This is a genomic window from Burkholderia anthina (assembly GCF_902498995.1).
Lineage (GTDB): Bacteria > Pseudomonadota > Gammaproteobacteria > Burkholderiales > Burkholderiaceae > Burkholderia > Burkholderia anthina.
Window position 1 is genome coordinate 54916 of sequence record NZ_CABVLY010000006.1, and the last position, 57671, is coordinate 112586.

The window sequence follows — 57671 nt, forward strand, 5'->3', positions numbered from 1 at the left end:
GCCCGCGCGCCGCGCTTGCCGCGCACGCGCCCAGGCCGCCCGCGATGCCACTGCCCTTCAGCGGGCGGGAAGGCTGCGGCCTGGCAAGCGGCCAGCCCGGATACCGGCCGACGCAAGGGGCGAGCCCGAGGCTCGCCGAACGCCCGATCCGCGGGGGACGGATGGGGTGCGCATTCCGCCCGCGCTCGCGCGGGCTTCGCTCGATCAATCATGTCTTGCCTGTCCGTCGGCAGCCGATGCGCCGCCCGCTTTCCCCTTTCCACTGTTTCGACACGGTGCGCGCCGTGCCGCACGCGATGAGCCGCGCCTGGCTCGTCGGCGCCGGCCCGGGCGATGCCGATCTGCTGACGCTGAAGGCCGTGCGCGCGATCGCCGCGGCCGACGTGCTGCTCGTCGACGATCTCGTGAACCCCGACGTGCTGCGCCACGCGCGCGCCGATGCGCGCATCGAGCAGGTCGGCAAGCGCGGCGGCCATGCGTCGACGCCGCAGGACGCGATCGTCGCCGCGATGCTCGCGCACCTGCGCGCGGGCCGCAGCGTCGCGCGGCTCAAGGGCGGCGATCCGTTCGTGTTCGGCCGCGGCGGCGAGGAACTGCTCGCGCTCGGCGCGGCCGGTTTCCCGGTCGAAGTCGTCAACGGCATCACGGCCGGCATTGCCGCGCCGGCCGCGCTCGGCATTCCGGTCACGCATCGCGGCGATGCGCAGGGCGTGATCTTCGTCACGGGCCACGGCGCGGGCGCCGACGAACCCGACTGGCGCGCGCTGGCCGCCACGCGCATGACGATCGTGATCTACATGGGCATTCGCCGGCTCGATGCGATCGCGGCCGCGCTGCGCGACGGCGGGCTGGCCGGCGACACGCCGTGCGCGGCGATCGAGAACGCGACGCGTGACGGGCAGCGGCACGTGCTCGCGACGCTCGATACGGTGGTCGAACGCGTCGGCGCGACCGGTATCGGTTCGCCCGCGATCGTCGTGATCGGCCGGGTCGCGGCGCTCGCCGACGACCCGGCGGTGCGCGTGGCGCTTGGCGGGAGCGGCGCATGATGCGCGTCGCGCTCGGCGTCGGTTTCCGCGCGGGCGTGACGGCCGCGCAACTCGACGCCGCGATCCGCGCGGCGCTCGCGCGCTACCCGGACGCCGAGCCGGCCGTCGTCGCGACGCTCGCCGACAAGGCCCGCGCGCGCGCGCTGCGCACGCTGTGCGCGCGGCGCGGCTGGCCGCTCGTCGCGTTCGACGCGGCGCAGCTCGCGCATTGTCCCGAACCGGCGCCGAGCGCGCCGTCGGCTGCCGCGCTCGCGCGTTTCGGTGTCGCCGGCGTGGCCGAACCGTGTGCGCAGCTCGCGGCGCCGCGTGGCCGGCTGCTCGGCCCCAAATCCATCCTGGGCGGCGTGACGGTTGCGCTCGCCGGCCCGCTCTGAACCCTTTGTTTCGCTTTCGACAGGACGACTCCCGATGAAGACCGATGCCGAATCCCATCAACGGATGACCGAACGCCGCCGCGCCGGCCACGAAAAGAAGCAGGCCGCCGCCACGCACGAGAAGGGCCTGCTGATCGTCAACACCGGCAACGGCAAGGGCAAGAGCACGGCCGCGTTCGGCATGGCCGTGCGCGTGCTCGGCCACGGCATGCGACTCGGCGTCGTGCAGTTCATCAAGGGCGCGCTGCACACGTCCGAGCGCGATTTCCTCGGTGCGGTCGCGGAGTGCGACTTCGTGACGATGGGCGACGGCTATACGTGGAACACGCAAAACCGCGACGCCGACATCGCGACCGCCCGCAAGGGCTGGGACGAGGCGCGCCGGATGATCGAAAGCGGCGAATACCGGATGGTGATCCTCGACGAGTTGAACACCGTGCTGAAGTACGAATACCTGCCGCTCGACGAAGTGCTCGCGACGCTCGCCGCGCGGCCGGATTCGGTGCACGTCGTCGTCACCGGGCGGCATGCGCCCGATGCGCTGATCGACGCGGCCGATCTCGTCACCGAAATGCGGCTCGTCAAGCATCCGTACAAGGAGCAAGGGGTGAAGGCGCAGCGCGGCGTGGAGTTCTGACCGATGCCGGCCTGCCCCGCGCTGCTCGTCAGCGCGCCCGCGTCCGGACAGGGCAAGACGTCGGTGACGGCCGGCCTCGCGCGGCTGCACCGGCGGCTCGGCCGGCGCGTGCGCGTGTTCAAGACCGGGCCCGATTTCCTCGATCCGATGCTGCTCGAACGCGCGAGCGGCGCGCCCGTGCATGCGCTGGACCTCGGGATGGTCGGCGAAGCCGGCTGCCGCGCGCTGCTCGCCGAGGCCGCGCGCGATGCCGACCTGATCCTGATCGAAGGCGTGATGGGGCTGTTCGACGGCACGCCGAGCAGCGCCGATCTCGCGACCGCGTTCGGCGTGCCGGTCGTCGCGGTGATTTCCGCGAAGGCGATGGCGCAGACGTTCGCGGCGATCGCGTTCGGGCTCGCGCGCTTCCGGCCCGGCGTGCCGTTTCACGGCGTGCTCGCGAACCGCGTCGGCTCGCCGCGACACGCGGAACTGCTGCGGCAGGCGCTGCCCGACGACCTGCGCTGGCTCGGGCACGTGCCGGCCGATGCGGGCATCGCGTTGCCGGAACGGCATCTCGGGCTGCACCAGCCGGCCGATATCGACGATCTCGACGCCCGGCTCGATCGCGCGGCCGACGTACTCGCGCGCACCACGCTCGCCGAGTTGCCGCCTGCCGTCGCATTCGCGGAACCGGGCGTTGCCGCTCCGCTGCCGCGCGCGCTCGCCGGCAAGCGGATCGCGATCGCGCGCGATGCGGCGTTCTCGTTCATCTATCCGGCCAATCTCGCGTTGCTCGACGCGCTTGGCGCGCAGTTGCGGTTCTTTTCGCCGCTTGCCGACGAACCCGTGCCCGACGATTGCGATGCGCTGTTCCTGCCGGGCGGGTATCCGGAGCTGCACGCGGCGACGCTGGCGGCGCATGCCGTGACCGCGCGGACGATTCGCGCGCACGCGGCGGCCGGCCGGCCGATCGTCGCGGAATGCGGCGGGATGGTGTATCTGTGCGAGTCGCTGACCGACGTGGACGGCGTCACGACGCCGATGCTCGGACTGCTGCCCGGCCAGGCGACGATGCAGCGCCGGTTCGCGGCGCTCGGGATGCAGCAGCTCGATACGCGCACCGGGCCGATGCGCGGTCATACGTTTCATTATTCGCGGCTGGCTACGCCGCTGGCGCCGGTGGCGACCGCCGCCCGGCCCGATGGCGAGGCCGGCAGCGGCGAAGCCGTTTATCGCGCGGGCGCGATCGTCGCGACGTACATGCACATGTACTGGCCGTCGAATCCGGATGCGGCGGCGGCGTTGTTCGGCGGGGACGCGTTCTAGCTTGGCCGATGTCGCAATGGCACCGGGACGGCGATTACAGATGCCGCTCGATATCCATGCGCTGATGCGGAATCCGGATGACATCGAGCGTGTCATCCGTTTCGCGATAGAAAACGACGTGTGAACTTACCGCGTACCGGAAATAGCCCTCGCGAACAGCGCAAGCCCGGCCGACCTTTTCTCCGTGCGCCAGTGCTTCCATCGTTGCGATCAGATCGCGGTGGTAATGGTCCGCCTGCGCGAGCGACCCATGCTCGGCGGTATAGCGCCAAATGTCTTCGAGATCGAGTTCCGCCAGCGGGGTCAGCTGAAGCTGCCGACCCTTAACCGCCATGGGATCCCCGCATGCGCGTCAGGAACGCCTCGCTATCGAATGGCCTGGGCGCTCCTGAGGCCTCGCCCGCCTTCAACGCTTCTTGCAACGCACGTACCTGCGTTTCATGGGATTCGAGGAGTCGCAAACCGGCTCGGACGACATCGCTCGCAGAGCCATATCGCCCTGATTGCACTTGGGAATCGACGAATTCGGCGAAGTGGTCACCGAGGGAAACGGATGTGTTCCGCGACATGAGTCACCTCCTGCTCAAGTCAATCATCACATACCAAAGTTTGGTACATATGGTCTCGGGCAGTCGGGACCAGCGCACACATGCACAGCCCCGGACCTCACGCGCCATCCGTCACACCAGAAACGTCTCGGCCAGCCTGACCCAGTACGACGCACCGGTCGGCAATGCCGCGTCGTTGAAGTCGTAGCCGGGGTTGTGCACCATGCAGCCGCCCTCCCCGTCGCCGTTGCCGATGATCAGGTAGCAGCCCGGCCGCTGCTCGAGCAGGAACGCGAAATCCTCGCTGCCGGTGAGCGGCACCATCCCGTCGATCAGGTTCGCTTCGCCGACCCACTCGCGCGCGACACCGCGTGCGAACGCGGTCATCTCCGCATCGTTGACGAGTACCGGGTAGCGCCGCTGGTAGTCGATCGTCGCGGTCGCGCCGAACACGGCCGCCTGCGCGTGAACGACTTCCTTGATGCGCGTTTCGAGCAGGTCGCGCACCTCCGGCTTCAGCGCGCGCACGGACAGGCGCATCTGCGCGCGATCGGGAATCACGTTCGGCGCTTCGCCCGCGTGGATCGCGCCGACCGTGACGATCGCCATGTCGAGCGGCGACACGTTGCGCGACACGATCGTCTGCAGCGCGACGATGATCTGCGCGCACACGACGACCGGATCGATCGCCTTGTGCGGCACCGCGCCGTGGCCGCCGCGCCCCTGCACGTCGACGATCACGGTATCCGACGACGCCATGAACGGCCCCGGCAGGAAGCCCAGCTTGCCCGTCGGGAAACCCGGCATGTTGTGCATCGCGAAGATCGCATCGCACGGGAACAGCTCGAACAGCCCGTCGTCGAGCATTTGCTTCGCGCCGCCGAGCCCTTCTTCGGCCGGCTGGAAAATCAGGTTCAGCGTGCCGGAGAAACGGCGCTCGCGCGCCAGGTGCTTCGCGGCCGCGAGCAGCATCGCCGTGTGGCCGTCGTGGCCGCACGCGTGCATCTTGCCGGCGATCGTGCTCTGGTACGGCAGGCCGGTCGATTCGTGGATCGGCAGCGCATCCATGTCGGCGCGCAGGCCGAGGCGCTGCGTGCCGTTGCCGACCTTCAACTGCGCGACGACGCCCGTGCCACCGAGCCCGCGATGCACCGTGTAGCCCCACCCCTGCAACTGCTCGGCCACGAGGTCGCTCGTCGCGAATTCCTCGAAACCCAGCTCGGGGTGAGCATGGATGCGGTGCCGGATCTCGATCATTTCGTCGGCGAGGCCTGCGGGGATCACGCTGTGCGTCACGGTGTCGTCTCCTGTTGTTCAGTGGGGAATGTGCAGGCAAGGATAGTGCGTTGAGCAGCAACCGGACAGACAGAAAGTCGTCGTGGCGACAACTGCTGGTTGCCTCTTGATCATGCGGGCGCGGGACGAAGCGCGCGGCTTCCGGAAGCGCTGCCCATCCGGACGACTACCGCATGCGATCGGCCCACCCGACACTGTGTGTTCGGGATCGATTTTCATGCGGAGATTATCGGTGGTTGCCGCTCATTACCCTGGAATAATTCCTTTACATCAAAGAGTTGAGAACGTTTGTTCATTTTTTGACGGTTGTACATTTTTTGTGTACACTGACAAAACAGTGAACAAGCGATCCTCCGTGATGCCCGCGAACGCCCCCCTCCCGATATCGGAACAGCACGTGCTCGACGAGGCCTGTGCCGCGTTCGCGCGCGCGACCCGACGCTTCCATGCTCGGCCCGTGCGCGTGCCGGCGGCCTGCCAGGCGCGCGCCGACGCAATGATCCGTTTCGACATCGCCGGCCAGACTTTCGAGATGCCGGCGGCCGTGAGCATCGGCGTCGAATCGCTGCAGGGCGCGCTCGCGGCGCTGCGTCGCCGCGGCGGCACGCCGGCGCCGGGCGAGCGGCCGCTGATGCTGGTCGCGCCGTACTTTTCGGCCGAGCTGGCCGCCCGCCTGACCGAGCACGACATCCCGTTTCTCGATACGGCCGGCAATGCGAGCCTGATCCAGCCGGAGGCCACCGTGATGATCGCCGGCCGGCCGAAACCTGCCCGCACGCCGCGCCGTCAGGCATCGCGCGCGACGACGCCCAAGGGGCTCGCCGTGATGTTCGCGCTCGCGACGCAGCCGGGCCTCGTCGCGCAGCCGTATCGCGCGATCGCCGCCGGGTCGGGCGTCGCGCTCGGCACGGTCAATCTGGCGATGGACGATCTGATTGCGCGCGGCCTCGTCGCGCAGCGGCGCAACGGCGCGCGCCTGATTCCCGACTGGCCGCGCTTCGTGCAGGAATGGGTCGCGCTGTACCCGAGCCGGCTGCGCGCGAAACTGCCGGCCCGGCGGTTTGCCGCGCTTGCGCCCGACTGGTGGCGCGACTTCGATTTCGCGGCGTGCGATGCGCGGCTCGGCGGCGAACCGGCAGCCGACCTGCTGACCCACGACCTGAAGCCGGCCGCGATCACCGTCTATACGCACGGCACCGTGTCGAACCGCCTGCTGCTCGACGCGCGCCTGCGGCCGGACGAGCGCGGCGACGTCGAGGTGCTCGAAGCGTTCTGGCCGCCGTCGCCGGCACTCGACTGGCGCGAGCAGGATGTGCCGCTCGTGCCGCCGCTCCTGATCTACGCGGATCTCGTCTCGTCCGGAGACAGCCGCAATCTTGCCGCCGCCGAGCAGATCCATGACCGATACCTCGCCCACCCGCCCGCTTGAAGTCGACCCGCGCCGGCCGCTCGAGCCGGCGGCGCTCGCGCTGCTGCGGGCGGTCGGCGCGGCCTGCACGCGGCTCGACACGGCATTCGTCGTCGCCGGCGCAACCGCGCGCGACATCCTGATGTGGCACGTCCACGGCATCCGGCCGGTACGCGCGACGCGGGACGTCGACGTCGCGGTGTGCGCGGTGAGCTGGCCGTCTCACGCGCAGCTCGTCGATGCGCTCGTCGCGACCGGGCAATTCGCGCACGCGCCGAAGCATCAGCAAAAGCTGCTGTTCGACAGCGGCATGCCGGGGTTTCGCACGGAGCTCGATCTCGTGCCGTTCGGGCCGCTCGAAACGCCGCCCGGAGAAATCGCATGGCCGCCCGGCGGCGAATTCGTGCTGAACGTGCTGGGTTTCCAGGAGGCGGTCGAGACGGCGCTGCCCGTGTCGGTCGGCGCGGGCGTCGTGGTGCCGGTGGCCAGCCTGCCGGCGCTCGTGCTGTTGAAACTGCTTGCCTGGAAGGACCGGCGCGCGCGCCAGAACAGCGACGCGTACGATCTGCTGTTCCTGCTCACGCATTTTCACGACGCGGGCAATCGCGAACGGATCTGGGACGTCGCGCCCGATCTGGTGGAACGGCACGGTTTCCAGCCGGAGCTGGCGGCGGCGGCGTTGCTGGCGCGCGATGCGAAACGGATTGCGTTGCCGCACACGCACGACGCCATTCACGCGCTGTTATCCGACGACGCGATTTACGCGATGCTCGGGCAGGACCTGCTGGCACGTGCGTTCGCGCTGTTGCCGGGTGAATTCGACGACGACGCGGACCGGTATCTCGATGCGTTCCGTGGCGCTTTTCTTGCCGGCCCGGCCACCGGCCACGTGTGACGCGACGCAACCCGGCAAGATGACGACGCTGCCGCCCGTTCGGCTCAAGCTGCCCAGTCTTCGACGGACAACCCCGCGACGCGACTCAATTCACGACCGTTATTCGTCACGAGCACCGCGCCGGCGGCAATGGCATGGCCGGCGATCGACGCATCGTTTGCGCCGATCGGCGTGCCGCGGGCCGCGAGATCGGCTCGAATCGCTGTCGTTGCATCAACTGCGGCCGTATCCCACGACAGCACGCCATCCAGCCGTGCGACGAAGGCCGTCACGAGTGCCGCATGCTTTGGCGACGCCTTCTTGCCCACAGCGCCGAATCGCATTTCGGCATAGGTGATCGCCGACACAACGATCCGGTGCTGCGCATTGACGCACGACTGCAGCCGGGACAACACCACGGGCGGCCGCTCGCGCATGATGAACGAGCAGATGTTCGTATCGAGCATATAGAGCGTCGTCACTGGCTCGCCTCCGTCGATGCATCGTCATCGGTGCCGGACAGGTCGAAACGGCCGGTTTCGACGACGGCCGGGCGCTCGACGAGGAAATCGGAATCAGCCAGCGGTTCGCTCGCGAATGACAGCCACGTCGGTCGTACCGGACGCAGCAGCAGCGTATCGCCCTCACGGCGGATCTCGAGCTCGGTCACACCCTCGAATTCCATGTCCTTCGGGATGCGGATTGCCTGGTTACGGGCGTTCTTGAAAATGGAAACGGTGCGCATGAGCCACTCCACTGGCGTTCGATGCGTCCATTCTAGGCATATGCCGGCATATGTCAACGTTGGGGGGCGCGGACCGGGAAGCGTGTCCCACGCCGTGGCGAGTGTGCTGGCCATATCGTCACGACCTGTCGTGGATGAGAGGGAAATCCATTCTTCCTCATGCAGCCCGGCTGATCCATATCCCGAACGGCCGATGCCCCACCCCGCCAGACCGCGCGACACGTCACCCTGTCGCCTCGCGCCCCCGCCCAGTCACGGCAACCGGAAAGTGTCGAAGAACGTTTCGCGCTCCATCACGGTCAGCGCCGCGCGCTTGTGCGGAAAATCGAACTCCTTCAGCGTGTAGAACCCGAGCCGGTGCATGTATGCGATATGCCGGACGTGATCGATCCGCGGCTCGCCCACGAGCCGCTGCGTGCGCGGTTCGTCGACGAACATGTAATGCAGCACCCCGCTCCACCATGCATGCAGCTTGCCCGCGCTCTGGAACCGCGAGTCGCCGATCAGCAGGTGCAGCCCGCGATCGTAGTCGTGCGCATCGTAGAACGGCGCGAGACGATCCTCCTTCGCCCAGTAGAACTCGAAATAGCCGAACGGCGTGTCGTCGAAATAGCCGATCATCGGATGCATGTGCGGATCGGCGAGCCGCTCCGTCAGATACGCGGCGTGCTCGTCGCGCGTGCCGCGCTGATCCCAGAAGTGCGCGACGCGATCGAGGTTCATCCAGTCGCTGAAAAGCTGCGCATGCGTGTCGACGTCGACGGTGCGCAGGCTGAACGTCATCCCGACCTGCGGCATGTAGCGCGCATAGATCTCGCCGGCCGGCGACGGCGGCCGCACCGGATGGCGATGGCCGTTCGTGATCGCGTAGCGCAGCGGCATTCCGCTCGATGCGGGCGCCGTCAGCCACGGTTGCGGGTTCTGCCAGAACGTCGCGCGCGATGCATTCAGGCGCAACCGGCCGCCTTCGATCTGCGCGCCGTCGATCACGCCCTCGCGCACCGCGCGGTCGACGTACGATGCGACGGCCGACGGATCGGCACTCCCGAGCGGCACGGACACCGTCGCCGTATCGTGCCGCGTGTCCGTGTTGAACAGCGCGACGAATTCCGCAAGCAGCATGGCCGGCGGATCGTCGGGCCGCCATGCATCGAGCGCGCGCTCGACGGCAGACGTCGTCTGCGTCTGCGCATGCGCCGCGCCGTCGAGCGCCGCGGCCACCTCGCCTTCCACGGCCTCTGCCGCGCCGGCCGGTTTCGTCAGCGTGTCTTCCATTACAGTGCTCCCGCGTCGTGGCGGTCGGCGAGGATGTGCAGCCCCCGCTCGAGCGCCGGAAACAGGCTGCGCTGGAAGTTGTTCCAGCGCAGTTCGAGAATCGTGTCGTCCGGTGCGATCGGTGTGTCGAGCACGTCGCAGATCACTTCGCCGGAATCGATGCCGTTGTCGACGTAGTGGAACGATGCACCCGTCATCGTCACCGGTTCGATGGGCGCGCGCGCGCCGCTCGCCCAGTCGACCCGTTCGCCGCGCGCGCCGTGCAGCGCATCGAGCGTCGCCCATGCGCCGCGCCGCTGGTACGGCGAATCGTCGGCCGTGATGCCGGGGTGAATGTTCGCGATGCGCCGGTGAAAACGCGCGCCGGGCCGCACGAGCTCGTCGAGGATCACGAGCAGCCCGTCGAGCACGACCACGTCGGCGTCGAGTTCGAGCAGGCGTTCGAGCAGCCGGCGCTCGAACGCCTGCTTGCCCGTCACGCGCTCGCGCGCATCGCGCGGCAGCCGGCGATACGTCGATGCGATCGTGCAGAACAGTTCGTCGACGGGCCGGCCCTGCACCGTCAGCCCTTCCGGCAGGATCCACGGGTGGCCGGGCGTGCGCGCGAACCCGTAGTCGGCGACCTTTGCGCGGTCGGCCGGCGAGCCTGCGTCGTCGTCGACGATCACGCCCTGGAGCGTATAGCGCTCGCCGAGCGGCGAATCGTTCAGGCGTTCGACGAGGAATTCGAGCGGCGCCTTCATGTAGCGCGTGCCGCCCTGGTAAGCGACCGGCTGGCCGGCGCGATCGGCCGCGCCGTTGCGCAGCGACTGGATGTAGACGAGATTTTTCTTCGGCATGGAGGCGTCGTGGAAAAAGCGGACGACGGCGCCGCGGCTCGCGCGGACCGGCCCGAAGGCCGGCCGGCACGCCGCGGCGCGCGGCGTCACCAGTTGTATTTCGCGGTGGCGATCACCGTGCGGTCGGTGCCGAAAATGCAGACGCTCGCCGACTGGCAACCGCTGATGTAGTGGCGGTTGAACAGGTTGGTCCCGTTCACGGCAAAGCGCCAGTTACGCATGTCGTAATGCACGCCCGCGTCGAACAGCGTGACGCTCGAGACCGACAGCGAGTTGTCGGACGCACCGGCCGACGCGCTCTGGTAGCGCACGCCGCCGCCGAGGCCGAAGCCCGCGAGCGGCCCCGTGTGCCACGTCCAGTCGGTCCACAGCGACGCCATCTGGCGCGGACGCGGAATGTCGACCGGCCAGTTGTTCAGCGAATCGTCGTTGGCCTTCACGTTCTTCACGTCCTGGTAGACGTAGGACGCGATCACCGACAGGTTGCGCGTGAGCTTGCCGGTCGCGCTCAGCTCGATCCCGCGCGAGCGCACTTCACCCGTCTGGATCTGCGTCGTGCCGGCCGGATCGAGATCCGTCGGCGTCGGCGTGAGCACGTTGGTCTGGTTGATCTGGTAGATCGCCGCGTTCAGCATCATGTTCTTGCCGGGCGGCTGCCAGCGCAGGCCGGCCTCGATCTGCTTGCCGCGCGTCGGCTGCGGCAGGCCGCCGCCGTACAGGCTCACGCCGATCAGCGGGTTGAACGACGTCGCGTAGCTGACGTACGGCGACAGGCCGTAGTCGCCCTCGTACGTCAGCCCGACGCGGCCCGTGAACGCCGTCACGTCGGCCTTCGACTGCGTGCCGCCCGCGCGGTCGTCCATCCGCATGTTGACCCAGTCCTCGCGGCCGCCGAGCGTCAGCGTCCAGCGGTTCCACTTGATCTGATCCTGCGCGTACAGGCCGAACGTGTTCATCGTCGTGTACGTGTTGGTCCGGTACGTGCTGTCCGGATCGGAGAACACCGACAGCGTGACCGGCGTATAGACCGGGTTGTACAGGTTCAGCGTCGGGGCGGCGGCCAGCCATTCGCTGTCGGTCGCGGTCTGGCGGTTGTACTGGAAGCCGAGCAGCAGCGTGTGCTGGAGCGGGCCCGTCGCGAAGCGGCCTTCGAGGTTGTTGTCGATGTCGAAGCGGCTGTAGTTCATCTGGAACACGCCGGCCCAGCGGTTGACGTCGGTCAGGGTGTCGTCGGCGAAGCCCGCGCCCCACACCGACCCGTTGTCGAGCGACAGGTGCATCAGGCGGGTGTTCTGGCGGAACGTCCACGCCGGCGTCAGCTTCTGCTCGAACTGGTAGCCGAGCGACCACTGCTTCTTGCGGTAGTAGTTGAAGCTGCCGTCGCCTTCGTAGATGTCCTGGTTGATCTGGCCGTTCGGGTTCGGCAGCACCGTGCCCTGCGCGGGCAGGAAGTTCGACGAGATGTCGCCCCAGTCCTGCAGGTACGTCGCGGACAGCGTCAGCGACGTATCCGCGTTCGGGCGCCAGCGGAACGACGGCGCGAGCGACACGCGCTGGTCGTTGTTCGGGCCGGTCACCGCGTTGCCGTCGCGTGCGACGCCGACGAACCGGTACGCATACCGGCCGTCCGGGTCGAGCTTGTCGCCGACGTCGATCATGAACTGCTTGCGCGCATAGTTGCCGATCTGCACGCCGGCTTCGCGCACGCGCTCGCCGTCGGCGGTCTTGGTCTGCACGTCGATGATCGCGCCCGGGTCGCCCGCGCCGTACAGCACCGAGGTCGGCCCGCGCAGCACCGAGATGCTGTCGATCATGTACGGATCGACGCGCCAGCTCGACAGGTTGAGCGTGTTCGGCACCTGCAGCCCGTTCACGTAGGCGGTCGGCGTGAAGCCGCGCAGCGCCGCGTACCAGTCGGAACGGTTGTCCGAACCGTACGACGAGAAACCGGGCACGTAGCGCAGCGCCGCGTTCACGTCGGTCGCGCCCGTCATCTCGATCTGCTGCGCGGTGACGACGTTGATCGTCTGCGGGATTTCGGTGATCGGGGTATCGGTCTTCGTGCCGCTGCGGCTGCGCTTCGCGACGAGCCCGACCGTGCCGTCGCCTTCCGAGCCCGCGTTGACGTTGATCGCCGGCAGCGTGCCGGTCGCCGCGCTGTCCGATGCGCTGCTCGATGCACCGGCCGTCGAACTCGCCGCCGCGCCGTTCTGCGCACTGCTGACCGGCGCCGAAGCGCCTGCGTTCACGGTCGGCGCCGTCTGGGCGAATGCGTGCCCTGCCGCCGCCGTCCCGAACGCCACGCTTGCCGCGGCTGCGATCGCACGCAAACGCGTGCCTGTTGCCCACTCCATCTTTCTCTGCTCCAGTTTTTCATGCGGTCTCCGACCGCGCCTTTGTCAAAGAGCGAAAGCCATCCGGCCCGCGCTCACCCCGTTTTGATGTCGTTGTTCATGTACTGCCCGGGCCGCGCCGTCGTCATGGGCGGGCGCGCTCCCGTCTTCGAGCGACGCGCAGATTTCGTCCGCGCGGCGCGCCAGGACCGACAGCAGCGTGTCGGACAATCCGTGGCTGTCTTCGCAGCAGCCTTGCAGGTAGATGCGCGGCGCGAAGTGCTCGGGCGTCGCGAGCAGGTAGTCGCGCGTCACGTCGCCGCGCGTGAGCGCGTCTCCCAGGTACGGCGCGAGCCCTTCGAGCAGCGCCGAGTGCGTGTCGCGCCGGTAGCCGGTCGCGAGCACGAGCGCGTCGAAGCGTTCGACGCGCGTCGCGCCGTTCATCCGGTCGCGCAGCGTCAGTTCGATGCGGCCGTCGGCGGCGCGCACCGCGGCTTCGATCGCGCTGTTCGCGAGCAGCGCATGACGCGGCGTGCCGTCGATGCGCTGCAGGTACAGCATTTCGTAGATCTGCTCGATCAGCGGCCGGTCGACCACCGCGTAGTTGGTGTCGCGATAGCGCTCGAGCAGCGCGCGGCGCGCGTCCTGCGGCTGTGCGTAGACGACGTCGGTGAACGCCGGGCTGAAGATCTCGTTGACGAACGGGCTGTCGTCGGCCGGTTTCAGCGCACCGGCGCGCATCACGAGGCTCGCGTCGACGTGCGGGAAGCGGCGCGCGAGGTCGATGAACACCTCGGCCGCGCTCTGCCCCGCGCCGATCACCGCGACACGGCGGCGCTCGCCGTCCGGCGACGCGACCAGCCGGTCGATGTCGGTCAAATACGACGACGAGTGGATCACGCGGTCGCGGCCGAGCGCGGCGAACGCGTCCGGCACCGCCGGCGTGCCGCCGACGCCGACCGACAGCGCGCGCGTCACGCGCTGGCGCTCGTGGCCCGCGGCATCGCGCGACAGCACGCGCAGCGCGTCGATGCGCGCGCCGTCGCCGTGGACGGGCTCGATCGCCGTGACGGTCTCGCTGTAATGGACGTGCTCGTCGAACGCCTGTGCGACCCAGCTCAGGTAGTCGTGGAATTCGACGCGGGTCGGATAGAAGTTCTTCAGGTTGACGAATTCGTTCAGCCGGCCCCGTTCGAACAGGTAGTTGATGAACGTATAGCGGCTTTTCGGATCGCGCATCGTGACGAGATCCTTCAGAAACGAGATCTGCATCCGGCAGTCGTCGAGCAGCATCCCGCGATGCCAGCCGAATTCCGGCTGGCGTTCGACGAAGCAATGCGCGAACGGACGCGCACCGCCGCCCTCGGCAAGGCGCACGGCCAGCGCCAGGTTCGACGGCCCGAAGCCGACGCCGATCAGGTCGAATACGGTTTCTCTCTGCATGTCTCTCAGCTCCCTTGTCGGTGAAACCGGCCCGTCAGACATGACGGCCGGAGAAGAACGTCTCGCGCAGCGCATGCATCCACAGCGGCTGCGCGTCGGCCTGCGCCAGACGGCGCTGCCGCGCGAAGCCATGCCGCGCGAGGATGTCGACGACCCGCGCATGGCCGGCCGGGACCGCGCAGCCGAGCGCTTCGGTGCGCGGATCGTCGAGAAACAGGTAATGGACGACGGACGGCAGCCAGCCCGCCACGCAATGCGGGCCGCGCCAGCGCGATTCGCCGACCAGCATCCGCAGGCCGCGGTCGTAGTCGCGCGCGCCGACGTGCGGCGCGAGCGGGTCTTCCTTCAGCCAGAACGCTTCGAAATACGCGAACGGTTCGCCGTCGAAGCAGCCGACGAGCGGCGTGACGTGCGGATCGGCATCGGGCGCCGTGCCGTCCACGCCGGGCTGCGTGCCCGGCCAGCCGTCGCGCACGCGCGGCTCGTCGAACCAGCGCGCGACGCGCGCGGCGTCCTCGCCCGGCTGCCAGCCGCGCAGCGTGAAGCGCACGCCGAGCGCCGGCAGGTCGCGGGCGTATACGTCGCCGCGCGGCGCGGGCGGCCGGCGCGGATGACGCCGGCCGTCGGTCAGCATCGGCAGCGTCGCGCACGGCAGATGCGCACCGACGCGCCACAGGTCCGCCTGTTGCGCCCAGCCTTCGCGCATGCACAGGCCGCCGTCGGCGAGCACGCCGCTCGCGCGCAGCGCGTCGAGCGCGACTGCCGGCCACGCGGCCGGGTCGAGCCGGATCGCCGCGCGGCGGACGTCGTCGGAAAACGCCGCGGCGAGCGCGGCCAGCAGCGCGCGGCGCTGGTCGGCCGGTGCCGCGCGATGGTTGTATGCGACGAGGCGCAGCGTGCCGTCGTCCGCGAGTTGCGCGCGCAACAACTGCGCGCCGATGCCGTCGCCATGCGCGACGCGGATCTCCGCGTCGTCGCGCGCGGCGAACAGGTCGTCCGCGAAGACGAGGCGGCAGGTGTCGGGCATCGTGAATCCGTCCGGACGCACTTCAGCCAGCATCGCGCACCTCCAGGCCGGTTTGGGCCGGTGTGCCGATGCGTGCGCCGAGCGCCGCGAGCGTCGGCGACGCAAACACGTCGGCCACCGTCAGCGGGTGACCGGCGCGGCTCGCCGCGTCGACGAAGCGCACGACGTCGAACGACGTCGCACCGGCCTCGAACAGATCGGCGTCGGGCGCAGGCGCGGCCGTCGCGAACGTGTCCGACCACAACGCCGCGAGCGATGCAACGGCGTTCGGGGCGGCCGCCGCTGCCGTGCCGTGCGCCGCATGGCGAGCCGGCGCGGCTGCGTCCGCCGTGCGCGCGGCGAACCGCGCATCGGGCGCGCCGAGCGTCGCTTCCGGCGCACCGGCGAAACGGGCGACTTCGTCGTGATACAGCCGGACGAGCGTGTCGACGAACGCACCGTCGAGCAGTTCGTCCGCATACGAGAACGCGGCGCTCACGCGGCCGTCCGGATGTTCGACGACGTCCAGCTCCAGCGTGAACACGACGCGATGACGCACGTCGTCGAATTCGGCGAGCGACAATCCGGCCCAGTCGCGCGCGGCCGCGCCGGTCGGGCGCAGGTAGTTGAACATCACCTGGAACAGCGGATTGGCCTGCGCCGTGCGTGGCGCGCGCAGTGCCGCGACGACGTCGGCGAACGGCACGTCGGCATGCGCATACGCGGCGAGCGCCGTGTCGCGCACCTGGGCGAGCACGTCCGCGCGGCGGGCTGCCGCGTCGAGACGCGTGCGCACGACGACGGAATTGATGAAGAGCCCCAGCGCATCGCGCGCCGCGTCGCCCGTCAGCTCGCGCGTCGACGCGAGCACGCCGACCGGCTGGTCGGCCGCGCCGGTCGCGCGGAACAGCGCGGTGTTGAGCGCCGCGTGCAGCAGCATCGGCAACGTCGCATGCGCGGCCGATGCGGCGGCGCGCGCCGTCCGGATCAGCGCCGCATCGAACTCGAACGCGATGCGTGCCGCGCGCCATTGCGGGACGGCCGGCGCATCCGCGCGCTGCGGCAGCACGCACGACGGCAGCTCGGCCAGCGCGTCGCGCCAGTACGCGACGCGGGCCGGGTGGCACGGCGCAGGCAAGACGAGCGGGCTATTCTCCCGCGCGGGCGTCGATGCCGATGCCGCTTGACCGCGCACGCTATCGACATAGCGCGCGCGTACCGCATCGAGCCACAACTCGATCGATTCGCCATCCGACACGATGTGATGGATCGTCACCGACAACACGTGATCCTCGGCGCCGAGCCGCAGCACGCGTGCGCGCCACAGCGGCGCATCGGCGACGAGATCGAACGGTGCGAGCGCATCCGCATCCGTCAGCGCAGCCGCACGGGCGAGCGCATCGGGCTGTGCCGACAGATCGACGACCGGCAGCGCGACGGTCGGGGCGTCGTCGATCCGCTGGCCCGGCAGCATGCCGTCGCGCGTGACGAGCCGCGTGCGCAGCGCCGGATGTGCGGCTGCCGCGGCGGAAAACGCCGCGCGCAGCGCAGCGACGTCGAGCGGGCCGCGCACGCGCAGCGCGACCGGAATGTTGTACGCGGCGCTGTCCGGCTGCGCGCGCCACAGGAACCAGAGGCCGAGCTGCGCGGGCGACAGCGGCCACACACCGTGCGCATCGGGTTTGACCACCGCGACGCCCGGCGCCGCGGCGCCGGCGTGTGCGGCGCGCGGTGCGTCGGCAACCTGCCGCGCATATTGCGCGAGCACCGGCGCTTCGAACAGCGCGCGTACCGGCACGTCGCGGCCGAGCCGCTCGGCGACGCGCGTCGCGACGCGCACCGCGGCCAGCGAATGGCCGCCGAGTTCGAAGAAGTGATCGCCACGGCCGACGCGCTCGACGTTCAGCACGTCGCGCCAGATCGCCGCGAGCGCGGCCTCGTCGCCGTCGTGCGGCGCTTCGTATGCACGTTCGACGCGCACCGGCGCGGGCAGTCGCGCGCGGTCGACCTTGCTGTTGGCATTGCGCGGCAGCGCGTCGAGCACGATCAGTTGCGCCGGCACCATGTAGTCGGGCAGCGTGCGGCGCAGATGCGCATCGAGCGTCGCGGCTTCGACGGGGTGCGCCGCGGCCTGCGCGTCGGCGGTCAGTTCGACGTACGCGACGAGCTGGGCCTGCGCGCCCTGCCCGTGCACGACCGCGCACGCTTCGCGCACCGCGTCGTGCGCGGCGAGCTGGGCCTCGATTTCACCGAGTTCGATGCGCAGCCCGCGCAGCTTCACCTGATGATCGACACGCCCGATGAAATCGAACACGCCGTCCGCGCGACGCCGCACGAGGTCGCCGGTGCGATACAGGCGCGCGCCCGGCGCGCCGTACGGATCGGGCACGAAGCGCTCGGCCGTCAGCGCCGGACGATCCAGATAGCCGCGCGCCACGCCGATCCCCTCGCCGCCCAGATACAGTTCGCCGATCACGCCGACCGGCAGCGGATGCAGCCGCGCGTCGAGCACGTGCGCGGTGCGCGCGCCGACCAGCGTGCCGATCGGCAGGTACGCGGCGTCGCCAAGTGCCGCGAGATCGTCGCCGGGACGGAACATCCACAACGTCGGCGTGATGACGGTCTCGGTCGGGCCGTAGCCGTTGACCACCCGCACGTTCGGCATCGCGCGGCGCAGCATCGCGAACGCTTCGCGCGACGTCGCCTCGCCGCCGACGGTCAGCGAACGCAGCGTCGGCGGTGCGCCGTGCGCGAGCGTCCATTCCGCGAGTTGCGCGGCGCAGCCGGGCGGCACGTAGGTCATCGTCACGCCGTCGCGGACCATCATCGCGCAGGTCTGCGCGGGCGGCCACAGCACGTCGGCCGTCACCGACACGGCGGCGCCCGACAGGTATTGCGAAAACCAGCCTTCGTGCGCGCCGTCGAAGTTGACCGACTGGAACAGCAGGAATACGTCGTGTTCGCCCGCGCCGTAGCGCTCGGCGATCGCCACGCAGTGCCGCGCGAATGCCGCGTGATCGACGATCACGCCCTTCGGCTTGCCCGTCGAGCCCGACGTGTAGATCGCGTACGCCGCATGGCCGGGCAGTACGTTCGGCAATTCAACGTGCGCGGCTTCGTCGAATGTTGCGACTTCGTCCGCGCGCCAGATGCGCAGTTCCGGCAGATCGGGCAGCGACGCGGCGCTCGCGGCGTCGGTCAGCACGTGCGCGATGCCCGCGTCGCCGACGATCTGCGCGAGCCGTTCGCGCGGATGGGCCGGATCGAGCGGCACGAACGCGGCGCCCGACTTCAGCACCGCGATCAGCGCGACCAGCAGGTCGACCGAACGCTGCAGCGCGACGCCGACGCGCATCTCGGGCCGCACGCCGGCCGCGACGAGATTGCGCGCGATGCGCGCGGCGCGGGCGTCGACTTCGCCGCGCGTAAACGCGCGATCGATGTCGGCGACGCCGCGCGCGTCGGGCCGCGCCTGCGCATGCGCGGCGATGCGCGCATGCACCGGCACGAACGGTTCGGCCTCGGCCGCACCCGCCGGCGCGTTCCACGCGAACAGTTGCGCGAGTTCATCGGCGGGCAGCCAGTCGAGATCGCCGATCGGCATGTCGGGGCGCGCGAGCGCGTCGCCGAGCAGCGTGACGAAGCGCGCGGCGAGCCGCGCGATCGCGTCCGCGTCGAACAGGTCGAGCGCGTAGATGAAGGCGGCGTCGAAGGTGCCGTCGGGCGTCGCCTCGACGGCGAGCGTCAGGTCGAATTTCGCGGACGGCGTGCCGGACGGCAACAGCGCGGCCGACGCCGCGCCCAGTGCGGGCAGCGCGCGGCGCTCGCCATAGGCGGCCATCACCTGGAACAGCGGATGATGGCTCGCGCTGCGCGGCACGCCGAGCGCGTCGACGACCTGTTCGAACGGCACGTCCTGGTGCATCTGCGCATCGACGAGCGCACGCTGCGTACGCGCGACCAGCGACGAGAAATCGCCGTGCGCGGGCACGTCGATGTCGATCGCGAGCGTGTTGACGAAGAACCCGATCAGGCTGCCCGTCTCCGCGCGCTCCCGGTTCGCGGCCGGCACGCCGACGCAGATCCGCGCGTCGCCCGTGGCGCGGGCGAGCAACGCGTCGAGCGCGGCAAGCAGCACCGCGAACGGCGTCGCCCCCGACGCGGCCGCGAAGGCGCGCAGTTGCGCGCCGATCCGCGCGTCGAGCGAAAACACGTGGCGCGCGCCGCGCGCGCTGCGCCGTGCGGGCCGTGCGGCCGCACCCGGCAACGTGAGCACGCCGCGCTGCGGATCGAGCCGCTCGCGCCAGAACGCGAGCTGCCGGTCGCGCTCGCCGGCGTCGAGCCAGCGGCGCTGCCACAGCGCGTAGTCCGCATACTGGATCGGCAGCGGCGGGAGCGGCACCGGTTCGTTTGACGCATAGGCGCGATAGAACGCCGCGAGCTCGTCGAGCATCACGCCCGACGACCAGCCGTCCGACACGATGTGGTGAACGGTCAGCGCGAGCCAGTGATGCGTCGCGTCGAAGCGGATCAGGTGGGCACGCACGAGCGGCGCCGCGCCGAGATCGAACGCAATGGCTTCGTCGGCGGTCGCGACGCTGTCGGCGCGCGCGCTGCGCTGCGCGTCGGGCAGCGCTTCGAGATCGGTCTCGCGCCACGGGCAGCGCAGCGGCGCGTGGATCGTCTGCGCGACGCCGTCCTCCGCTTCGTCGAAGGTCGTGCGCAGCGCTTCATGGCGCGCGATCAGTGCGTCGCACGCGAGGCGCAGCGCGTGCGCGTCGAGCGGGCCCGTCAGCGCGAGCCGCTCGGTGATGTGATACGCGTCCGGCGCGTCGATCAGCCGCGCATGCAGCCACAACCGCGTTTGTGCGAACGATGCGCTCACGCGGTCGCTGCGGGGCGTGCGCGGCGGGATCGGGAGCACGCGAAAGTCGATGCCGGCCGCATCGAGCTTGTCGATGAAGACGGCGCGCTGCGCGTCGGGCAGTTGCGCGAAACGCGTCGCGAGCGCGAGCCAGTCGGGTTGAACCTTCGTCATCCGTCGTCCTTATTGGGTTTCCAGTTCGCCGAGCAGCGCGTCGATCGCGCTCGCCGCATCGGTTTCACCACGCGCCGCGCAGGCCGCATCGATCGCGTCCGCGCAGCGTGCGAGCGTGCGGGTGTCGAACAGCGTGCGCAGCGGCAGCGCGAGGCCCCAGTGCAGATTCGCCTGCGCATGCGCCTGCGTCGCGAGCAGCGAGTGACCGCCGAGCAGGAAGAAATCGTCGTCGCGGCCGATCGCGTCCACGTGCAGCACGCGCTGCCAGATCGCCGCGAGCGCACGCTCGGTGTCGGTGGCGAGTTCGACCGCGGCCGCCGCTTCACGCACCGGCGCGGGCAGCGCATGGCGGTCGCACTTGCCGTTCGGCGTGACCGGCAACGCGTCGAGCTCGATCAGTTGCGACGGCACCATGTACGCCGGCAGTTGCGCACGCAACGCATCGAGCAGCGCCGCGCGGTCGAGCGGGCCCGCGTCGCCACGTGCGACATAAGCAATCAACTGCTCGTCGCGCACGATCACGACCGCGTCGTGCACGCCCGGCGCCGCGCGCAGCAACGCCTCGATTTCGCCCGGCTCGATCCGCTGACCGCGCAGCTTCACCTGCGTGTCGACGCGGCCGAGGTAGTCGAGTGCGCCGTCGGCACGACGCCGCGCGAGGTCGCCGGTGCGGTACATGCGCGCGCCCGGCACGAACGGATCGGGCACGAAGCGCTCGGCGGTCAGTCCCGGGCGGCCGAGATAGCCGCGCGCGAGACCCGCGCCGGCCAGATACAGTTCGCCGGTCGCGCCGGCCGGCACCGGTTGCCATGCCGCGTCGAGCACGTGCAACTGCAGGTTCGCGATCGGATGGCCGATCGGCACCGCGATCGCGTTCGCGTCGTCGGGGCCGCAGGTCCAGTGCGACACGTCGATCGCGGCTTCCGTCGGCCCGTACAGGTTCACGAGCGTCGCGTTCGGCAGCAGCCGCGCGACCTTCGCGACGAGCTCGGGCGCAAGCGCCTCGCCGCTCGCGACGATCAGGCGCACGCTGTCGCATTGCGCGGCGGCCGCAAAATCGTCGAGATACGCGGCGAATGCGGCGAGCATCGACGGCACGAAGTGCAGCACCGTCACGCCGTGCGCGTGGATCGCGGCCGCGAGGCGTGCCGGGTCGCGGTGGTCGCCGGGCGCGGCGATCGCGAGCTTCGCGCCGATCGCGAGCGGCCACACGAATTCCCATACCGACACGTCGAAACCGAACGGCGTCTTGTGCAGCACGACGTCGTCGCGCGTGAGCCGGTACGCGTGCTGCATCCACGCGATCCGGTTCGCGAGCGCGCCGTGCGTGTTGCCGGCGCCCTTCGGCTTGCCGGTCGAGCCGGACGTGTAGATCAGGTATGCGAGCTGCGCATCGTCGATGTCGGTCGTGACGCCGGCGGATAGCTCGTCCGGTTCGTCGGCCAGCAGATCGGCCACCGTCAGCAGTTGCGTCGTCGCGCCGTCGCCGAGGGCGGCCTCGACCTGCTCGCGCAGATGCGCCTGCGTGATCGCGACGGCCGGACGCGCGTCCTGCAGCAGATACGCGATGCGCTCGGCCGGATAGTCGGGGTCGATCGGCAGGTACGCGGCGCCTGCCTTCAGCACGCCGACGAGCGCCGTCACCATGTCGAACGAACGCTCGACGCACAACGCGACCGGCGTGTCGGGCCGCACGCCGCGCCGGCGCAATGCAGCGGCGACGCGTGCCGTGCCCAGGTCGAGTTCGCGATAGGTTGCACGCTGCACGCGGCCATGCGAGTCCGCGTATTCGAGCGCGATCGCGTCCGGCGTCGCGCGCGCGGCGTCGGCGAATTGCAGATGCAGCGGCCGACGCTGCGCGTCCGGCCACGTCTGTGCGGTGTGCTGCGCGCGGGCCAGCGCATCGCGTGCCGCATCGTCCGCGATCGACAGCGTGCCGAGCAGCGCGTCCGGCGTGCGGGCCAGCGCGTCGAGCGCGCAGGCGAACGCGCGGTGCCAGGTTTCGACCTGGCACGCATCGATACGCGCGGTGTCGTAGCCATAGTCGATCGTCAGCGTGGCGCCGCTTTCGATCACGAGCGTCAGCGCGAAATCGGTCGCTTCGATGCTGCGCACGTCGCTCAGCGCGAGTGCGCGCGGATCGGCGTCGCGCGCCGTGTCGTCGACCGGGTAGTTCTCGAACACGACCAGCGTGTCGAACAGTGCGCCGCCGGCGCCGCGCGCCCAGCGCTGGATGTCGGCAAGCGGCGTATGCGCATGCTCGGCAGCGGCTGCGTTGTCGCGTTGCAGCGCCTGCAGCCAGTCGGCCGCGCGCTGTTGCGGCGCGGGCGCCGTGATCACCGGCAGCGTGTTGATGAAAAGACCGAGCACCGTGTCGACGTCCGCGAGCGCATCGGGACGGCCCGCGACGGTCGCGCCGAACGCGACGGCCGGCTGATGCGTCATGCGCTGCAACGCGAGCGCCCACGCGCCCTGCACCAAGGTGTTCACGGTCAGCTTCAGGGCCCGCGCGGTGTGCGCGACACGCGCCAGCGCATCGGCGCCGATCGTCGCACGCCACGTGACCATGTCGGCATCCGCACGGTCGGCCGCGCGCTCGGCGATCAGCGTCGGCGCGTCGAGGCGCGCGAGCCGGCCGGTCCAGAAGCGTTCGTCCGCGTCGCGGTCGCGCGTGCCGAGCCACGCGATGAAGTCGCGATAGCGCAGCGCCGGGCGGCTCGCGAACGGCGACACCGCATCGGGGTCGCGATAGTCGCGCAGCACGTCCGCGAGCAGGCGTGCGGTGCTCCAGCCGTCGAGCAGCACATGGTGGCGCGTCCACACGACACGCCATGCGTCGTCGGCCACGCGGATCAGCGTGAGCCGCATCAGCGGCGGCTCGCGCCAGTCGAAGCCGCGGGCGCGGTCGGCCGCGAGCCATGCGTCGAAATCGGCGTCGAGTGCGTCGCCGCGCGTGCGCCAGTCGAGCTGTTCGACCGGCATCTGCGCATGGCGGTGCACGCATTGCAGCGGCGCCGCTTCGTCGGGCATCACGCTGGTACGCAGGATGTCGTGGCGCGCGACCGACGCGGCGAACGCGGCCGCGAGCCGGTCGGCGTCGAGCGCCGTCGCGGTCGCGACGAGCTGGTTCACGTAGCTTGCGTGACCGGGCGCGAACAACGCATGGAACAGGATCCCCTGCTGCATCGGCGACAGCGGATAGACGTCGTCGATCGTGCGCCAGTCGAGCGGCGCGCGCTCGATCGCGGCCTGCGTGAGACCGGCCGTCTGCGCGAGCGGGAAATCGCCCGGCGTCGCACCGCCGCCGCGATGCGCGACGCGTGCCGCGCAGGCATCGGCAAGCGCGCGCAGTGCGTTCGCGAAGCGTTCGGCGAAGGCATCGATCGTCGCGCGTTCGAATTGCGGTGCGCCGTACACCCAATGCACTTTGAGCGTGCGGGCGCCGTCGCGATCGGTATCCAGATACGCGTGAATCGCAAGCGTGTTGCCGAGCGGGCCTTGGGGGTCGCGCTCGGTGCCGGTGCCGCCGAAGCGCGGCACGAGCGTCGCATCGCGCGGCGCGTCGAACTGGCCGAGATAGTTGAACGTGACGCGCGGGCGCGGCACGGCGGCCAGCGCCGCGCGCGTCGCCGCATCGCCGTAGTGTGCGAGCACACCGAAGCCGAGCCCCTTGTGCGGCACCGCGCGCAGCGTGTCCTTGACCGCGCACAGCGTGTCGCGTGCGCTCGCGTCGACCGGCAGCGTCACCGGATAGTGGCTCGTCAGCCAGCCGATCGTCCGGCTCGCGTCCGCATCGTCGAACAGCGCCTCGCGGCCGTGTCCTTCGAGTTCGACGCGGCACGAAGCGGCGCCGTCGGCTTCAGTCAGCGCCAGCGCGAGCGCCGCGCCCAGCAGTTCGATCGTCTGCGTGCGATACGCGGCGTGCGCATCGGTCAGCGCCGCGCGGGTCAATGCCGCGTCGATCGTCTGCACGACGACGGCCGCATCGGCATTCGTCGCCGGTGCGTCGGGATGATCGGGCACGAGGTCGTCGCCCTGCGCCATCCCGGCCCAGTATGCGGTTTCGGCCGCGAACGGCGACGCCGGGTCCGTCGCCGCGCGTGCCAGCCGCGCGGCCCATGCATCCGCACGCAGGCCCGGTTGCGACAGGCGAACCGGTGCGCGCTCGCATGCGGCGCGATAGGCCGAGTCGAGGTCGTCGAGCAGAATGCGCCACGACACGCCGTCGACGATCGCATGATGAATCGCCAGATAGAGCTGCGTCGAACCGTCCGGAAGCCGTGCCGCGCATGCGCACGCGAGCGGCCCGCGGCCAAGGTCGAGGCGGCGCTGCAATGCGTCGAAGCGCGCCAGTGCGTCGGCTTCGTCGCGTGCCGCGACTTCGACGAACGGCAGCGCGTCGTACGGCTTCGCCGCGTCGCTGGCATGCCAGTTGCCGTTCGCGTCGCGCGCAAAGCGCTGGCGGAACGCATCGTGATGCGTGAGCAGCGCGTCGAACGCGCGTGCGAACGCGTCGGCGTCGAACGGGCCGCGCACGTCGAACGCGACCGACTGGTTCCAGTGGCCCGGGTGCGGCACGTCGAGCGCGAAGAAGCGCTGCTGGGCCGGTGTCAGGATCGCCGCGGCGGCCGGCGCGGCCTGGACTGGCGCCGGCGTTGCCGCGGCCGCCTCCTCCGTCTTCGCGATGCGCGCGAGCTCGGCGACCGTCGGGCCGTCGAACAGTTGTTTCGGCGTGAAGCGCACGCCGCGCTTGCGGGCCCGTGCGATCACCTGCAGCACGAGGATCGAGTCGCCGCCGAGTTCGAAGAAGTTGTCGTCGCGGCCGACGCGCGGCGCCTTCAGCACCGTTTGCCATACTTCGGCGAGCGCGGTTTCGACCGGACCCTGCGGCCCGTCGCCCGCTGCGACCGTCACCGGCACGGCAGCCAGCTCGCGCAGCGCGGCGCGATCGATCTTGCCGTTCGCAGTCACCGGCAGGCGCGCGAGCGCGACGAACTGCGCGGGCACCATGTAGTCGGGCAGCGTCGCGCCGAGTGCCGCGCGCACGGCGGCTTCGTCGAATGCCGCGCCGTCGCGCATCACGACGAACGTCGCGAGCCGCAGGCGGCCGTCGTGCTCGATCGCGAGCGTTTCGGCCTGCGCGATCGGGCCGGCCGCGCGGACGGCCGCGCTCACTTCGCCCGGTTCGACGCGATAGCCGCGAATTTTCACCTGGTCGTCGATGCGCCCGAGGAAGGCGATCCGGCCGTCCGCGCGCAAGCGCACGCGGTCGCCGGTGCGATACAGGCGCGCGCCGGGCGTGAACGGATCGGGCACGAAGCGCTCGGCGGTCTGCGCCGGCCGGTTCAGGTAGCCGCGCGCGACGCCCGGCCCGCCCAGATACAGCTCGCCCGTTGCGCCTGCGGGCACGCATGCGCCGAACGCATCGAGCACCAGCGCGCGCGCATTCGGCAGCGGTGCGCCGAGCGGCACGCCGCTCGCGGGATCGCGCGCGTCGACGGCGATCGACGCGGTGTCGCACGCGATCGCGCCGACCGTCGCTTCGGTCGGCCCGTAATGGTTGATCACGCGGCAGGCCGGCGCGAGCGCGGCGAGACGCGCGACGAGCGCCCACGTCAGCGTTTCGCCGCCGGTCACGAGCGCGTGGCGCGGCAGCACGTCGGCCGGCGCGCGCGCGTCGAGCAGTGCCTGCAGGTGGCTCGGCACGATCTTCAGCACGCCGACGTCGCGGCGGCGCATTTCGTCGGCGAACAGGTCCGGGTCGAATGCGCACGCGGCCGGCAACAGGTGCAGCGTGCGGCCCGCGCACAGCGCGCCGAACAGCGTCGTGTGGCCGAGGTCGGCCGCGACGGTCGATACCATCGCGAACGACGCGTCCGGTGCGAACGCGAGTTCGTCGAGCATGCCCTGCACGTAGTCGGCGAGTGCGCCGTGCGACACGACAACGCCCTTCGGCGTGCCGGTCGAGCCCGACGTATAGATCAGATAGGCGCCCTGTTCGGGATGCGGCGCGACACGGACGCCGGCCGCATGGGCGAGCGTCGCGTCCTGCGCGAGCGTATCGACGTCGAGCGGTTGCGTGCCGGTGCCGGCCGGCCAGGCGGCCGCGTCCGCGACGAGCGCCCAGCGCGCGCCGCAATCGGCGGCAGCCGCGGCCAGTCGTGCGGCGGGCTGCGCCGGATCGAGCAGCACGGCCAGCGCACCGGCTTTCAGCGCACCGAGCAGGCCGGCGACGAAACGGGCCGAACGCTCGATGCAGACGACGACGGGCACCTCGGCCGTTGCGCCGCGCAGTTTCAGTGCGTGTGCGATGCGGTTCGACGCGTCGTCGAGTTCGGCGAAGGTCAGCGATGCCGATGCATCGGCGAGCGCGACGCGATGCGGATAGGCGGCCGCCTGCCGCGCGAACGCGGCGACGATGTCCGCGTGCTCGACACGCAGCGCACGGCCGTCACGCGGCTGGCGCGAAACCGGCGACGCATCGCACGGCAATGCGGCCGTCGTGCGTTGCGGTTCGTGCGCCGCGGACGCGACCAGCGCCGCATAGCTGTCGAGCCATGCGCGCGCGGTATCGGCATCGATGCAGTCGGTCGCGTAGGCGGCGACCAGTTCGATGCCGTTCGCGTCATCGGTGAAATCCAGCGCGAAGTCGAAGCGCGCGGCAAGGTCGGGGCCCGGCGTCGCCACGGCGGTCGCGCCCGGCAGCACGCTGTCGTGGCGCGCATCGAACTGCTGCGCGAATTTCACGCGCAGCCATTCGTCGCCGCGCTTGACGGGCGGCTTCACCGCATCGACGACGCGCTCGAACGGCACGTCCTGATGCGCGACCGCATCGAGCGCCGCCGCGCGTGCGGCATCGACGAGCGCGCGGAACGACTGCGTCGGCGCCACGCGTACGCGCAGCGCCACCGTATTCAGGAACAGGCCGAGCAGCGCGCGGGTTTCCGGGCGCTGGCGATGCGCGACCGGCACCGCGACGATCACATCCGTCTCGCCGGTCACGCGCGACAGCCATGCATCGAGCGCGGCCAGCAGCACCGTGAAGACCGTGGCCTGCGCATCGCGTGCGAGGCGCCGCACGTCGGCTGTGACCGCGTCGGGCAGGCGTACCGACGCGCGCGCGCCCTGCAGCGTGCGCGTCGCGCCCGGCTGACGGTCGACCGGCAGCGCGAGCGGGCCCGGCACGTCGCGCAGCGCGCCGCGCCAGTAGTCGAGCTGTCGTTCGCCCTCGCCGCCGGCAAGCATGTCGCGCTGCCAGTCCGCATAGTCCGCGTACTGGATCGGCAGCCCGGGCAACGACGGTTCGCGGCCTTGCGCATACGCACGGTACGCGGCCGACAGTTCGTCGAACGCGCAGCGCGAGCTCCAGCCGTCGGTGATCGCGTGGTGCGCGGTCAGCAGCAGCCGGTGGCGATCGTCGGCGAGCACGAGAAGCGTCGCGCGCAGCAGCGGCCCGGCCGACAGATCGAACGGCGCACCCGCATCGCGTTCAGCCGCGCGCGCGGCTTGCGCATCGCGCGCAGCCGGCGATTGTGTGCGCAGGTCCAGCGTGGCGATCGCAACCGGCAGGTGTGCGTGGATGCGCTGCATCACGATGCCGTCGTCGTTGTCGACGAGCGTCGTGCGCCATGCCTCGTGCCGTCCGATCACGTGATCGAGCGCACGCTGCAGCGCGTCGCGGTCGAGCACGCCGTCGATCGTCCAGTGCGCGGCGATGTGATATGCGGCGCTTGCATCGCGCGTCTGCGCGAGTACCCAGAAACGTTGCTGTGCGAGCGATGCCGCGCGATCGGCGTACGGCGCGGCCGAGGCAGCCTCGCCGCGACGCGCGGAGATCGCGGCCAGCGGCTCGCCCGTTTCGCGTTCCGCGCGATCGACGTGCGCGGCCAGATCTGCGAGCGACGGATCGGCGAACAGCGTGTCGAGGCGCAGGTTCACGCGCAGTGCCGCACGAATCGCGGCCTGAAGCTGCATCGCGGCCAGCGAATCGGCGCCGAGCACGAAGAAGCGATCGTCGCGCGACGGCATGACATCGAGCGCCAGCAGCGTCTGCCAGACGCCGGCGATCTGCTGCTCGGTCGGCGTGTGCGGCGCGTCGCCCACGCGTTGCGCCGTGTCGCGTGCGGCGGCAATGCGCTCGCGCAGCGCGGCCCGGTCGATCTTGCCGTTCAGCGTATACGGCAGCGCATCGCACCGGACGAACCGGTGCGGCTGCCACGCCGCGGGCAATTGCGCACCCACGTGCGCCTTCAGCGCCGCATCGTCGGCGGCCGCGCGCAGCGCGACGCACGCGATCAGCCGCGTCGGCCCGTTGCCGGTTTCGGCGATCACCGCCGCATCGGCAACGGCCGGATGCGTGCGCAGGCACGCGGCGATTTCCGCGGGCTCTACACGCACGCCGCGCACCTGAACCTGATCGTCGAGCCGGCCGAGGTAATCGAATGCACCGTCGTCACGCAAGCGCGCGAGGTCGCCGGTGCGATAGACGCGCGCGCCCGGTTCGCCATCCGCATCGGGAATGAAGCGCTCGGCCGTCAACGCCGGACGGCCGTGGTAGCCGCGCGCAAGACACACGCCGCCGAGCAGCAGCTCGCCGCCCTCGCCTGCCTCGTCGCCATCGATACGCGCGACGCGCGGGCCGATCACGCGGCCGATCGGCAGCGACGCATACGCATCGTCCGCCGCGAGCGCCGGCATTTCGCCCGGCTCGACCGGCCACAGCATCGGCGAGATCACGGCCTCGGTCGGCCCGTAACCGTTGATCAGGCGCACCGACGGGAATGTCCGGCGCACGCATTCGAACGCCTGCTGCGGCAGCGCCTCGCCGCCGAACGCGAGCACGCGCAATGCCGGCGGCACGCCGTCGCGCGCGGCGACGGCCGCGAATTCGCGCAGATACGCCGGCGGAAACGCGGCGACGTTGACCGCTTCGCGCACCATCAGCGCATGCGCGGCGTCCGGCGCGAACGGCTGCGGCGGCGCAATCGTCACGCTGGCGCCGACCGCGAGCGGCGCGAGCCAGCATTCGTGCGCGGCATCGAAATTGACCGACGCGAAATGCAGCAGGCAGTCGCCGCGCTCGATCGGCAGCGCGGCCGCGAGCGCGTCGCAATGCGCGGCGAGCGGCCCGTGCTCGACGACGACCGCCTTCGGTGTGCCGGTCGAGCCCGACGTGTAGATCATGTAGGCGGCCGAACGCGGATGCACCGGCGCGTCGTCGCGACCGTCGAAGGCCTCGGCATCCGTGCCGTCGGCCGCCACGGCCGTCGCATCGAACGCATGCTCGAACGGCGTGCCGAGCGCCGTGCGGCCTGCCGCGTCGACGATCCCGTGCCGCAGTTGCGCATCCTGGACGATCCAGTCGAGGCGCGCGGCCGGATGGCGCGGATCGAGCGGCACGAACACGCCGCCCGCCTTCAGCACGGCCAGCAGCGCGACGAACAGCTCGCACGAGCGTTCGACGCATACGCCGACCCGCACTTCGGCGCCGACGCCGGCCGCGCGCAGTTGGCGGGCAAGCTGCGACGCACGCGCGTCGAGCGCGCCGCGCGACAGGCGCAGATCGTTCTGGAAAGGTGCGGCGAGCGCGGGCGCGTCGGGCGCAACGCGCGCCAGCTCGCGGATTCGGTGATGCAGCGCAGTCGGGAAACTCGTCATGTGCATGAAGTCCTTCGGTCCGGCCGCTTCGGCCAAGTCTCGGGGCCGCTTTGGGCGGCTTCACTGGTGTGACGAACGACGCGGCCGATTTTTTACCGTTTTGCGTGCAAATCGCGCACGGGCTCGCTTTCTCGAAGGAATGGCTAAATATTTGCGCGGCCCGTTCGTCTATCAGGAGGGAAAGCGGCAACCGGGCCCGTGCTCGTGCGCTGCTTTCGCGTCAGTTTTTCCGTTTCCGCATGTTTCGCCCGCCCTCTTATTACCGACGTTGCCGATGACAGCCGCCCACGAGCCTTCTTCCCCGCCGTCCCTCGACGCCTCCCCCGGCCGCCCCGCGGCGCGCCTGATCCTCGCGCTGCTGCGCGAAAGCCGCGCATCGCTCGCGCTGGCGCTCGTCGCCTGCGTGCTCAACGGCGTCGCGAGCGTGCTGCTCGTCGCGACGCTGAACCGCGCGCTCGCGCAGCCCGGCGCGGCCGATGCGTCGCTCGCGTGGCGCTTCGCGCTGTGCGCCGTGATCGCGCTCGTCACGCGCATCGTGTCGGGCACGCTGTTCGCCCGGCTGTCGCAGGACACGATGGCGCGACTGCGCGTGCACCTCGCGCGGCGCGTCGGCGCGGCCGAGCTGCGCGACATCGAGCGGATCGGCGCCGCCCCCGTGCAGTCGGTGCTGACCGACGACGCGACCAACGTGTCGATGCTGTTCTTCGCGCTGCCGAACCTGGTGATGCACGGCTCGATCGTGTTCGGCTGCCTCGGCTACCTCGCATGGCTGTCGTGGCCCGTGTGCCTGCTGGCACTCACCGCGATCGTCGCGGGCTCGCTCGGCTATCACACCGGCGACCGCCGCGCGATCGCGTCGCTCGAAGCGGCCGGCCACGCGCAGGACCGCCTGTTCGGCTATCTCGGCTCGCTGTTCTCCGGCGCGAAGGAGCTGAAGCTGCACGACGCGCGCGCGCGCCAGTTCGTCGACGGCCAGCTCGGCGCCGCGATCGGCGAGGTGCGCGATCACCGCCGCCGCGCGTTCAGCGCGTATGCGGTCGGCGTCGGCTGGATCATCTTCCTGTTCTACGTGTTCCTCGGCGCGGCCGCGTTCTGGCCGCAGCTCGGCGTGCACGCCGATGCCGGCGCCGCGGCCGGCTACGTCGTCGTGTTCCTGTTCATGCTGGTGCCGCTCGACGGGCTGCTGAACAACCTGCCGACCGTCAACGCGGCGCGCGTGTCGCTCGGCCGGATCGAAGGCGTGATGGCCGAATTCGGCGCGCTGCGCACGGTGCCGCCCGCCAGCGATGCCCCCGACGTGCCGCCGGCCGGCGCGGTCACGCTGCGCGACGTCACGCATGCGTATTTCCACGAGCGCGACGAACGGATGTTCCGGATCGGGCCGATCAACCTGACGATCCAGCCGGGCGAGCTCGTATTCATCGTCGGCGGCAACGGCAGCGGCAAGACGACGCTCGCGAAGGTGCTGACGGGGCTTTACGAGCCCGAGGAAGGCGCGATCGAGGTCGACGGCCGCCCGATCGGCTGGCGCGAGCGCGCCGCGTACCGGCAGCGCTTCAGCGCGGTGTTCAACGATTTCCACCTGTTCGATGCGCTGCTCGGCATCGTCGATCCGGACGACCCGGAGCGCGCGCAGGCCGATGCGCGCGCGAACGCGCTCGTCGCGAAGCTCGCGCTCGATCACAAGGTGAAGGTCGTCGACGGCGCGTTCTCGAACCGTGCGCTGTCGACCGGCCAGCGCAAGCGGCTCGCGCTCGTCGTCGCGTATCTGGAGGACCGGCCGTTCTACCTGTTCGACGAATGGGCGGCCGATCAGGATCCGTCGTTCAAGGCCGTGTTCTACGAGCAACTGCTGCCCGAGCTGCGCGCGCGCGGCAAGGCCGTGATCGTGATCACGCACGACGACCGCTATTTCGGTCTCGCCGACCGGCTGCTGAAGCTCGACAACGGGCAGATCGTCAGCGATACGACGCCTGCGCGCTCGCAGGCACGGAATGGCGTCGACGCGTTGAGCGCGTAAGCGAAAGGTTTACCGCCCGCGCGCCGTGATTGCGGTGCGCGGGCGGTGTGCCGGTTCGGCCAGGAAGATCGGAAGGTCGGGAAATCAGAAGATCCGGAACGGCATGCGGCCCGACGTGCGCGCGACGCAAGCGCAATACGGTTCGTCCGGCGCGACGATGCTCCATCTTTCCGTCAACCGCCGCCCCGCCCGCTGCCGTTCAATCACGCATTCAACGCGCGGTCGGCAGCTTCAGCATCGTATCGGTCATCACGTCGGCCAGCTTCAGCGCCGACATCGGGCCGCCGAATCCCCAGATGTTGCGCTCGATCAGCGCGATCCGGTGGTCACGCAGCGCGGGCACGAAACGCCACACCGGCGAATCGAGTTTCGCCGACAGCGGCACGTCCATCCCCGTCGCGGTGACGAACAGCACGGCCAGGTCGCGCTGCCTGAGCAGGTCGGCGGACGTCACGTACAGCGTGCCTTCGCGCGTCGGCTTCCGCGGCCACGGTTCGAGCCCGAGCGCGCGCGCGAGGCCCGCCGACGTGCTGTTGCCCGTATAGGCCCAGTAGCGGTCGGGCAGCCCGAGATCCTGCAGCAGTGCGATGCGTTCGCCGCTGCGCCCGGCCGCCTTGAGCCGCGACGCATTGTGCGCGAGGCCCGCGTCGAGTTGCGCGTCGACCGCCTGCGCACGCGCATCGCGGCCGGTCACGGCGCCGATCGTCCGGAAAATCTGCCGCATCCAGTCGAGCTGCGTGACGGGCACGCCGTCTTCCGACACGTTCGGGCTGAACTGGAACAGGATCGTCGGCGCGATCCGGTCGAGCGCGTCGAAGATCGGCGCATGGCGGAAGCCGACGCCGATGATCAGATCGGGCTTCACCGCGGCGATCGCCTCGAGCCCCGGCTCCTGTCGCGAGCCGATGTCGGTCACGTGCGCGAGCCGGTCGCTCTCGTAGCCGAGCCAGCCCGGATAGAACGAGGTATCGGCCATGCCGACCGGCACGATGTCGAGCGCGATCACGCTTTCCGCGAACATGAAGTCGAGTGCGACCACGCGTTGCGGGCGTACCGGCATCGTCTTGCTCGCCTGCGACACGACCGGATTGCCGGCGAGCGAAGAGCGCCCCGGTTGCGAAGTCGTGCCGCGCGCATCCTCCGCGGCGGCGGCTGCGCCGTTCGGTGCGACGAACGCGCCGCAGCACGCAGCGCCGAGCGCGGCCAGCGCACCGAGCGCATGACGGCGGCCGGCATGCGTCACCGGATCGCGTCCTGCCCGGCCAGCGCCGCGTCGTCCATCGTCAGTAGCAGGGGGCAGCTTCCACACAGTTGCGTTTCTCCAGGAATTTCATAACGCAGGCAGCACACGCGGCGCGCGCGAAACGGCGTCGGCAGCAGCGACGAGCGCGGCACGGCATCGCGCACCGGCAGACGCAGCGGATTCGGCTCGCCGTGCACGCAGGCCGCGCCGAACAGCCAGTCCGCATCGCACACCGGATCCGCGCTGCACGGCAGCGACCGGTACGTGTCGAGCAGATAGTCGAGCAGGTTGCCCGCGTTGCTCCACAGCACGCGCGGCGTGACGCGGCCCATCGCCGCGAGCAGGTCGATTACCGTGCCGAGGTGCGCGACGAGCCCCGCGTAACGCCGTGCGGGTTCGTCGCACGGCGCACCGAGCGCATCCCGCGCGAAATACAATGCGGCCGGCATGCCGTCGTCGAGCGCGACGAACGTGCGCTCCGGCGCCATGTCGAGCGGCCGGCCGAGCGTCAGCGCGGCAACCACGCCGGCGGGCGCGGCACGCCCGAAGTAGTACTTGCTCCATTGCGACATCAGCGCACGCGCATGCTGCGCCGGGTCGCCGCCGTAGTGACGGACCATCGCGTCGAGCACCGCCTCGCGATGCTCGGGCAGCGCGACGACGGGCACGACGATGCGCCCCGGCGGCGCATGGGCGTCATCGGGCATCCCGAGCCACACGACGTCGAGATGCCCGGCAAACGCCGCGGGCGCGAACGCCGAGAACCGCGTGGCGCGTGCGCTGTCGAGCGCCGGCGTCACCGGCCCGCGCGCCGGGCGCGGCGCCCCTCGAGAATCAGCAGTCCGAGCAGATACGGCGCGCCGATCAGCGCGGTCAGCACGCCGGCCGGCACTTCGCGCGGCGCGACCACCGTGCGGGCCGCCAGATCGGCGAAGCCGAGAATCAGCGCGCCGCACGCCGCCGCGAGCCACAGGCGCGTGCGGTGCCGGCGTGCGCCGAGCATCGTCGCGACGTGCGGCGCCATCAGCCCGATGAAACCGACCGGACCGACCGCCGCGACGGCCGCACATGCGGCGAGCGTGGCGATCGTCAGCGCGAGCGGCCGCAGCGCGGCGACCGGCAGGCCGAGCGCGGCCGCCTGGTCGTCGCCGAGCGCGAGCATGTCGAGCGGCCGGGCGAGCCATGCGAAGACGGGCACCGCCAATACGCACCACGGCAGCAGCATCGACACCTCGCCCCAGCTGCGGCCATAGGTGCCGCCGACGAGCCAGACGACGAAGCGCGCGGGCTGCACGCTTTGCTGCGTGATCAGCCACTGCGCGAGCGTGGTCCACAGCGCGCCGATCACGATGCCGGTCAGCGCGACGGCCAGCGGCGCATAACGATGCCGGTGATTCAGCGCGAGCGTGATCGCGAGCGACAAGCCGCCGCCGGTCAGCGCGGCCGCGGCGAGCGTCACGTGCCCCATCAGCGGCCATGTCGACAACGCGACCAGCGTGACCAGCCCCGCGCCCTGCGTGACGCCGAGCACTTCGGGGCCGGCGAGCGGGTTGCGCACGACGCTCTGCATCGCGACGCCGCTCACGGCGAGCAGCGCACCCGCGAGAAGCGCGCACAGCAAGCGCGGCATGCGCAGGTCGATCATCATCCGCGCGACGGCATCGTGACCCGACAGCGCGGCGGACCAGCGCGCGGGCGACAGCCATTCGGGGCCGGCCGACACGCCGACGAACACCGCGAGCACGGCAAGCGCGACGAACAGCCCGGTGCGCAACGGCCAGCCGAGCCGTTCGAGCCAGCCCACCACGCGCGTCGAACCGCTGCCCGCCGCGCGTTCGCCCTCCGCGTGCAGCACGCCCGACCACGCCGCGCCGCGCCGGATCATCGCGAGCATCAGCGGCGTGCCGACGAGCGCGATCGCGACGCCGGTCGACAGCGTCGCGTCGAGGCCCGATGCGAGCACCGCGCTGTCGGTGACGAGCACCAGCGCGCCGCCTGCGAGCGCGGACAACGGCACCAGCACGCCGAGCCGTGCCGCACGCGCGCCGCGCACCTGGCGCAGCAGGTTCGGCGCCACGAGACCGACGTACGACAGCGGGCCCGCGATGCTGACGGCCACGCTCGTGAACGCGACCGCGACGATCGTCGCGGCGAGCCGTGTCGCGTCGACGCGCACGCCGGCCGCGGCCGCCGCATCGTCGCCGAGCGCGAGCGGATTCAGCGGCCGGATCACGAACGGCAGCGCGACCAGCGGCACGACGAGCCAGCGCGCGGCGAGCGCAAGCCCTGCCGCGCCCGGTTGATAGAGGCTGCCGTTGGTCCACAGCGCGGCGCCCGCGATGTTCTGCTCGAAAAACGCGAGCACGAGCGTCGACAGCGCGGCGAACAGCAGCATGCAGACGCTGCCGGCGAGCACGAGCCGCAGCGGCGTCGCGCGCCAGCCGCCGGCCGCGACGATCGCGCACGCGGCGGCGATCAGCCCGCAGACGAACAGCAGCGGCACCGATGCGACGCCCGCGAGCGCCGGGACCAGCATCGCCGCCAGCAGCCCGAGCTGCGCGCCGCCCGTCACGCCGAGCAGATCGGGCGACGCGAGCGGATTGCGCGTGAGCGACTGGAACAGCGCGCCGGCGACGCCGAGGCAGCCGCCCGCGACGAGCGCGGCCGCGACGCGCGGCAGATTGAGGTCGAACAGGAACACGTGGGCGAGCGCGGCGGCATCGCTGCCCGGCGCCGCGTTCCACCACGCGCGCAGGTCGGGGGCCACGCGCAGCACGGCCAGCACCGCGATCAGCGCGACGAGGCCGAGCGCGATCGCGCCGGCCCGACGGCCGGCGGCGGCGCCCTGCCCGCTCGCCGCAAGACGCTTGCGCATCGCGAACGTCGTCATGCCGCGACGTCCCGGTCGAGTGCGCCCGCCGCGTGCGACGCGCCCGACGCCGTCGGCCCGTAGGCCGGCACGCACATCGGCGCGCCCGTCTGCGGATGCGCGAGCTTCAGCATGTCGACGCCGAACGCGGCACGCAACCGCGCGGGATCGAGCATCGCGTCGGGCGTGCCTTGCGCGACGAGACGGCCGGCGCGCATCAGCACGATGTCGTCGCTGTACGCGGCCGCCTGGTTCAGGTCGTGCAACACCCATACGATCGTCAGTCCGCGCGTGCGGTTCAGCGTGCGCAGCGCATCGAGGATATCGAGCTGGTGATGGATGTCGAGATAGGTCGTCGGTTCGTCGAGCAGCACGATCGGCGCCTGCTGCGCGAGCGCCATCGCGATCCACGCGCGTTGCCGTTCGCCGCCCGACAGCGCGCCGACGTCGCGCTCCGCGTCGCCCGCGAGGCCGCTCGTATCGAGCGCCTCGTCGATCGCCGCATGGTCGGCGCGCGACAGCCCGCGCAGGAAACCGCCGTACGCGTAGCGCCCGTAGGCGACGAGTTCGCGCACGGTGAGCCCCGACGGAATCTGGTTGAACTGCGCGAGCATCGTCAGCTCGCGCGCGAGCGCGCGACGGCGAAACGACGCGAGCGGCCGGCCGTTCACGTCAACCTGCCCGGCAAGCGCGGGCTGCAGGCCCGCGAGCGTGCGCAACAGCGTGCTCTTGCCGCAGCCGTTCGGCCCGCACAGCGCCGTTACGCGGCCGGCCACGATCGACAGGTCCAGCCCGTCGATCACGACATGGTCGCGATAACCCACCGTCAGCCCGCGCGCGGCAAGCGCGGCGGTACTACGCGTCATCGGTCCTCCGTTTGGTCGCCGTGTAACTCTGCGCCATCGCGACGACCACCTTGCGCGGCCCTTCGAACGGGTCGCGCGCATGTGCGCTCAGCATGTTGTCGAGCATCAGCACGTCGCCCGTGCGCCACGGAAACACGATGCGCTGGCGATCGAGCACGCCGCGAATCTCCGCGAGCGCGTCGGCCTCGAGCGGCGCGCCGTCGCCGTAGTACACGTTGCGCGGCACGTTTTCGAGCCCGACCGCGTCGACGAGCGCTTCCTGCATGTCGTCGTCGAGCGCGGACAGGTGAAACAGGTTCGCCTGGTTGAACCACACGCGATCGCCGGTGCGCGGATGGCGCGCGACGGCCTGACAGCGTTCGCGGGTGCGCAACAGCAGTTCGCCGTCGTCGTCGGTACGCCATGCGCATTCGATGCCGCGCGCCGCGCACATCCGTTCGACCTCGGCCGGTTCGCCGGTGCCGAACGATTGCTGCCACGGCAGGTCGAGCCCCTGGCCGAAGTTACGCACGTACAGCAGCTCGCGCTGCTCGAAACGCACAACCAGCGCCGGATCGAGCGCGCGATAGACGGCACGGCTGTCCGCGATCGGCGTCGCGCCGCCCTTGGGCGCCGCCAGCGCGCAATGGAACCAGATCCGCAGCGGCCATTCGCGCGTGTACGACTGCTCGTTGTGCAGCGGAATCGCGCGGTGCGGCGGGTATTCGGTCGACGTGTAGACGGCGCCTTCGACCTGGCTGCGCGGCGTCGACGCGTATTCATAGCCGATCAGCGGATCGCCGAACGATGCCGCGAACCGCTGGAACGCGTCGATCGACGGCACGTGAAAGCCCGTGAACAGCACACCGCCCGCCCGTTCGAGCGTGTCGGCCGCGATGGCGTGCGCGAGCGGCGCGACCTCGTCGATCGACATGCCGTCGGCGCTGCGCGGCGACACGACGGTGGGCAGCCCCGGCTCGATACGCAGGTCGTCGAGCGTCGGCAACGAAAGCAGGGTCATGCAACGTCCTCTTCAGGTGGCGCGCCGGGTCCCGGCGCAGCGGGTCACGACGCGCGCGATACGCGCGCGCCGTCCATCGCGCGGCGCAGGCTCGCCGGGCGCATGTCGGTCCAGACGGTTTCGATGTGCGCGAGACACTCGGCTTTCGTGCCGCGCACGCCCACCTCGCGCCAGCCGGCCGGCACGGGCCGGAACGTCGGCCAGATCGAATACTGTTCTTCGTCGTTGATGACGACCGTGTGGATCAGGTCGTCGATGTCGGCGGAAGGCGTCGTGGCTTGCGTCATGATCGGAAAAAAGCGGAAGACGGTTGAAGGAGGCGAAGCGGCGAACCCGGCGAACTGTCGAATTGGCCGCTCCTGTGTTGAAGACGATTGGCCGGCGCGATTTTTTACCGCCGCCGCGCACGACCGCCGAGAAACACCGGACACGCGACGCCGCGATGGCACGCGTCGAGACATTCCGCGCAGTGCCGCTCCGCGTCGCGCACCATGAAATGCACGAGCGTCTGCGACACGTTCAGCGCGCGCGCCGCGGTCTGCAGCGTTTCCTCGCGCAGCCGCACCATCTCGAACGCCGCGCGGCTGCGCGCCGGCAGATCGTCGAGCGCGGCCCATACACGGCGCAGCGTGTCGCGTGTCAGCAGCGCGGCTTCGGGCGTCGGTTCCGGCGACGGCACGTCGAAGCCGTCGTCCTCTTCCGTGTGATAGACGTTCTCGAGGCTTTGCCGGCGGCACGCGTCGATCGACGCGTTGCGCACCATCCGCGTCACGTACGCGACCGGCTGGCGCACCGCATCCTGGTTCGGGAATTCGACGAGCTTCACGAACACGTCGTGCACGACGTCCTCGGCCCGGCTCGCGCAGCCGACGAAACCGCGCGCGACGTTGACCAGCATCGCCCGATGCGAAATCAGCACGTCGAGCAGCGCACCCTGCGCCTGCCGCTCCGCGGCCCGGTTCGCACGTGGCGCGGCGCGCGACGGCAGGTCCGGATAACTGCCGAGGAACGGGTTTGCCGTTGCCGCTGCCGGTCGTTCGAGCACTTCCGCCATTGCCATCGATCTGCTCCGTCAAATTCCGAGATAACGCAATTTAACGTAAACGCAAATCATTCTCAATCACATTCCCTTATCTCCCTGCCGTCAATCGGGATTTGTCTGATCAATTGGCGAAATCGTCGTCCGGGCGGATGTGTATCCGTCATCGATCGGCACGCGCGGAGAAGCTTTCCGACTGAAAGGCGTCGTGCGGCGCCCGACAGGCATCGAACGTCCGCGCCGGACCTGCATCGCGCATGGCACGCGGCGAATTTCGCGCCTGCGCGGCCGTCTTGCGCGGCGCCGACACGATCTTTCAACCAGCCGACGAGGCGGGCTGCCTTGTCATGTACGGTAGCAACTTATTACGACGTGAAATTTTGGGGGCTCGTACGATCGGGTTGCCGTTTCCAAGGGAGAACAACATGAAGACCATCGTGTTATCCGCAGTCATGGTTGGCGCGCTGTCGAGCGTGATGCTGACCGGGTGTGTTGCGTACCCTGCCGGCCCGGCCGAAGTAACGATCGGCTGGCACGGCGATCGCTACTGGGACGGACACCGCTACTGGGAGCGCCGCGACTGGGAAGCGCAGCATCCCGGCGGGCGTGACAATCATCGCGACGACCATCGAGATGACCGTCGCGACGATCAGCGACCGCAGTGGTAATGCCTTTCCTTTCCCGTGATCCGATACTGAACGACAGGACCTCAACATGAAGACGCTACTCAAGACTCTGACCGCAGCCGCCGTTGCCGCAGCCGTGCTCGTGCCGGCCATCGCCGAAGCCCACCAGCACCGCGTGTGCCACTTCGAGCATCATCACAAGGTGTGCCGCTGGGTGCGTTGAGCATCGCGCAGCGCGTTCACAGAAAAGCGTCGGCATGCCGGCGCTTTTTTCATGCTGACGAGCCGTGCATGCGGCGGCGCACGCGCCGCATGCGTCAGTAGATGAACAAGCGGATCGTCGCCGTGCCGTTGAACGGGCCGATCTTCGGCGGCCCGAACGCCTTCAGCACCGCGTCGAGCGTCACGCTCTGGTAGTTCACGCTGCCCGGCATCTGCGCGAGCACGAACTGCTGGTTGAACGGGATCGCCGTGCCGTTACGGTCCTCGATGCCGATCCCGAAATTGCTGTTCGAGTCCGGCACGAGCAGCCCGTTTCGCACGGTCTGCGACGTCTCGAAGTAGCCGTCCACGCGCAGCGCCACGTTGCATTGCTTGGTCAGCGCGAGATTGAACGACTTGCGCGGCACCGCGGGCGAGAAGCCGTTGCCGGTCGCCTGGACCTGGCCGAACTTCACGATGCCGGGTTCCGGCGTGACCTTCACGTCGACCAGGCAAGGCGTCGGTTTCAGGTTCCGCAGGCCGCTCAGCTTGTAGCGAAAGCTGGGATTGATGTAGTTCAGGCCGCCCTTGCCGTCGAACTGGAACACGGCGTAGATGTCGGACGGCGGCTGCACCCAGTTGCCGCGCTTGCGCACCACGACCTGGTACGTGATGCTCAGCGGGAACCGCGTGCACCGTCCCGCCTTGACGTCGGCGTCGCTCAGCGCGCACGGCTCCACGTACGTCGTCGTCTGTACGCCGTCGCCCGGCTGACTGCTGCGGCCGAAATAATCCTGGCCGAGATAGCGGATGCCGATCTCGAGCCCCCACGCGGCCGGATTCTGCTGTTCGGGGTTCGCGTAGAAATAGATCCACTCGCCGAACGTCTTCATGTCGCCGCCGAGATCCTTGTAGCAATATCCCGTCGTCGTGCGCGGCGGCGACACCCAGATCACGTAGCCGTCCGGGGCGTCGGTCGGATACGACGCGACGTTGCCGATGGCCTCGGTCAGCATCGTGCCCCCCTCGTTCGCAATGCAGCGCACCGCCCACGCCGGCTGGGCCAGCCCGATCAACAGCGCGAGCATGCCCCACCTGAGCCACGCGGGCAGCGTCCCCGCGACGGCGTTGCGTCGCGCGCCGCTCATTGCTTCACGCTCTTGCAGGCACCGGCCTCGCACGCATACTCGACCGCCACCTGGCCGCCGTAATCGTCGATATGCGTGACGAACAGCGTCGCCGGCGTCGCGGCCTTGAACGGCACGTCCGCCGTGCTCATCGGGTTCACCATGACCGGCTCGATCGGCACGCGCGTCTTCTGCGCGCCCGCGCTCACGTCGACCACCGTCACGTGATACGGCGTCGGGTTGTCGAACACGAGCCGGTGCGCGGCCGCATCGACGCGCAGCGTCATCGGCAGCGTCCAGTCCGCGTCGCGCGCGGGCTGCACGCCCTTCGGCCGGTAGAACAGCTTCATCTGCGTGTGCAGTGCGATCTGCAGCGTGTTCGGCGTATCGGTCTTCGGCGGCACTTCGCGGATGTTCAGGTAGAACACCGATTCGCGATCGGCCGGCAACGCGGCGCCGGGCAGCTTCGCGATGCGCAGCACGTTGCGCTCGTTCGCCTCGACGCGCTGCAGCGGCGGCACGACCATCAGCGGCGACGTGATCTTGTTGCCGTCGGCGTCCTCCAGCCACGACTGCACGAGATACGGATACGTCGTGCTCTTGTTGGTGATCGTGACGATCGCGGCCTGTTCGCCCTCGTTGAAGATCACGCGCGTGCGGTCCGGCACGATCGCCGCATGCGCGGGGCCGGCGAACAGCATGGACACGACGGCGAGCGCGCTCGACGCGCGCCGCAGAAAGGAAAGGGAAAAAGCGTGGTTCATCGCAGGATCCGTGAATTCATCGTTCGTTCCGCGCGGCCGCTGCATGCGGCTCGCCGGGCGTCCGGCACGTGACCGGAATCGGCGTGCCTTCGAGTTGGAGCTGGTTCGGCAGCGTGTCGACCGTGCAGAGCGTGCGTTCGCCCGCCCGCACCGCGAGCACGGATTTCGGCTGCACCTGGGTCAGGAAGGCGGCGCCGCCCTCGCCCACGATGCCGAGCTCCTTGCCGTTCGCCGCGTCCTGCACCGATGCGCCGAACGGCAACGGCTTGCCGGGCGCATCGGTCAGCGTCAGGTACAGGTTGCTGCCGCGCGCGGCGGAAAACTTCGCGAAGCCGATCGCGCCGTCGGTCAGCACCATGCGCTGGATCGGGTTCGACACCTGCACCTCGAGCGGCAGCTTTTCGACGTTGACCGTCGCGTCGTACACGTTGTACGGCGAGATCCCGTCGAGCACCGCATAGCCGCGCGAATCGGTGTGCGTGAGCGTACCGGACAGCGGCACGTCGGGCACGCCGTCGGTCGACACCAGCAGGCGCGTGTCGCCCGCGTTGCCGTTCGAGTGGGCGGACACGCCGTACTGCGTCGCGACGAGCGAGCCGTCGAGCTCGAGCGACGCGGCCGCATACGCGTTCGCGACCGTCGACGCCTGCGCGGTGAGCTGGTACGTCGACGTGCGCTGGCGGAAGCTCGCGTTCGCCGCGGCGCGGCCGTCGGTCGCCCCCGCGTTGACCTGGTACGTGCGGCCGTCCGGATCGTCGTAGATGTAGCCCGCGTTCACGCTCGTGCTGCCGCTGCCCGTCGTCAGGTTCGACGTGACGGTGTGGCGCCCGCCGATCGGCAGCGTCGCGGTGACCGAGAACTGGTTGCCGCTCGCGCCCGCGCTCTGCGTGCGAAATGCCGACACGCTGACGTTCAGGTGGCGCAGCGTGCCGATCGAGAACGCGCGCGTGAGCGTCAGGCCGACGCGTTGCTCCGACGCGCGCGTCCAGTAGGTCGTCTGGTCGTACGAAAAGTAGGTCGACGTGTCGCCGAAACGCTTCGACATCGTCGCCGAGTAGCGCTGCTTGCTGTTGGCCAGGCCGTACGCGGTCGGGTCGCCCGAGAATTGCGCGAAGTTCGTGTATTCGCGCTCGGAGAAGCGATAGCCGAAGAAGCGCACGTCGGCATCCAGCCCGTCGAAGTGCTTCGAATAGTTCACGCGGTACGAGTTGCCGTTGCGCGTCGCGCCGTTCCACCACAGGCGTGCGCGCGCATGCGTGACGTCGGCCGACACCGCGCCGAACGCGCCGAAATCGCGGCCGACGCCGAGCGCGATCGACGTATAGCCCGACGCGGCGATGAAGCCGCCGTAGACGGTCACGTCGAACGGCAGCCCGTATGCGGCTTCGCCGAAACCGAAGAACGGCGTGATGCCGGCGCCGCCGAACTGGCGCGGCTTGCCGAGCGCGGCCTTGTAGCGGAGCTGGCCGGTGCGCGCGAGGAACGGCACGGCGGCCGTCGTCACCTGGAAGCGCTGTACGCTGCCGTCCTCTTCCTCGACCGCGACGTCGAGCGTGCCCTGCACGCTCGTGTTGACGTTCTGCAGTGCGAACGCGCCCGGCGACACGCGCGTCACGTACAGCACGCGGCCCGCCTGCGACACGGTCACGGTCGCATTGGTGCGCGCGACGCCCGAGATCAGCGGCGCATAGCCGCGCAGCGAAGGCGGCAGCATGCGATCGTCGCTGCGGATCGACGCGCCCGTCAGCGCGAACGTATCGAAGATGTCGGAGCTCAGGTAGTCGTCGCCGAACGTCACCGTCGACTGGATCGACGGCAGCGCGCGAAACGCATAGAGCCGGCTGAAGCGGAACGTGCGATCCGCGTACGCCGTGTTGCCGACGTTCGACTGCGCCTGGTAGTCGCCGCGAAAGCGCCATGCATCCCAGTTCGCGCCGATCGTCCCGTAGGCCTGGATCGAATTCGTCTGCGTGCCGCTCGTCCCGAAATTGCGGTTCGTGTTCGCGATCACGCGATAGTCGAGCATCGCGCCCGGAATCCCTTCGGACCAGCGCTCCGGCGGCAGGTAGGTCGAATCGGTGAATTCGAGCGCGGCCTGCGGAATCGTGATCTTGAGCCGCCCGTCGCTTTTCAGGTAACGCACCGTCGCGCCTTCGATCGCGCCCAGATCGACACAGCGGCCGCCCTGGAAGCGCGGCAGATCCTTCGCGAGCGAGCGCTTCAGCCCGAACTGCGCGACAAGCGCCGGAGGCAGGCACGGCTTGCCCGCGCCAGAATCGTCGACGGCGACGAACTCGATCGCCTGCAGCCCGTAGAACAGGTCGTTGACCTGCACGTCCAGCATGTACTCGCCCGGCAGCGTGAAATCGGGCTGCGAGAACTGCGACAGGTCGACATTGTTCGAGCCGTCGATGTTCAGAAACGATGAATTGAATTCCGTCGCATGGCTCTGGCTGCCGACGACCAGCACGGAGACGCAAAGGAAGGAATGTCTGATTCGCACGCGGTGCTATCGGGAAGTCCGACGAAGAAAGGCGGGAGGGAAAGAAAGAGGGAGAAAGGGTGCGCGCACCCCTTCCCCGGTACGGACGCTTATTGGTAGCGAACCGTGAAGTTCGCGACGCCGTCGGCGGTACCCGGCGTCACGCCGGCTGCCGTCGCTTCGTACATGGCCGCGAAGCGTGCGACGTTGGTGCCGTTCTGCAGGAGCGTCGGTGCCTTTTGCTCGGCGCCGTTGTCGAGGTATTCGCCCGATGCAGCCTGCAGGCGGATGCCGACGTTGGTGGCCGAACCGATCGTCGCGAGCAGCTTCGGCTGGCCCGAGCTCGACGTGCCCGTGAACGTGAAGTACGCGTTCTGCGCGATGCTGGTGTCGCAGTCGGTCAGCTGGATGTCGAAGGTGGTCGGCTTGGACTTGTCGCCGGCCTGCTTGAACACGTGCGTCGGCACCTTGCCGAGGTTCACGGTCTGGTTGTCCGAGCCCGAATCGATGCCGCATGCGCCCGCGACGATCTCGCCCGTGAAGTTGATCGTGCCGGTGCCGTCCGCGAAGGCCGACGTGGACAGGGCGGCAAGTGCGACAGCGGTCAGGAGGGATTTTTTCATCATGTTTTCCGTGTAGGTTGCGATGCGAATGGACGACGTGGCGGATACAAAAGGCAGCGTGTGGTTGGCTCCCGTCCGACACGAGGCGGCATTATCGAGATAACAATGAAAGAATTCTGTAAAGCATTGTTAAATTGAAAATGACATTGCCCGGTCTTCACTGTTTTGGATGAATTGCCTCTCTGAAATTTTCAATTTCGATATTTTCTTTTTCAGTCCTTTTTCATTTCATTGAGTCGATTGAAAATCAAGGACTTTTCAGGATCGAGGTCGTGCTTCGCCCGCCCTCCCTTGCGGGTATTGGCTTGGCAGGACGCATTCACCCAAATGACAAAACCCTGTCCAATACCGCCATCGTTGTCGAGTCGCAACGAAAACATCCGGCCATTCTCAAATGACAGGAAATTAACGATCGATTTACGTCAGCCCGAATCCGATACGCAAACGATTGCGAATCGATACAAACGTTTCACCGCGACACTTTGCCGCCATCATTATTTTCAATACGCAAATCAATCGAGTCGTCAATTCGGTTTCAAAAATCGTACGTAATGCCACGCGCCGCCGGGACAATCGGCGCATCGACACGGAGAAAGAGAAAGGAAGAAAGTCGGCACGGATTCGTGCCGTGCGGCGACACGATCGGTCGCCGCGCCCCTGACGAGCCGAAGGCGACGCTTCAGGCCGATCACCGGAAGGAGAAATGGGGATGACGACGCACGGCTGCGCGCGTCGCCGCTTTCTGCCGATGCGTCGACAGAAGCAATGCCACGCCAACGAGGGCAGCGACGACGCGTCGTCGCCCTGTCGCCGTGTACGGCTACGACATCACGCGGCAGACGCGTCGGCCGATGCCGGCGCCCACCCGCCGCCCAGCGCGCGATACAGCGCGATCGCGTTCGCGAGTCTGAGCGCCTTGAGCCGGATCAGCTCCTGTCCCGACTCGTACGTACTGCGCTGCGCGTCGAGCAGTTCGAGATAAGTCGCTACACCGCCCGCATAGCGGCGCTCGGCGAGCTTCAGCCGCGCGCCGTCCGCCGCATGGACGTCCTGCTGCGCGTCCAGTTGCCGGTCGATCCAGCCGCGCGCGGCAAACGCGTCGGCCACTTCGCGGAATGCGGTCTGCACGATCTTCTCGTATTCCGCGACCGCGATGTGCTTGCGCGCGTTCGCGACGTCGAGATTCGCGCGATTGCGCCCGCCCGCGAAAAGCGGCAGCGTGATGCGCGGCGCGAAGGTCCACACGCTCGTGCCGCCCGCGAACAGGCCCGAGAACGCGTCGCTGACCGAGCCGTAGTCGGTCGTCAGCGCGATGCGCGGAAAGAACGCCGCGCGCGCCGCGCCGATCTGCGCGTTCGCGGCCTTGAGCCGCGCCTCGGCCTGCCGGATGTCCGGCCGCCGTTCGAGCAGCGCGCTCGGTGCGCCGGGCGCCACCGGCGCCATCGCGAGCGTGTCGAGCGCGGTGCCGTCGGCCGGCACGTTGCGGGCGAAGTCGCCCGCGAGCCATTGCAGCGCTCGCACGGCCTGCGCGTGTTCGCGCGCCAGCGCGGCCTGCGACGCACGTGCGGAGGCGACGAGCATCTGCGCCGAACGCAGCTCGATCGCATCGCTCGTGCCGGCCGCGTAGCGACGCTGCGTGAGCGATGCGATGTGTTCCCGTGCGTCGAGCGTGCGCCGCGCCAGCGCCAGTTGCGCGTGCAACGAACGCTCCGACACGTACGCACCGGCGACTTCGGCAATCACGCCGATGCGCACCGTACGCTGCGCGTCGGCCGTCGCGAAATACTCGGCCAGCGCCGCATCGGAAAGACTGCGCACACGGCCGAACAGATCGAGTTCGTACGCGCTGACGCCGACGCCCGCACGATACAGCCCGCTTACCGCGCTCTCGCGCACGACCGGGTCGTACTGGCGCGTGCGCTCGTAGCCGAGATTCGCATCGACCGGCGGCATCAGGTCCGCACGCTGCACGCCGTACAGCGCGCGCGCTTCGTCGAGCCGTGCGGCAGCGATCCGCAGATCGCGATTGTTCGCGAGCGCCGCGTCGATCCATGCCTGCAGCGCCGGATCGGTGAAGTACCCGCGCCAGTCGTCGAGCAGCGCGGCATCGGCCGACGTCGCGGCGGCGGCTGCGGCTGCGGCTGCGGCGCCGTCGTCGACCGGCGCGTAGCTGCCCGGCACCGGCGCTGCCGGCCGCTCGTAACGCGGCGCGAGCGAGCAGCCCGCGAGCGCGAGCGCCGCGGCCAGCGCCAGTTGAACCTTCAGCGTCGCGCGTGCATTCCACGCAAACATCATTGCGAACCCTCCATCGTCGCCGGCTGCGCGCCGCCGCGTCGGCGCGGGCCGACGTCGAACAGGCGGCCGACGATCACGAAAAACAGCGGGACGAGAAACACCGCGAGCACCGTCGCCGTGATCACGCCGCCGAGCACGCCGGTGCCGATCGCCATCTGCGCGCCGGATGCGGCGCCCGACGCGAACGCGAGCGGCAGCACGCCGACCCCGAACGCGAGCGACGTCATCACGATCGGCCGCAGCCGCAGGCGTGCGGCCTCGAGCGCGGCGTCGACGAGTGGCATGCGCTGCGCGACCAGGTCCTTCGCGACTTCGACGATCAGGATCGCGTTCTTCGCGGACAACCCGATCGTCGCGATCAGCCCCACCTTGAAATAGATGTCGTTGGGCATTGCGCGCAGCGTGACGCCCAGCACCGCGCCGATCACGCCGAGCGGGACGACCAGCATCACCGCGAACGGGATCGACCAGCTCTCGTACAGCGCCGCGAGCGCGAGAAACACGACGAGCACCGACAGCGCGAACAGCATCGGCGCCTGCGAACCCGACAGCCGCTCCTCGAACGACTGCCCCGACCACGCGTGGCCGACGCCGGCCGGCAGCTTCCCGGCGAGCCGCTCGATCGCGCTCATCGCTTCGCCGCTGCTGTGGCCCGGCGCGGCCGAGCCGTTGATCGTGAACGACGGATAGCCGTTGTAGCGCGTGAGCTGCGGCGGCCCGAGCGTCCAGTGCAAGGTCGTGAACGCGGCGAGCGGCACCATCTCGCCGCGCGCGTTGCGCACGCGCAGCTTCTTCACGTCGTCCGGATCGAGCCGGTGCCGCCCGTCGGCCTGCACGACCACGCGGCGCACCTGCGTGCCGTGCATGAAGTCGCCGATATAGTCGGAGCCGAACATCACCGCGAGCGTCGTGTTGATCTCGTCCATCGACACGCCGAGCGCCGACGCTTTCGCGCGATCGATGTCGAGCTTCAGTTGCGGCGCGTCCTGCGTGCCCGCGAACATCAGGTCGGTGAGCGCCGAATCCTTGCCGCCCGCCGCGAGCAGCTGCTCGCGCGCGGCGCTGAATGCCGCGTAGTCGAGCCCGCCGCGGTTCTGCAGCCGGAAGTCGAAGCCGCTCGTCGAACCGAGATCGGGCAGCGCCGGCGAGTTCATCGCGAACACCGTCGTGTTCGGCGTATGCGCGAAGCGCTCGTTCACGCGCGCGACGATCGCCTGCACATGATCGCGTTCGGCCTTGCGCGCCTGCCAGGGCTTCAGCGTGACGAAGATCATCCCGCCGTTCGGCCCCTCGCCGTACAGGTTGAAGCCACCGAGCGCGAACGTGTACGCGGCCGGCTCGTCGTGCCGGATGTACGACTCGACCTCGCGCACGCTTTGCATCGTTTCCGCGAGCGGCGTGCCTTGCGGGCGGATCACCATCACCATGAAGTTGCCCTGGTCCTCGTCGGGCAGGAACGCGCTCGGCAGCTGCGTGAGCATCAGCGCCGCGGCCGCGGTCAGCGCGCCGTACACGACCAGCCAGCGCAGCGGCTGCTTCAGCATCGCGCCGACGCGCGTCGCATAACGCTGGGTCGAACGCGCGACGAAACGGTTGAACCCGCCGAAGAACCCACGCTTCTCGTGATGGTCGCCGGACACGGGTTTGAGCAGCGTCGCGCACAACGCGGGCGTCAGCGACAGCGCGAGGAACGCGGAGAAGCCGATCGATACCGCCAGCGCCAGCGCGAACTGCCGATAGATGTTGCCGACCGCGCCGCCGAAGAACGCCATCGGCACGAACACCGACGTCAGCACCACCGTGATGCCGACGATCGCGCCGCTGATCTGCCGCATCGCCTTCACGGTCGCGTCGTATGGGCCGAGCCCTTCCTCGACCATCAGCCGCTCGACGTTCTCGACGACGACGATCGCATCGTCGACGAGGATGCCGATCGCGAGCACCATCCCGAACATCGTCAGCACGTTGATCGAGAAGCCGGCCGCATACATCACGCCGAACGTGCCCGCGAGCGCGACCGGCACGACGAGCGTCGGGATCAGCGTCGCGCGCAGGTTCTGCATGAACAGGAACATCACGAGGAACACCAGCACGCCGGCCTCGATCAGCGTCGTGACGACCTTGTTCATCGACACGCGCACGAACGACGACGTCTCGTACGGGATCTGGTATTTCACGCCGGGCGGGAAATACGCGGACAGTTCGTCCATCGCCGCGCGCACGCGCCGCTCGGTCGCCACCGCGTTCGAGCCCGGCGCGAGCTTGATGCCCATGCCGGTCGCGACCTTGCCGTTCACGTACGACGGGTAGTTGTAGTCGTTGCCGCCGAATTCGACGCGCGCGACGTCGCGCAGGTACAGCGCCGAGCCGTCGGGTTGCGTGCGCAGTGCGATCGCGCCGAAATCGGCCGGCGTCTTCAGCGGCGCGTCGGCGAACACCGTCGCCGCGATCGGCGCGCTGTCCGGCACCGCGCTTCGGCCGATATCGCCCACCGTCACGCGCGCGTTGTGTGCGCGCACGGCCGATGCGATGTCCGATGCGGTGAGGTCGTGCCCGGCCATCTTCACCGGGTCGGGCCAGATCCGCATCGCATATTCGGCGCCCCAGAACTGCACCTTGCCGACGCCGTCGACGCGGCGCAGCGCCTGCACGACGTTCGCCGACGCGTATTCGCCGAGCTGCACGTCGGTCATGCGGCCGTCGTCCGACGTCAGCGACACGACGAGCTGGATGTTGTCGGCCGCCTTCTCGACCTGGATGCCGTCGCGACGCACGGGTTCGGGCAAGCGCGCCTCGACCGTCTTCAGCCGGTTCTGCACTTCGACGGCCGCGAGATCGGCATTCACGCCCTGCTTGAAGGTCAGGGACAGCGACGCCATCCCCGCGCTGCTCGTCGCGGACGTATACAGCAGCCCCGGTGCGCCGTTCATCTCGCGCTCGATCAGCGCGGTCACCGATTCCTCGACGACCTGCGCGGACGCGCCCGGATACGTCGCATAGATGCTGACGACGGGCGGCGCAATGTCCGGATACTGCGCGACCGGCAGCGCGCGAATCGCGAACGCGCCGCCGAGCATGATGAAGAGAGCGATCACCCATGCGAACACGGGGCGATCGATGAAGAAACGTGCCATGTTGGTTTATCCGGACCGGTCAGGTTTGACGGGCGGCCGCCTGTGATGCGGCCTGCGTCGGCGATGCCTTTTCGACGGGCTTGACGGGCGTGCCGGGCGCGAATTGGGCGGCGTTGTCGACGATCACGCGCTCGCCGCCCGCGAGCCCGCGCGTGATGCGCCAGTCGCGGCCGCTCATCTGGTCGGCGACGACTTCGACGTCCTTCACGTTGCCGCCCGCATCGACCACGCGCACCGACGTGCGATCGGTCGTGCGCAGCAGCGCATCGCGCGGCACGCGAATCGCGCGCTGGTCGACGGCCGCATCCAGCGCGATCCGCACGTACGCACCGGGCAGCAGCTCGCGCTCGGGATTCGGGAACAGCGCGCGCATCGCGACCGTATCGGTGGTCGGATCGACCGCGAGATCGCTGAACAGCAGCTTGCCCTTCAGCGGATACGCCGTGCCGTCGGCGCGCAACAGCGTCACCGCGACGTCGTGCTGTGCGATGCCCGTCGCGCGTCCGCTTTTCACCGCGCGGCGCAACGCATCGACGTCGGCGGCCGGCTGCGAGAAGTTTACGTAGATCGGGTCGAGCTGCTCGACGGTCGTGAGCGGCGTCGCCTGATCCTGGCCGACGAGCGCGCCTTCGGTCACGAGTGCGCGGCGCGCACGGCCCGCGATCGGCGCCGTGACGGTCGCATAGTCGAGCTGCAGCTGCGCGCGGGCGAGCTCCGCCTTCGCGGACGCGACGTCGGCCTTCGCCTGCGTATCGCCGGCGACGGCCTCGGTGTGATCGCGCTCGCTGACCGCGCGGTCGCGCACCAGATCGTCGTAACGGCTGCGCTTGTCGCTTGCCGCCAGCGCGGCGGCCTGCGCTTTCGCGAGCGCGGCCTGCGCGGCGTCGCGCGCGGCTTTCAGCGGCGCGGGATCGATGCGGAACAGCACCGCGCCCTGCTTCACTTCCTGGCCTTCCTCGTAAGTACGCGCGGTGACGATGCCCGCGACCCGGGCGCGCACTTCCGCCTGCCGGTAGGCGTCGAGCCGGCCCGGCAACTCGACGGTCATCGGCACGGCCGTGGGACGGACGGTCACGACCGTCGCGCTCTGGATGGCCTCCGGCGCCTTGTCCTTTTCGCCCTTTCCGCAGCCGGCCACGACCAGCAGGGCCGCGAGCGCGAACGGCGCCAGCCGGGCGCGGCGCGACAACGAACGTTTGTTATTCATGTGTGATCTCGATCGTTCGCCGCCGATACAATGCGGCGGCTCAGGGTGGCCGATTATAATCAGTCATGACTGATTAAATATGTGCATGTGTCATCCGTCCGTCATACTGTCTCAATAAAACGACAGCAAACTGTAAGGAAATTCACGACATGGCCCGCAAGACCCGGGAAGAATCGCTCGCCATCAAGCACCGGATCCTCGACGCCGCCGAGCTCGTGCTGCTCGAGAAAGGCGTCGCGCAGACGGCGATGGCGGATCTCGCCGAGGCCGCCGGCATGTCGCGCGGCGCCGTCTACGGGCATTACCGCAACAAGATGGAAGTGTGTCTGGCGATGTGCGACCGCGCGTTCGCGCGCACGTCCGAAGGCTTCGACGCGGGCGACACCCTTCCCGCGTTCGGCACGCTGCGCCGCGCCGCGTCGCACTATCTGCAGCAATGCGGCGAGCCTGGCGCGATGCAGCGCGTGCTGGTGATCCTCTATACGAAGTGCGAACAGAGCGAGGAGAACGGCGCGCTGCAACGGCGCCGGATGCTGCTCGAGCTGCAGATGCTGCGCATCGCGAAGGCGCTGCTGCGCCGCGCGATCGCGGCCGGCGAACTCGCGGCCGAGCTCGACGTGCATCTCGCGGCCGTCTATCTCGTGTCGCTGCTCGAAGGCGTGTTCGCGTCGATGATCTGGACCAACCGGCTGCGCGGGAATCTGTGGAACGACGCCGAAGCGATGCTCGACGCCGGTTTCGATGCGGTCCGCACCTCCGCCGCGCTGCGCGGGCGCGCGCAAAAATTGCCAGATTGACGAAAAACGGCGCAACAAATGCCGATCACTCCCGATTTACCGCAGTGCGAAACGAATGAGCCGACCCTCTTTAAAATTTTTAACATTTTGCGGAACATCGGTAGACTGACGCGGTCATCTTTCTTTAGCGTCTTCGTGACAAGTCGGGTTCGACCCGGCAAACCCACGCCGCCGTTCGAAGCGGGCCTGCCCGCGAGTTGGGTCGAACGGAAACGACACAGGCCCTTCGGAGGGCCTGTTTTGTTGCACGCCCGTCGCCCCGCCCCGTCGTCGCCCGACGGATGTGCCGCCGACGGCTCCTGCCCACACCTCTTTGAACCGTTTTCCTGGATGTGGACACTTTTGGTCAAGCCTGCCGCAACTCCTGATGCTTTCGCGCCCGGCCGCGCGCAGCGCCTCGTGCGTGCGCTCGTGCCGGCCGCCGTGCTCGGCGCCCTCGCCGCCTTCGGTCTCGCCGCCGCACTGCCGGCCGTCTCGCAACTGCCGGGCGCCGTCGATTCCGGCACCGCCGCGCTGCCGCAGCGCGTGCTGTCCGACACGCCGTTTCCTACCGCGCAGCATTTCGTGACGAGCGAGCTCGCACGCACGATCGGCGAGCGCAACGAACTCAATGGACGCAACGACCGGAATCCGCAACCAGGCCTGTTCGCCCCGCTCAGCGCGCACCGTAACGACATGCTCGGCTATGCGAGCCTGTTCCGGTTCGCGCCGCCCGAGCACCAGCACGGGATGCGTGCCGGCGACATCGAACTCACGCTGTCCGATACGCTGAATCGCCTGGACGTGCCGCCCGAAGTGCGTATCCAGCTTGGCGATATCGTCACCGGCAAGGTCGCGATGCGCGCGAGCGCGCATCGCGGCGACTACTACCGCCTCGCGTACGACACGGACAACGGCACGCCGCACCTCACGGCACTCGAGCTGCGCGTCGCGGGCCGCACGTTCGGCGCGATCTGGTTCCGCGCGCCGGGCGCCGGGCACGGTGCGTACTACACGCTCGACGGCGCGCCGCTCGAAGCGGCCGCGTTCACGATGCCGGTCGCGTGGACGCGCATCAGCTCGTTCTTCGGCGAACGCATCCACCCGCTGTCGCAGGCGATGGCGTTCCATACCGGCGTCGATCTCGCCGCGCCGACCGGCACGCCCGTCAATGCGGCGGCCGACGGCGTCGTGTCGTTCGTCGGCACCGACCCGGGCGGCTACGGCCACTACGTGATCGTCGATCACGCCGACGGCTATTCGACGTACTACGCCCACCTGTCCGCGTACGCGCGCGGGCTGAAGACGGGCGAAACCGTGAAGCAGGGCCAGCGCATCGGTTCCGTCGGGATGACCGGCGCGGCCACCGGCCCGCATCTGCACTTCGAAGTGCGGATCGCGAACGACCCGGTCGATCCGCTCGTCACGCTTGCGAACGCGCAGACGGGGCTCTCCGACATGCAGCTCACCGCGTTCCGCCAGGAAGCGGTGCAATGGCGCGGCCGCCTCGCGTCGATCAATACGTCGCCGTTCGCGTTCGCACAGGGCGACGGCCCGTTGTGGGGCGACTTCGCAACCGGCCCGTCCACGCTGCGCGCGGTCTTCAATTCGAGCTGCAGCGCATCCTGATGCGCCAATCCGCCTGCCGCCGCTTGCGTGGCGGCGGCGCGGCATGCCGCGGGCTATCCGCAGACCATCACACCGTCCATCACGCCCGGGAATCGGCCGCACGCATCGGCCATGCGTGCCCGAGTGCGGCGCGCCGTCACCTCGCCGATTCCGTGCGTCCGGTTGTCGCCTGCGCAATGCGTTCCGCGCGCGGACGACGCGTCAGCAGCCAGCGCGCGGCGCCGTCGAGCGACGTGCACAGCACCAGATAGATCGCCGCGACGAACAGGAAGATCGGCGCCGGATAGATCATCAGCCGGTTGTTCACCTGCGTCGCGACGAAAGACAGTTCCGGCACGCCGACGATATACGCGAGCGACGTGTCCTTCACGAGCGCGACCCACTGGTTGACGAACGACGGCGTCATGATCCGGATCGCCTGCGGCAGCAGCACGTAGCGCACCGTCTGCCAGCGCGTGAGCCCGAGCGACAGCCCGGCCTGCCACTGCCCGTCGCCGGCCGCGACGATGCCCGCATGCACCGCGTGCGCGAGATACGCGCCGCCGATCAGGGCCAGCGCGCAGACGACCGTCGCGAGCCCCGGCACGTCCATGTGCAGCAGCATCGGCATCAGGAAGTACGTCCAGAAGATCAGCATCAGCACCGGAATCGCGCGAAAGAAGCCGATGAACGCGAGCAACAGCACGCGTGCCGGGCCGCGCGCGAGCGCCATCGCGACGCCGAGCGCCACACCGAGCACGGCCGACGCAAGCGCCGACGCGATCGCCAGCACGAGCGACAGCGCGGCGCCGCCGAGCGGGCCGTCCGGGAACGCACCCACGAGCAGATACGGCAGGTTGGAGAGCAGCAGCGAGACATCCATCGTCAGCGCCCTGCCCCGAGCCGGTCGCGCCATTGCGTGGCCGCGTATGCGCCGGCCTCGATCGCGGCGGCCGCGGCGACGTACAGCACGGTCGCGACGCCGAACGCGGCAAACGTCTTGAACGTTTCCGTCTCGACCTGCCGCGATGCGTACGACAGCTCGGCCACGCCGATCGCCATCGCGAGCGACGAATTCTTCACGAGATTCATGTATTGACCGAACAGCGGCGGCAGTGCGATGCGCACGGCCTGCGGCAGCACCACGTAGCGCAGCGACTGCATCGGCGTGAGACCCAGCGCCGTGGCCGCGTCGTGCTGCGCGCGGCGCACGCCGCGCAGGCCCGCTTCGCACTCTTCGGCGACGAACGCGGTCGTGTACGCGCTCAACCCGATCCAGCCCGCGACGAATTCGAACGACGGCCACGCGAGCGTGAGCGGCCCCACGCTCACGTCATGGCGCGCGTTCAGCCACGCGGTCCACGTGTCGGGCAGCAGCGACGCGACGCCGAAATACCAGAACAGCAGTTGCACGAGCAGCGGCGTATTGCGGAACGCAACGACGTAACCGGTCGCCAGCATGCGCAGCGCGTTGCCGCGCGCATGCCGCATCACCGCGAGCAACAGCCCGCCGACGGTCGCGACGACGGCCGACGCGGCCGAGAGACCGAGCGTCAGCAGAAAGCCCTGCCAGAGCCAGGACAGATATTTGGGAGCCAACCCGAGCATGCCGTGGTGCGCGCGCGAAACGCGCGATAAGAAGAGACGGATAAGAACGGAAAACGCCGCGAACCGCGCACGCCGGCCCGGCCGGCGGCGGAAACGCGGCGCGCGGCGCGCGGCGCGCTCGGCTCAGGTCTTGTCGCCGATACGGAAGATGCGCGTGAGCGGCGTCTTCGTCGTCGGCCCGAACCACGCGTCGTAGATCTGCCCCGCGCGGCCGTTCGCCTCGAGCCCCTTGAGCGTGTCGTTCACGAAGCCGAGCAGGCGCGTCTCGCCCTTCGGCACGCCGACACCCATGTAGTCGTTCGAGATCGTGAACGCCGGGATCTCGTAGTTCTGCTTATCGGGCACGTTCGCAAGCAGGCCGATCAGCTTCGGCCCGTCCTGCGTGATCGCCTGCACGTTGCCGGCGCGCAGCGCGGCGAACGCGAACGGCGTGTCGTCATACGCGACGATCGTCGCCTTCGGGTATTTCTCGCGCAGCGTGATTTCGTTCGTCGTGCCCTTGTCCGCGCCGACGCGCAGGCCGTTCAGCTGGTCGGCCGATTTCAGCACGCCCTTCTTCGCGAGGAACTGCTGGCCCGACGAGAAATACGGAATGCTGAAGTCGACCTGCTTCGCGCGCTCGTCGGTGATCGTGAAGTTGGCGAGCACCAGATCGACCTTGCCGGAGGTCAGGAACGGAATGCGGTTCGCCGGGTTGGTCGGCTGAATCTGAAGCTTCACGCCGAGCTTGTCGGCCAGCGCCTTCGCATAGTCGACGTCGAGGCCGACGATGTGATTGCTCTTGCCGTCGACATAGCCGAACGGCGGATTGCTGTCGAACGTCGCGACGCGCAGCACGCCGGCCTTCTTGATGTCGTCGAGCCGGTCCGCATGCGCGACCGTGCCGGCCGTCACGAGTGCGGCGCCGACGAGCCACGTAGCGAGAGTGTGGATTTTCATGAGCACGACCTGATTTGTTATGAAGGCCGCCGCGGATCGCGCGGCGGCCGGTTCGAGGAACATCGCGACGCAGCGTGTTGTCGCGAAGCCGCTAACGTATCAGCGCGTGCGGCGAATCCGAACCAACAAATGGTGCTTTGCTCTGCGGCATTCGTGATGAGGCGCGCAGGTCGCGGGCACACAAATCCCGAGCACAAAAAAAGACGCCCGCTGCACGCAGCGGGCGAGAATCCCAGTCAAGGAGGTGTCACACGAACTACGGGTTCAGAATAAAAGCATCGCCCGCGGCCGACAACGAAGCGATTCCGATATCGATATCGCGGAGGCCGCGATGAGCTTGCACGCGTGCGTGCGATCCCGCGCCGGATGAAAAAACGGCGCGCCACCTGCATGGCGGAGCGCCGTCGTATCAGGTGCTGCGTACGGCATGCTGCCGTGTTGCATGCCGCAGCGGACGACCCGGCCGCATCGGCCGGGCGGCCCGATCGATCACGGTTCGTGACGCAGATACCCTTCCTTGCTCGGATCGCGCATCCGCCACGACACGATCAGCGAGATCGCGCACAGCACGGTCACGTACCAGTAGAAGGTTTCCTCGCTGCCGATCGACTTGAACCACAGCGCGACGTACTCGGCCGAGCCGCCGAAGATCGCGTTTGCGACCGCATACGACAGGCCGACGCCCATCGCGCGCACTTCCGGCGGAAACATCTCGGCCTTGATCAGGCCGCTGATCGACGTGTAGAAGCTGACGATCGCCAGCGCGATCGTGATCAGCACGAACGCGGCCACCGGGCTCGTCACCGTCTTCAGCGTATGCATCAGCGGCACCGTGCCGATCACCGCGAACGCACCGAACAGGATCATCGACGTGCGGCGGCCGATCTTGTCGGACAGCGCGCCGAACACCGGCTGCATCAGCATGTAGACGAGCAGCGCGACGGTCATCACGTTGCTGGCCGTCTTCGCATGCATGCCGGCCGTGTTCACCAGGTACTTCTGCATGTACGTCGTGAACGTGTAGAAGATCAGCGAGCCGCCGGCCGTGAAGCCGACCACCGTGAAAAACGCGCCCTTGTGCTGCCACACGCCGCGGATCGTGCCGGCGTCCTTCTTGTCGCGCGACGCGCTCGTCGACGTTTCGTCGAGCGACTTGCGCAGGTACAGCGAGATCAGCGCGGCGGCCGCACCGCAGACGAACGGAATCCGCCAGCCCCACGCCTTCAGTTCGTCATGCGACAGCGTCTGCTGCAGGATCACGAGCACCAGCAGCGCGCACAGCTGGCCGCCGATCAGCGTCACGTACTGGAACGACGCGAAGAAGCCGCGCCGCCCCTTCAGCGCGACCTCGCTCATGTAGGTCGCGCTCGTGCCGTATTCGCCGCCCACCGACAGGCCCTGGAACAGCCGCGCG

Annotated in this window: 42 protein-coding genes and 1 riboswitch (2 of these 43 only partly in view); of the genes, 11 read left to right on the forward strand and 31 right to left on the reverse strand. The window is 69.4% G+C overall.

The annotated features are described in order from the left end of the window. Positions 1-126, forward strand: a riboswitch (cobalamin riboswitch) (it extends 111 nt beyond the left edge of the window). 110 nt (positions 127-236) lie between these two features. From cobA to BME24068_RS10150, 4 genes are read left to right on the forward strand one after another with little or no spacing between them, the layout of a single operon-like run. Next, complete coding sequence (cobA, locus tag BME24068_RS10135) at positions 237-1049, forward strand: uroporphyrinogen-III C-methyltransferase (protein WP_174926078.1); 813 nt, start codon at positions 237-239, stop codon at positions 1047-1049. Continuing rightward, entirely contained in the window at positions 1046-1423 is a 378-nt protein-coding gene (locus tag BME24068_RS10140) for a cobalamin biosynthesis protein (protein WP_174925986.1), read from the forward strand. The genes cobA and BME24068_RS10140 overlap by 4 nt, the downstream gene beginning before the upstream one ends. 34 nt (positions 1424-1457) lie before the next feature. Then, a complete protein-coding gene (gene cobO, locus BME24068_RS10145; RefSeq protein WP_096505334.1) occupies positions 1458-2060 on the forward strand; it encodes a cob(I)yrinic acid a,c-diamide adenosyltransferase in 603 nt (200 codons plus the stop codon). A 3-nt stretch (positions 2061-2063) separates the two neighbouring features. Continuing rightward, positions 2064-3368 carry a cobyrinic acid a,c-diamide synthase CobB gene (locus tag BME24068_RS10150; protein WP_174925987.1) on the forward strand — a complete coding sequence of 435 codons (1305 nt, stop codon included), beginning with the start codon at positions 2064-2066 and terminating at the stop codon, positions 3366-3368. Positions 3369-3402: 34 nt separating this feature from the next. Here the strand turns inward: BME24068_RS10150 and BME24068_RS10155 are convergent, their stop codons facing one another. The 3 genes from BME24068_RS10155 to BME24068_RS10165 form a co-directional block, all read right to left on the reverse strand. Further along, entirely contained in the window at positions 3403-3702 is a 300-nt protein-coding gene (locus BME24068_RS10155) for a type II toxin-antitoxin system RelE/ParE family toxin (protein ID WP_174925988.1), read from the reverse strand. Next, entirely contained in the window at positions 3692-3937 is a 246-nt protein-coding gene (locus BME24068_RS10160) for a type II toxin-antitoxin system ParD family antitoxin (protein ID WP_174925989.1), read from the reverse strand. The genes BME24068_RS10155 and BME24068_RS10160 overlap by 11 nt, the downstream gene beginning before the upstream one ends. Positions 3938-4048: 111 nt before the next feature. Then, positions 4049-5212, reverse strand: a complete 1164-nt coding sequence (locus BME24068_RS10165; RefSeq protein ID WP_174925990.1) for a M20 aminoacylase family protein — start codon at positions 5210-5212, stop codon at positions 4049-4051. A 358-nt stretch (positions 5213-5570) separates the two neighbouring features. Between BME24068_RS10165 and BME24068_RS10170 the strand changes: the two genes are divergently transcribed. Continuing rightward, positions 5571-6641: a type IV toxin-antitoxin system AbiEi family antitoxin gene (locus tag BME24068_RS10170; RefSeq protein WP_174926079.1), complete on the forward strand. Its 1071-nt coding sequence runs from the start codon at positions 5571-5573 to the stop codon at positions 6639-6641. Next, positions 6610-7515, forward strand: coding sequence for a nucleotidyl transferase AbiEii/AbiGii toxin family protein (locus BME24068_RS10175; protein ID WP_174925991.1), 906 nt, complete (start codon positions 6610-6612; stop codon positions 7513-7515). The genes BME24068_RS10170 and BME24068_RS10175 overlap by 32 nt, the downstream gene beginning before the upstream one ends. 44 nt (positions 7516-7559) lie before the next feature. On the opposite strand, the gene BME24068_RS10180 is transcribed toward BME24068_RS10175, so the two are convergent. The 9 genes from BME24068_RS10180 to BME24068_RS10220 form a co-directional block, all read right to left on the reverse strand. Further along, entirely contained in the window at positions 7560-7976 is a 417-nt protein-coding gene (locus BME24068_RS10180) for a PIN domain-containing protein (RefSeq protein WP_174925992.1), read from the reverse strand. Then, entirely contained in the window at positions 7973-8239 is a 267-nt protein-coding gene (gene vapB / locus BME24068_RS10185; RefSeq protein WP_096505350.1) for a type II toxin-antitoxin system VapB family antitoxin, read from the reverse strand. The genes BME24068_RS10180 and vapB overlap by 4 nt, the downstream gene beginning before the upstream one ends. Positions 8240-8491: 252 nt before the next feature. Continuing rightward, positions 8492-9514, reverse strand: a complete 1023-nt coding sequence (locus BME24068_RS10190; protein ID WP_174925993.1) for a GNAT family N-acetyltransferase — start codon at positions 9512-9514, stop codon at positions 8492-8494. After that, entirely contained in the window at positions 9514-10353 is an 840-nt protein-coding gene (locus BME24068_RS10195; RefSeq protein ID WP_096505464.1) for a formyltransferase family protein, read from the reverse strand. The genes BME24068_RS10190 and BME24068_RS10195 overlap by 1 nt, the downstream gene beginning before the upstream one ends. Positions 10354-10439: 86 nt before the next feature. Next, a complete protein-coding gene (locus tag BME24068_RS10200; RefSeq protein WP_174925994.1) occupies positions 10440-12707 on the reverse strand; it encodes a TonB-dependent siderophore receptor in 2268 nt (755 codons plus the stop codon). 45 nt (positions 12708-12752) lie between these two features. Beyond that, positions 12753-14129, reverse strand: a complete 1377-nt coding sequence (locus tag BME24068_RS10205; protein WP_096505356.1) for a lysine N(6)-hydroxylase/L-ornithine N(5)-oxygenase family protein — start codon at positions 14127-14129, stop codon at positions 12753-12755. 34 nt (positions 14130-14163) lie between these two features. Then, positions 14164-15189: a GNAT family N-acetyltransferase gene (locus tag BME24068_RS10210; RefSeq protein ID WP_096505358.1), complete on the reverse strand. Its 1026-nt coding sequence runs from the start codon at positions 15187-15189 to the stop codon at positions 14164-14166. Next, entirely contained in the window at positions 15179-20173 is a 4995-nt protein-coding gene (locus tag BME24068_RS10215; RefSeq protein WP_174925995.1) for a non-ribosomal peptide synthetase, read from the reverse strand. Before BME24068_RS10215 ends, BME24068_RS10210 begins: the two co-directional genes overlap by 11 nt. 9 nt (positions 20174-20182) lie before the next feature. Continuing rightward, the gene (locus BME24068_RS10220; protein WP_174925996.1) at positions 20183-29830 is read right to left on the reverse strand and encodes a non-ribosomal peptide synthetase; all 9648 of its coding nucleotides are present in this window, start codon (positions 29828-29830) and stop codon (positions 20183-20185) included. A gap of 274 nt (positions 29831-30104) precedes the next feature. Here BME24068_RS10220 and BME24068_RS10225 point away from each other — a divergent pair, with 274 nt between their 5' ends. Beyond that, the gene (locus tag BME24068_RS10225; RefSeq protein ID WP_174925997.1) at positions 30105-31850 is read left to right on the forward strand and encodes a cyclic peptide export ABC transporter; all 1746 of its coding nucleotides are present in this window, start codon (positions 30105-30107) and stop codon (positions 31848-31850) included. Positions 31851-32061: 211 nt separating this feature from the next. Here BME24068_RS10225 and BME24068_RS10230 read toward each other — a convergent pair whose 3' ends face one another. The 7 genes from BME24068_RS10230 to BME24068_RS10260 all read right to left on the reverse strand — a co-directional run bounded on the left by BME24068_RS10230 (position 32062) and on the right by BME24068_RS10260 (position 38888). Further along, positions 32062-33093 (reverse strand): ABC transporter substrate-binding protein, encoded by a 1032-nt coding sequence (locus tag BME24068_RS10230; protein ID WP_174925998.1) that lies wholly within the window; start codon positions 33091-33093, stop codon positions 32062-32064. Continuing rightward, the gene (gene fhuF, locus BME24068_RS10235) at positions 33090-33893 is read right to left on the reverse strand and encodes a siderophore-iron reductase FhuF (RefSeq protein WP_174925999.1); all 804 of its coding nucleotides are present in this window, start codon (positions 33891-33893) and stop codon (positions 33090-33092) included. The genes BME24068_RS10230 and fhuF overlap by 4 nt, the downstream gene beginning before the upstream one ends. Further along, complete coding sequence (gene fhuB, locus BME24068_RS10240; RefSeq protein ID WP_174926000.1) at positions 33890-35983, reverse strand: Fe(3+)-hydroxamate ABC transporter permease FhuB; 2094 nt, start codon at positions 35981-35983, stop codon at positions 33890-33892. The genes fhuF and fhuB overlap by 4 nt, the downstream gene beginning before the upstream one ends. After that, complete coding sequence (locus tag BME24068_RS10245; protein WP_174926001.1) at positions 35980-36828, reverse strand: ABC transporter ATP-binding protein; 849 nt, start codon at positions 36826-36828, stop codon at positions 35980-35982. The genes fhuB and BME24068_RS10245 overlap by 4 nt, the downstream gene beginning before the upstream one ends. After that, positions 36818-37828 (reverse strand): TauD/TfdA family dioxygenase, encoded by a 1011-nt coding sequence (locus tag BME24068_RS10250; protein ID WP_174926002.1) that lies wholly within the window; start codon positions 37826-37828, stop codon positions 36818-36820. Before BME24068_RS10250 ends, BME24068_RS10245 begins: the two co-directional genes overlap by 11 nt. Positions 37829-37872: 44 nt before the next feature. After that, positions 37873-38115, reverse strand: a complete 243-nt coding sequence (locus BME24068_RS10255; protein ID WP_174926003.1) for an MbtH family protein — start codon at positions 38113-38115, stop codon at positions 37873-37875. A 104-nt stretch (positions 38116-38219) separates the two neighbouring features. Then, on the reverse strand, positions 38220-38888 hold the full coding sequence (locus BME24068_RS10260) for an RNA polymerase factor sigma-70 (RefSeq protein ID WP_096505376.1): 669 nt from the start codon (positions 38886-38888) through the stop codon (positions 38220-38222). A 404-nt stretch (positions 38889-39292) separates the two neighbouring features. Between BME24068_RS10260 and BME24068_RS10265 the strand changes: the two genes are divergently transcribed. Both BME24068_RS10265 and BME24068_RS34965 read left to right on the forward strand, forming a co-directional pair. Then, entirely contained in the window at positions 39293-39535 is a 243-nt protein-coding gene (locus BME24068_RS10265; protein WP_096505468.1) for a hypothetical protein, read from the forward strand. 46 nt (positions 39536-39581) lie between these two features. After that, entirely contained in the window at positions 39582-39716 is a 135-nt protein-coding gene (locus BME24068_RS34965; protein WP_226277827.1) for an HHHH-motif protein, read from the forward strand. Between the two features lie 94 nt (positions 39717-39810). Here the strand turns inward: BME24068_RS34965 and BME24068_RS10270 are convergent, their stop codons facing one another. From BME24068_RS10270 to BME24068_RS10305, 8 genes are all read right to left on the reverse strand, one after another. Then, on the reverse strand, positions 39811-40842 hold the full coding sequence (locus BME24068_RS10270; RefSeq protein WP_096505378.1) for a fimbrial protein: 1032 nt from the start codon (positions 40840-40842) through the stop codon (positions 39811-39813). Next, positions 40839-41585 (reverse strand): fimbrial biogenesis chaperone, encoded by a 747-nt coding sequence (locus tag BME24068_RS10275; RefSeq protein ID WP_174926004.1) that lies wholly within the window; start codon positions 41583-41585, stop codon positions 40839-40841. Before BME24068_RS10275 ends, BME24068_RS10270 begins: the two co-directional genes overlap by 4 nt. A 16-nt stretch (positions 41586-41601) precedes the next feature. Continuing rightward, on the reverse strand, positions 41602-44088 hold the full coding sequence (locus BME24068_RS10280; protein WP_478209913.1) for a fimbria/pilus outer membrane usher protein: 2487 nt from the start codon (positions 44086-44088) through the stop codon (positions 41602-41604). Between the two features lie 89 nt (positions 44089-44177). Next, a complete protein-coding gene (locus tag BME24068_RS10285; protein ID WP_096505382.1) occupies positions 44178-44690 on the reverse strand; it encodes a fimbrial protein in 513 nt (170 codons plus the stop codon). A 212-nt stretch (positions 44691-44902) separates the two neighbouring features. After that, on the reverse strand, positions 44903-45061 hold the full coding sequence (locus BME24068_RS10290; protein ID WP_174926005.1) for a hypothetical protein: 159 nt from the start codon (positions 45059-45061) through the stop codon (positions 44903-44905). A 457-nt stretch (positions 45062-45518) separates the two neighbouring features. Continuing rightward, a complete protein-coding gene (locus BME24068_RS10295) occupies positions 45519-46982 on the reverse strand; it encodes an efflux transporter outer membrane subunit (RefSeq protein ID WP_174926081.1) in 1464 nt (487 codons plus the stop codon). Then, a complete protein-coding gene (locus BME24068_RS10300; protein ID WP_174926006.1) occupies positions 46982-50119 on the reverse strand; it encodes a multidrug efflux RND transporter permease subunit in 3138 nt (1045 codons plus the stop codon). Before BME24068_RS10300 ends, BME24068_RS10295 begins: the two co-directional genes overlap by 1 nt. Positions 50120-50138: 19 nt before the next feature. Continuing rightward, positions 50139-51326, reverse strand: coding sequence for a MexX/AxyX family multidrug efflux RND transporter periplasmic adaptor subunit (locus tag BME24068_RS10305; RefSeq protein ID WP_174926007.1), 1188 nt, complete (start codon positions 51324-51326; stop codon positions 50139-50141). A gap of 149 nt (positions 51327-51475) precedes the next feature. Between BME24068_RS10305 and BME24068_RS10310 the strand changes: the two genes are divergently transcribed. Together BME24068_RS10310 and BME24068_RS10315 are read left to right on the forward strand one after the other, a co-directional pair. Then, positions 51476-52123, forward strand: a complete 648-nt coding sequence (locus tag BME24068_RS10310; protein ID WP_096505388.1) for a TetR family transcriptional regulator — start codon at positions 51476-51478, stop codon at positions 52121-52123. A 342-nt stretch (positions 52124-52465) separates the two neighbouring features. Then, positions 52466-53731, forward strand: coding sequence for a M23 family metallopeptidase (locus BME24068_RS10315; protein ID WP_478209914.1), 1266 nt, complete (start codon positions 52466-52468; stop codon positions 53729-53731). Positions 53732-53867: 136 nt separating this feature from the next. Here BME24068_RS10315 and BME24068_RS10320 read toward each other — a convergent pair whose 3' ends face one another. The 4 genes from BME24068_RS10320 to BME24068_RS10335 all read right to left on the reverse strand — a co-directional run. Continuing rightward, entirely contained in the window at positions 53868-54593 is a 726-nt protein-coding gene (locus tag BME24068_RS10320; protein WP_174926009.1) for an amino acid ABC transporter permease, read from the reverse strand. A gap of 2 nt (positions 54594-54595) precedes the next feature. Next, positions 54596-55318 (reverse strand): amino acid ABC transporter permease, encoded by a 723-nt coding sequence (locus tag BME24068_RS10325; protein WP_174926010.1) that lies wholly within the window; start codon positions 55316-55318, stop codon positions 54596-54598. A gap of 123 nt (positions 55319-55441) precedes the next feature. After that, positions 55442-56257: an ABC transporter substrate-binding protein gene (locus BME24068_RS10330; RefSeq protein WP_096505474.1), complete on the reverse strand. Its 816-nt coding sequence runs from the start codon at positions 56255-56257 to the stop codon at positions 55442-55444. 489 nt (positions 56258-56746) lie between these two features. Beyond that, on the reverse strand, positions 56747-57671 hold the 3' portion of the coding sequence (locus tag BME24068_RS10335; protein WP_096505396.1) for an MFS family transporter. Its footprint extends 380 nt past the window's final position; the window shows 925 of its 1305 coding nt (coding positions 381-1305); the start codon falls outside the window, past its right edge; its stop codon occupies positions 56747-56749.

What these genes read in the sequence shown, in the direction of transcription:
- cobO (WP_096505334.1), top strand. Translation starts at nt 1,458, where the DNA reads ATGAAGACCGATGCCGAATCCCATCAACGGATGACCGAACGCCGCCGC.
- BME24068_RS10220 (WP_174925996.1), bottom strand. Translation starts at nt 29,830, where the DNA reads ATGACGAGTTTCCCGACTGCGCTGCATCACCGAATCCGCGAGCTGGCG.
- BME24068_RS10260 (WP_096505376.1), bottom strand. Translation starts at nt 38,888, where the DNA reads ATGGCAATGGCGGAAGTGCTCGAACGACCGGCAGCGGCAACGGCAAAC.
- BME24068_RS10175 (WP_174925991.1), top strand. Translation starts at nt 6,610, where the DNA reads ATGACCGATACCTCGCCCACCCGCCCGCTTGAAGTCGACCCGCGCCGG.
- BME24068_RS10225 (WP_174925997.1), top strand. Translation starts at nt 30,105, where the DNA reads ATGACAGCCGCCCACGAGCCTTCTTCCCCGCCGTCCCTCGACGCCTCC.
- BME24068_RS10200 (WP_174925994.1), bottom strand. Translation starts at nt 12,707, where the DNA reads ATGGAGTGGGCAACAGGCACGCGTTTGCGTGCGATCGCAGCCGCGGCA.
- BME24068_RS10320 (WP_174926009.1), bottom strand. Translation starts at nt 54,593, where the DNA reads ATGGATGTCTCGCTGCTGCTCTCCAACCTGCCGTATCTGCTCGTGGGT.
- BME24068_RS10150 (WP_174925987.1), top strand. Translation starts at nt 2,064, where the DNA reads ATGCCGGCCTGCCCCGCGCTGCTCGTCAGCGCGCCCGCGTCCGGACAG.
- BME24068_RS10215 (WP_174925995.1), bottom strand. Translation starts at nt 20,173, where the DNA reads ATGACGAAGGTTCAACCCGACTGGCTCGCGCTCGCGACGCGTTTCGCG.
- BME24068_RS10205 (WP_096505356.1), bottom strand. Translation starts at nt 14,129, where the DNA reads ATGCAGAGAGAAACCGTATTCGACCTGATCGGCGTCGGCTTCGGGCCG.
- BME24068_RS10195 (WP_096505464.1), bottom strand. Translation starts at nt 10,353, where the DNA reads ATGCCGAAGAAAAATCTCGTCTACATCCAGTCGCTGCGCAACGGCGCG.
- BME24068_RS10325 (WP_174926010.1), bottom strand. Translation starts at nt 55,318, where the DNA reads ATGCTCGGGTTGGCTCCCAAATATCTGTCCTGGCTCTGGCAGGGCTTT.
- BME24068_RS10190 (WP_174925993.1), bottom strand. Translation starts at nt 9,514, where the DNA reads ATGGAAGACACGCTGACGAAACCGGCCGGCGCGGCAGAGGCCGTGGAA.
- BME24068_RS10275 (WP_174926004.1), bottom strand. Translation starts at nt 41,585, where the DNA reads ATGAACCACGCTTTTTCCCTTTCCTTTCTGCGGCGCGCGTCGAGCGCG.
- BME24068_RS10310 (WP_096505388.1), top strand. Translation starts at nt 51,476, where the DNA reads ATGGCCCGCAAGACCCGGGAAGAATCGCTCGCCATCAAGCACCGGATC.
- fhuB (WP_174926000.1), bottom strand. Translation starts at nt 35,983, where the DNA reads ATGACGACGTTCGCGATGCGCAAGCGTCTTGCGGCGAGCGGGCAGGGC.
- BME24068_RS10265 (WP_096505468.1), top strand. Translation starts at nt 39,293, where the DNA reads ATGAAGACCATCGTGTTATCCGCAGTCATGGTTGGCGCGCTGTCGAGC.
- BME24068_RS10305 (WP_174926007.1), bottom strand. Translation starts at nt 51,326, where the DNA reads ATGAATAACAAACGTTCGTTGTCGCGCCGCGCCCGGCTGGCGCCGTTC.
- BME24068_RS10160 (WP_174925989.1), bottom strand. Translation starts at nt 3,937, where the DNA reads ATGTCGCGGAACACATCCGTTTCCCTCGGTGACCACTTCGCCGAATTC.
- vapB (WP_096505350.1), bottom strand. Translation starts at nt 8,239, where the DNA reads ATGCGCACCGTTTCCATTTTCAAGAACGCCCGTAACCAGGCAATCCGC.
- BME24068_RS10210 (WP_096505358.1), bottom strand. Translation starts at nt 15,189, where the DNA reads ATGCTGGCTGAAGTGCGTCCGGACGGATTCACGATGCCCGACACCTGC.
- BME24068_RS10250 (WP_174926002.1), bottom strand. Translation starts at nt 37,828, where the DNA reads ATGACCCTGCTTTCGTTGCCGACGCTCGACGACCTGCGTATCGAGCCG.
- BME24068_RS10245 (WP_174926001.1), bottom strand. Translation starts at nt 36,828, where the DNA reads ATGACGCGTAGTACCGCCGCGCTTGCCGCGCGCGGGCTGACGGTGGGT.
- BME24068_RS10170 (WP_174926079.1), top strand. Translation starts at nt 5,571, where the DNA reads ATGCCCGCGAACGCCCCCCTCCCGATATCGGAACAGCACGTGCTCGAC.
- BME24068_RS10255 (WP_174926003.1), bottom strand. Translation starts at nt 38,115, where the DNA reads ATGACGCAAGCCACGACGCCTTCCGCCGACATCGACGACCTGATCCAC.
- BME24068_RS10155 (WP_174925988.1), bottom strand. Translation starts at nt 3,702, where the DNA reads ATGGCGGTTAAGGGTCGGCAGCTTCAGCTGACCCCGCTGGCGGAACTC.
- cobA (WP_174926078.1), top strand. Translation starts at nt 237, where the DNA reads ATGCGCCGCCCGCTTTCCCCTTTCCACTGTTTCGACACGGTGCGCGCC.
- BME24068_RS10295 (WP_174926081.1), bottom strand. Translation starts at nt 46,982, where the DNA reads ATGTTTGCGTGGAATGCACGCGCGACGCTGAAGGTTCAACTGGCGCTG.
- BME24068_RS10140 (WP_174925986.1), top strand. Translation starts at nt 1,046, where the DNA reads ATGATGCGCGTCGCGCTCGGCGTCGGTTTCCGCGCGGGCGTGACGGCC.
- BME24068_RS10270 (WP_096505378.1), bottom strand. Translation starts at nt 40,842, where the DNA reads ATGAGCGGCGCGCGACGCAACGCCGTCGCGGGGACGCTGCCCGCGTGG.
- BME24068_RS34965 (WP_226277827.1), top strand. Translation starts at nt 39,582, where the DNA reads ATGAAGACGCTACTCAAGACTCTGACCGCAGCCGCCGTTGCCGCAGCC.
- BME24068_RS10285 (WP_096505382.1), bottom strand. Translation starts at nt 44,690, where the DNA reads ATGAAAAAATCCCTCCTGACCGCTGTCGCACTTGCCGCCCTGTCCACG.
- BME24068_RS10330 (WP_096505474.1), bottom strand. Translation starts at nt 56,257, where the DNA reads ATGAAAATCCACACTCTCGCTACGTGGCTCGTCGGCGCCGCACTCGTG.
- BME24068_RS10300 (WP_174926006.1), bottom strand. Translation starts at nt 50,119, where the DNA reads ATGGCACGTTTCTTCATCGATCGCCCCGTGTTCGCATGGGTGATCGCT.